Raw genomic sequence first — 57671 nt, 5'->3', positions numbered from 1 at the left:
TTGGCATTACAAGCAATATAATAGCCGCCTGAAGCCGCATAATTCCCCATTGAAACCACGATCGGTTTAACTTTCTTTGTCAACTCAATTTCTCTCCAAATTAAATCTGAAGTCAAAGCACTTCCTCCCGGACTATCAATACGAAGTACAATTGCTTTTACATTTTTATTTTTTCGAGCTTCTTGTAACGAACGGCGCATAGAACCTTCACCAATCACATTCACATCACCTTCGCCACCCATAATTTCTCCTTGCGCATAAATAATGGCGATTTCGTCTTTACTGTCAAAAGTTTGTGAAGTTGTAGCTACTTTTTGAGCATAATCTACAACAGATACTTTATTGTAATCTTCGTCATTAGCCACTTTAAGTGCTTTTTTTATCGCGTTATGATACACATCTTCATAGGCAATAATGTCAACTAATTTTTGGGATTTTGCCATTTCAGGAGTTCGAGCAAGAAGTCCGTTAGCTATTTCATTCAATTTTGCCACAGATATATTTCGGCTTTTTGCAATGTCAGCAGTAATTGAATTCCAAACAGAATTTAATAATGCGGTAGTTTGCTCTCTGTTTGCATCACTCATTTTATTTTCTAAAAATGGTTCTACAGCACTTTTGTATTTTCCATGACGGATGACTTCCATTTTTAATCCTGATTTTTCCTGAAAATCTTTAAAGAACATAATTTCAGAAGATAATCCTTTGAAATCCATATCTCCAACCGGATTGATATAAATTGGGCTGGCAACAGAATTTAGATAATATTCTTTTTGTGAATACGAATTGGCATAAGCCATAACGAATTTGCCAGATTTTTTAAAGCTCTCCAAAGCATCTCTCAATGCTTTACTTTGTGCCATTCCCAGTGAGGAGTCGTTGTTTAGAATAGAGATTCCTTTGATGTCATTATCTGATTTTGCCTCTTCGATAGCATTTATAATGTCTGATAAACCTACTTTTTTGTTTTCTGAAAAAATAGTCATCCAAGGATCTTTATATTTTCCGGCATAATCATTTCTTATGTCTTCCAAGTTCAATTCGATTACCGAATTATTTTTCACCACAACACCTTCAGATTCACCACCAAAAATGGCTCCAATGAGGATAATTCCAAAAAAGAACAACATGAAAAAAACAAAAATACCTATAATGGTAGCCAATACATTTCCTAAAAATTTCATAATTATATTTTTTTAATAAGTCGCATAAAACATAGAAGTGTTACAAACAATGGTTTAGAATTTCTATATTTAAATAGCAACAGAGGATACAAATATATTGCTTATTCTAAAATTCTTTTAGTTAATTTGCACCTAATTATGAAATCACAACATCAGGTCATTTTATCGCTAGGAAGCAACCAGGGCAATCGTTTAGAAAATATTGAACATTGCTTGGAATTGATACATCAGGAAATTGGTACGGTTCTCAAAGTTTCCAAATTATACGAAACTCCAGCTTGGGGTTTTGAAAGTGATGCTTTTTATAATTGTGCTTTGGTTTTGCATACTTTTTCCTCTGCTCATAAAATTTTGGCTCAGGTTTTAAAAATCGAAAAGCGTTTGGGTCGCTTGCGTAATAAAACTCAGGAATATCAATCGCGTACCATTGATATTGACTTAATTGCATTCGACTCAGAAATTATTGCGACGGAAAAACTCCAAATTCCACATCCTTTGATGCAAAATAGGAATTTTGTTTTGTTGCCCATTCAGGATTTAAAATTAGATTGGAAACATCCCATTCTTCAAAAAAACATTTCGGAATTATTGACTATGTCACCGGATGAAAGTGTTTGTACAGTAGTTCAGAATTTGGTAAATCCTTTGCAGAGTATTCCGTTAGAGCAATTTAATTACGTTGCTTTTGAAGGGAATATTGGGGCGGGAAAAACAACGTTGGCTACAAAAATTTCGGAGGATTTCAATGCGAAAACAGTTTTAGAACGTTTTGCCGATAATCCATTTTTGCCTAAATTTTATAAAGATCAAAACCGTTACGCGTTTCCGCTTGAAATGTCATTTCTTGCGGATAGATACCAACAATTATCGGATGATTTAGCGCAATTTGATTTGTTTAAAGATTTTCTGGTTGCCGATTATCATATTTTTAAATCCTTGATTTTTGCAAAAATAACTTTGGCGGAAGACGAATATCGTTTGTACAGAAATCTTTTTGATATCATTTACAGAGAAATGCCAAAACCGGATTTATATATTTATTTGTATCAAAATTCAGAAAGGCTTTTGCAAAATATAAAAAAGCGTGGCAGAAGCTATGAACAAAAAATTCCAGCTGAATATTTGGATAAAATTAATAGTGGTTATCTTGATTATATCAAATCTCAAACTGATTTGAATGTGTTGATTATTGATGTTTCGGATCGGGATTTTGTAAAAAATCAAGAAGATTATCTGTATATTTTAGGTGAAATTCAACAAAAAATATCAAGATAATTCAGTAATTCAAATTCTTATCTTTTTAATGAAAAGTGTCCTCTTTTTTCAGGACTGTTTGTGTCAATTTTTAATATGTACCAATAATCGGTTGCGGGAAGTAAATATTTATTGAACGTTCCGTCCCACGATGGTTTAGCTGCATTTAATTTCGTGATGAATTTACCATAACGATCAAAGATGCTCACTTCAGCTTTAGGATAATTGACTAATCCTTTTATTTCCCATGCGTCATTAAATGAGTCGTTGTTTGGGGTGAAAAATTTCGGAGCAATCAATACTATAAAAACGTCACTGTCAATTCCGCATGAATTTATTTCTCTTGCATAAGCGGTTTGTAAGCCACTCGCTACATTGAAAAATATATTAGAACTTTGATAGTTAATCCCGTCAACAGAATATTCGAAGTAATCTTTTGGGGTTTTTAAATAAATTACAATAGTGGTTTCATTAACATCAATCCGGTCGATTTCTGGGGTGTCATGTTCAATTACAGTGATTTTTTTGGTACTGCTGCAATTGGCGCTATTTGTTACGGTTACGTTATAAATGCCTGGCGTGGTAACCTGAATTGTTTTCGTGGTTTCGCCGGTTGACCATGAATACGTCATAGCAGGGATTGCTGCATCAAGGATTAAACTACCTGATTTACAAAGAATTAGTTCTTCGTCTGTAACTATCGGAAGATCGTAAATTATGATATCAACAGGAATCCGATTTCCGTTTGTACAACCGTTATTCACTGCTTCGGCATAATAAGTTGTATTTTGTGTACTGTTGGGAACAGTCAGACTTGTTCCAGTTCCTATGACAGCGGTGTTAGTTAAGCTCGAATACCAATTAACTGTTCCATTGGTGGTAGTTGCTTGAACTGTAACAGAGCCTGCTCCACATCTTGAAACTGGATTGTTGGTTGATGTTATGTTAGGAATAGTGTTTATTGTTGCCGTGATGGCTGTTCTGTTATTGGAACATCCTGCTTCTAAATAATAGGTTGTTGTTGTATTTAAAAATGGGGTAGTGTATGTATTACCCGTGTGTAATAAATTCCCAAAGCTTGCCGCATCATACCAATTAATCGTTCCGCCGGATGCTATTGCTTGCAATGTCACAGTTCCTGATCCGCAATTTGAAGCTGGTGTAGTAGCTGTAATTTGAGGAATTATTATCGTGGTACTGGCTGAAATTTCAAGAATTGGATCGCCAGGCATTCCACCGTATTCTACAATATATCCCTTTGATTGGTAATCTCCGCTTGCATCACCATTTAATTGTAAATCGTTCCACGATCCAGGAGTTCCTGGAACATCAAGCGCTTTAACGTGTACATAATGCTCATTTCCATTACTATTATTTGGTTCGCCATTATTCCAAAAAGCAAATTGGTTTGGTGGCGCTGAGCCATTGATTCCGCCATTCCAAAAAACAGTTCCGTTTTCTGGACCTGTCATCCATTTCCAAATGCCTTCCGTTCCCACATCACTTCCGCCAATCCAACCATTTCCTAAAGCTTGCTCTCCGGCTATTTTTGCTTCGTCAGCGGCGGTGATTGTCGCTAAATATCCTTGAATTCCAAAATAATTTTTCTGCTCTGCGGCTGCTTTTGCGGCTGTCCAGCTAATGCCTATGTTGGGGAAATATTCATAATAATGACCGTTTCTAGGTAAATAATTGGCTGCTCCAAGGGTAATAGAAAAAGTCCTACTACCAGAAGGAATTGTAGAGGAATTGCTAAAAACAACATCTTTGATCGCATCTACTAAGTCTGCATAAAGTACTTTTGCTGGTGGAGTAGTACTGGATAATTTTAGTTTTCCCTCAAGAGGACTCCATTCAGTCACAATATTTGGATGGAGTGCGGGATTGGATAATTGGATTACATCCTGGCCGTTTACATATCCTGTAGAAATTTGGATATAAATTGCGTCAGTCCCAATGTCACTGGCATCAGAGCCAGTTATGGTTACATCGGTCACTATTTTTAATGGAGTTCCCGTACAGTAAATTTGAGTTCCTGTTGCTGTAATTCTGGGGGCAATAGCTGTAATAGTTGATTTTATTACTTTTTTAGAAATCACAGCGCTGTCTTTTTTTAGAGTACAAATGGGACTGGCTGAATAGTTAGCCATTGGTGCAAATAATAAAAAAGCTATTGTTATTTTTAAGAAAGTATAAATCCTCATATGATACGATATTGCTGTTCCTATTTTTTTTAAAAATTTCTATTTTGGCCAGTTCATTTTTTGAAATAAATCCCAGACCACAATTCCGGCACTTACGGAAATATTCAAAGAATGTTTGGTGCCTAATTGTGGAATTTCGATGGAGCCATCGCACAACGCAACTGCTTCTTGCGAAACGCCATAGACTTCGTTTCCAAAAACCAAAGCATATTTTTCTCCTTTTTTAACCTTAAAGTTTTGCAGAAAAATAGCGCTTTCCACTTGTTCTATGGCAAGTGTCATTACTTTTTCTTTTTTTAATTTTTCGATAACTTCAAGAACATTCTCTTTATGTTCCCAAGCAACAGTTTCAGTGGCTCCAAGTGCGGTTTTGTGAATTTCCTTGTTGGGAGGTGTAGCTGTAATGCCACATAAATATATTTTTTCAATTAGAAATGCATCGGCAGTTCTAAAAACAGAGCCAATATTGTGTAGGCTACGAATGTCATCCAATACTAAAATAAGGGGTGTTTTTTCAGATTGTTTAAATGCCTCAATGGATTTTCGTTCCAGTTCGCTATTTTCAAGCTTTCTCATATTTTGTAAATTTACCAAAAAAAAAGCTTCCGAAGTTAATGGAAGCTTTTTTATGCATTGTGTTAAAATTTAGCTTTTTGCAGCATCAGCAGCTAAAACATTTCCTTTTATTGTAAGTGTTTTACTTGGTACAACTGCATTAGTCGTTAAAGTAACTGTTTTTGTAAATGCTTGACCCGCTCTTGAAGTATCATATTTTACTCCAATAACACCTTTTGCACCTGGAGCAATTGGTTCTTTTGGATACGTTGGTACAGTACAACCACAAGAACCTTGTGCATTAGTAATGATCAATGGTTTGTTACCGTTATTAGTGAAAACAAATTCACGACGACCGTCAGAGTTGTAAGCTACAGTGCCATAATCAATGGTTTCAGTTACGAAAACCATTCCTGCTCCATTTACTTTTGCAGTTGCAACTTTAGTAGTTGTTGCTTTTAATTTTCTTGATGTTTCTTGTGCGTTAGAAGTAGTAACTCCTAAAACAACTAGCATACCTAAAGCAATTATTTTTTTCATGTGATTCTAATTTTAAAATATATACAAATCTATATAAAAATTAGAATTTACGCCTTAATTTTTTCTTAAAAAAATAGTTTAATTTTTTGAAGAGACCGCATTTTTGTTTAAAAATCTATAAATTCGCCTAAATATTTTTTAATTTCTCAAACATAAAACCATTGGCATCTAAAGATAAAGTAGTTAAGGAAACACCATTAATGAAACAATACAACGAGATAAAAAGGAAATATCCTGATGCGTGTTTGTTGTTTCGTGTGGGCGATTTTTATGAGACATTTGGTGAAGATGCTGTGCGTGCTTCTAAAATTTTAGGAATCGTGTTAACCAAGCGTGGAGCGGGATCTGAAACAGAAACGGCGCTTGCCGGTTTTCCGCATCATTCTTTGAATACGTATTTGCCAAAATTAGTAAAAGCTGGACTTCGTGTAGCCATTTGTGATCAGCTTGAAGATCCTAAAATGACTAAAACCATCGTAAAACGTGGCGTAACTGAACTTGTAACTCCTGGGGTTTCAATGAATGATGAGGTGTTGCAGTCCAAAACAAATAATTTTTTGGCTTCAATTTATTTCACCAATAAATCGATAGGAATTTCCTTTCTGGATGTTTCTACCGGAGAGTTTTTGACTGCGCAAGGGAATGCTGAATATATTGACAAACTGTTGCAGAATTTTAATCCAAGTGAAGTTCTGATTCCAAAAAACAATAAAAATGATTTTCGGGAAATTTTCGGTGACGACTATCATAGTTTTTATCTTGAAGATTGGATTTATAAAGAAGATTATGCATTTGAAACCTTAACCAAGCATTTTCAAACGGTTTCCCTAAAAGGATTTGGAATCGAAGAATTGAAAGAAGGAATTATTGCTTCGGGAGCCATTTTGTATTATTTATCCGAGACGCAGCACAATCGAGTGCAACATATAACTGCGATTCAACGTATTGCCGAAGACGCCTACGTTTGGATGGATCGATTCACGATTCGTAATCTGGAATTGTACCACAGTTACAATCCAAACGCAGTGACGTTACTGGATGTTATCGATAAAACGCTTTCGCCAATGGGTGGTCGTTTACTGAAACGATGGTTAGCATTACCGCTAAAAGACAGTCATAAAATTCAAGGGCGGCACCAAGTGGTTTCTTATTTAAAAGAAAACCAAAGTGTTCTGAAAAACATTCAAAATCAAATCAAGCAGATTTCCGATTTGGAACGTTTGATTTCTAAAATTGCAGCTGGAAAAGTATCGCCTCGCGAAGTAGTTTATCTGAAAGAATCGTTGGATGCTATTATTCCAATAAAAACTCTGGCGTTAGAAAGTCCTCAAGAAGCAGTAAAAGTAATTGGTGACAGTTTGCACAGTTGCGAATTGCTGCGGGAGAAAATAAAAACGGTTTTAAATCAAGATGCGCCTGTTGCTATTGCCAAAGGAAATGCTATTGCCAAAGGAATTAATGTTGAATTAGATGAGTTACGGGCAATATCAACTTCAGGAAAGGAATTCTTGGAAGGAATTGAAAAACGGGAATCACAATTGACGGGAATTTCTTCATTGAAAATTTCTTTTAATAACGTTTTTGGATATTACATCGAAGTCAGAAATATGCACAAAGATAAAGTTCCTGCGGAATGGATTCGAAAGCAAACTTTGGTTAATGCAGAGCGTTACATAACAGAGGAATTAAAAGAATACGAAACTAAAATACTTGGTGCCGAAGAAAAAATCCACAAAATAGAAGTAGAATTATTTGAACAATTGGTGAGCTGGATCGCTACGTATATAAAACCGGTTCAAATGAATGCTAATCTTGTGGCGCAATTGGATTGTTTGTGTTCTTTCACACAATTAGCTATCGAAAATAAATATGTGTGCCCGGAGCTAGACGAAACATACGAATTGGAAATCAAAAACGGAAGACATCCTGTTATCGAAAAGCAATTGCCGGTTGGGATGCCTTATATTGCTAATGATGTTTTCTTGGATAGAGAGACGCAGCAGCTGATTATGATTACGGGTCCGAATATGTCCGGAAAATCAGCTATTTTGCGTCAAACGGCGCTGATTGTGCTGTTGTGCCAAATGGGAAGTTTCGTGCCTGCGGATAGCGTGAGAATGGGAATTGTAGATAAAATATTTACTAGAGTAGGAGCGAGTGATAATATTTCGATGGGCGAATCTACTTTCATGGTCGAAATGAACGAAACGGCCTCTATCTTGAATAATATTTCCGATAGGAGCTTAGTTCTTTTAGACGAAATTGGAAGAGGAACGAGCACTTATGACGGGATTTCGATCGCTTGGGCAATTGCAGAATTCTTACACGAACATCCTTCGAAACCGAAGACATTGTTCGCTACACATTACCATGAACTGAATGAAATGAGTGAATCATTGCCTAGAATTCAGAATTATAATGTGGCTGTCAAAGAATTAAAGGATACTGTACTTTTTATTCGGAAATTGGTAAAAGGAGGAAGCGCGCATAGTTTTGGAATACACGTAGCAAAAATGGCAGGAATGCCTCAAATAGTAATTCTGAAAGCGCAAAAGCTTTTAAAGAAATTAGAAAAAAATCATTCCAGTGATGCGCTGAACGGAATTAAAGCTGCAAAAGATGAAATGCAAATGAGTTTCTTTAATCTCGATGATCCTTTGTTGGAGGAAATCAAAGAAGAGATCTTAAATCTGGACATCAATACCATTACGCCTATGGAAGCGCTGATGAAACTCAATGAAATTAAAAGAATGTTGACAAGAAAATAATTTTATTTTTTTTTAATCTTTAGGTTATCAGAAGATTAACTTTTGCACATGATTTTTTTATCTAAAAGGCTTGTGTAATTCAATAAATGTCTTAAATTTGCATCCGCAATACAGATCAAGTATTGCGGTTCTTTTAAGAATTGATAATGCGAAAATAGCTCAGTTGGTAGAGCGCGACCTTGCCAAGGTCGAGGTCGCGGGTTCGAGCCCCGTTTTTCGCTCCAACACCACATAATGCTCGGATGGTGAAATTGGTAGACACGCTGGACTTAAAATCCAGTGAACAGCAATGTTCGTGCGGGTTCAAGTCCCGCTCTGAGTACTAAAAAAGCTTCAAACTATGTTTGGAGCTTTTTTTATTTATAGGAATTTGTAACTCAAAACAAAATGATTTTGCAGTAATGAATTCGAAGTTCGATGTTTAGTATCTGAAATCCGCAATCAAAAATCTAAAATTTCATGGGAGCTTTTGTAATTAGTAAAAGATATAACGACGAATATAAATTTGTATTTACTTCCAGAAAAGGGAAAGTTGTTTTTACGAGTCTGAGTTATGAACTCAAGTTTGAGTGTGAAGAAGATATCGAAAGGTTTAAAACGAATATTCAGTCAGCAAATTTTTTGAAATTTAAATCTTCCAGTGGGAAGTTTTATTTCAAATTAATGCTTGGGGATAATCATTTTGCAACAAGCAGAAAGTACACTACTTCCCTGCGTTTGCAGAAGGGAATTGACGAAATTGTACGATATGGTTCTGTGTCTGAAATATTAGATTTCTCAGCAAATGATTTTGTTTTCATCGATTGAGTTTTTTTTAATTGAATTGACAAAAAGAAGAGCGTCTTGGTAATTGCCAAGACGCTCTTCTTTTTTTTTGCTTTTGTAAAGCTGTTTCTTTTTTAAGAAACTGTTACAAATTAAAAAAGCCATCTCGCAGAGCGGATGGCTTTAAAATTTTTAGAATTTGAGTTCTAATTATTTTTTTGCAGCTTCAGTAGCAACTTCAGCAGCATCAGTAGCAACAGCAGCAGCAGAATCAACAACTACAGCAGCAGAGTCAACAACAGCAGCAGCAGAATCAACTACCATAGCAGCAGAATCAACAGTAGTTGCAGCGTCCTCAGCAGGAGCGTCAGCTTTTTTACATGATACAACAGTTAATACAGCAACAGCAGCTAAACTTAAAAATACTTTTTTCATCTTAATTTAATATAAAAGGTTAATTATTAATTCGTGGCAAAGATATAAATTTTTTAATATGTAAAATATTTTTTTATTTTTTTTTTATAAAATATTATTTTTTGCCAACGTTGGAACAAGTTACAATTATTGTGCCAGTTTAAGCAATTGATTAAGAAATGTTTAATAACATTTGATTAGTCTTGTTTTTCGGCTATTTTTGTTTTAATTTTTTATTTTTTAGTGGTTTGTTTTTCTTTGGATGCACTAGTTTTAATTCACTGATTAAGTTTTTTGCACCTGCATATTTATCCATAATGAACAACACGTAACGGATATCCACCATGATATTTCTGCAAATACTTGGATCGTAATAAATATCACTCATAGTTCCTTCCCAAACCCTGTCAAAATTCAGTCCTATTAAGTTTCCGTTAGCGTCAATTGCGGGGCTTCCTGAATTACCTCCTGTAGTGTGATTTGTACCAATAAAACATACGGGCATTTTCCCATTTTCGCCGTAAGGACCGTAATCCTTTGTTTTGTATAAATCGATTAATTTAGCAGGAACATCAAATTCATAGTCTCCCGGAATATATTTTTCCATCACGCCGTCCAAATACGTTACTGGAGTGTATACAGTGGCATCTTTAGGCTCATAACCTTTTACTTTTCCATAGGTTACACGCAAGGTGCTGTTAGCATCCGGAAAAATGCGGCTTTCCGTATTCAATTCTAATTGCGCTTTCATGTACGTGCGTTGCAACGCAGTAATCGTTAAGTTCAGTTCGTCGTATTTTGGCGCAACTTCTTTAGAATATTTGTCGGCTAATTCTTTTACAAGCAAGAAACCCGGATCATTATTTAAATTTGCCAAAACAGTACGGGCATCACCCGATAACAATTGTTTCAAACCGGCGTAATTTTTCAGTTGAGATTTAGAATAAACTTCCGAAGCCAGATTTTTAGCGTTCACATTCATCAATCCTTTTGGTAAAAATTGTTTTGGGGATTTTGTCGCATACAATTCTATTAACTGCTCAAAAACTTTTTCATCGACAGTTGCATTGAAATTCTTGTAAAAATCAGCCAGCCCTGATATTAAATTATTTTTTCGGTCATTGAAAGACTGTTCTCCTTTACTTTTGTAAACTTCTTCCAATTGGTATAATTTATATCCCGTACTAAGTAATTCAGTATTGCGCAGTACTACTTCTGTAAAATAGTCTCTTGCTACCGCATAAGGAGCAATTTCCGTGTAGTTTTTGTCAAAGTCAGCCAAAAGTGTTCCGTATTCTTTTTCTTTGCCTGCTTTTACTATTTTTTGCTGGAATTCTTTTTCAGATTCTTTTTTTACGGCAACTGCATTTGATTTTTTTAATCCTTGTGTTTCGCCAATCCATTTTTTCCAATAATTGGCAATGCTTGCATATTTTGAAGCGTATTGAATTTTGATGGGATTGTCTTTTCGCATAAAACCATCGGCAACTTTCAAGGCTTTGTCTCTGATTTCGATTTTTGCTGGATTCAGTTCGTTTACAATTTGCTCAATCGCAACAGAAGGTAAATATTCGTTTGTTTTTCCTGGGTAACCAAAAACCAATGTAAAATCATCTTCGGCTACGCCATCTAATGAAATAGGTAAGAAATGTTTAGGCGTGTAAGGGACGTTGTCTTTTGAATAGGTAGCCGGGCGATTGTTTTTGTCAGCATAGATTCTAAATAATGAAAAATCTCCGGTATGACGTGGCCAAACCCAGTTATCAGTATCAGAACCAAATTTCCCGATAGAGGAAGGCGGAGCGCCAACTAAACGCACATCTGTAAAGGTTTCCGTTACAAAAAGGATGTATTGATTGCCTTCGAAAAAAGTACGGATTTTATTTTCCTGCCAATTTTCCTTTGGCAACGATTTCGACAATGCCGTAATGTTCTCTTGAATTTTCTTTTGCTTGGCAGCTTCGCTGGTAAGGGTTGCAGTACCTTCTAGAACAGGTGTTGTTACATCTTCAATTTTTACCATAAAAGTTACTGTCAAACCTTCGTTTGGTAATTCATCTTCCATTTTGTAGGCCCAAAAACCATCCGTCAGGTAATCATGATCAACGGTAGAATGCGATTGAATTTGTGAAAATCCACAATGATGATTGGTCAGAATTAGCCCTTTTGGCGAAATAACTTCTGACGTACAACCTCCGTTAAAATGTGGCACCGCATCTTTCATACTCGACTGATTCACATCATAAATGTCTTGCACGGACATTTTCATGCCCAGATTTTTCATTTCGGTTTCATTCATTCCTTTCAGCAGCGAAGGAATCCACATACCGCCTTGCTGGGCTTGCGTCTGAATGACAAATAGTAATAAGAATAATTTTAAAAATTTCATTAGTATATAATTTAGTTTGATAAAAGTGTGATACAAATTGATGGTTTACTTTAAATTGTAAGCTGGTAAGAAAGTGTACTAATGGTGTTTGCCTTTCCAAGTGCCCCCGTATCTGTACTGAGGTAATGGTTTAGAGTTTTCACAACAGGGTTGACAAACAAACATCCAATTTTTTCCTGAAGTAATTTGAATCCGAAACATAGTATCCGCCGTCGCAGTACAAATTTTACATATTTTAGTCTTCATAATACCATTGTTGCTTGCGGTTTTATATTTGGATAAAGCGCTATAAATACGCACAAAAAATTAAAACGTTTCCTTTTTACAGTCTATAATTACTTGTTTTGAGAATGTATATAAAAAACGACTCAGGTTAAGAATAATTTAAAAATCTACCGCTTGAATGCTCAATTAGCAATATTATTTAGTTTTAAGACGCATTAATTTTCGATTATGCATTTCGAAACCGCTGGCAATATACAAATTTTGAGCTTTTTTGTTATGTGGTTCTACTTCCAGATAGATCAGTTTTAACGATAATTTATGACTTTCTTCTTTTGTAAATTCAATGGCTTTTGAGCCAATCCCTTTTCCGCGTGCTTTTTCGGTGATGTACAATTCGTCTAAAAAAGCAATTTTTCCTTGGTATTCAAAACTAAAAACAAAGGTTAGAATTAGATATCCTACAATTTCGTTGTCGGATACAATCAGCCATGCTTTGCCTAGATTTTGATTAGAAATAAATTCTTCAAACAAAGCTTTGGAAACGTCACTTTTGATGGGATAATTATCGATACCATAAAATTCCTCCATCAGGGAGACGATGGTTTCGATATCAGCAGTAGTAATATGTTTGAACTCAATCATTCAGAATATTTTTTAAAATGATGGCAGTGGCGCCTTTATTCATTTGTACAAAAGTGCTGCACATGTGTCCTTTTTCATTTCGGATGTCATCATTGCGTATTAGGTTTTCAAGAGCTTCGTTTAATTCTTTTTGATTGCTGACCGCAAGACAAGCTTCCATATTGACTAGCGCAATTGCTTCTGCAAAATGCGAATAGTTAGGGCCAATAAGGATTGGAACACCAAAAGTAGCGGGTTCTAAAACATTATGCACTCCGGGATTCCCGAAACCGCCGCCCACATAAGCAATATCTGCATAACTGTAAATCTTTGTCAAAATTCCAATGGTGTCAATAATGAAAACATCGAAATCAGCCAATTGCTTTCCTTCTTTTTCAGAAAATAAAACAGTTTTTTTAGTGATACTGTTTTTTAATTGTTGAATTTGTTCTTCCTTGATATTATGTGGTGCAATTATAAACTTGACATTGAAAGTATTCGAATTAATAAAATTCACTACTAAATCTTCGTCTTTTGGCCACGAACTTCCCACAACAATAGTGAGTGTGTTGTTTTTGAATTGAGAAATAAAATCCAGCGAATTATCTTTTTCTAAAATTGTGGCCACTCGGTCAAAACGGGTGTCACCAGAAACGGCAACATTGCTTTTCCCTAACTGCTGCAGTAGTTTTTTTGAAATTTCATTTTGAACAAAAAAGTAGGTAAATGCAGCCAGAGCGTCTCTATAAAAACCACCGTACCATTTAAAAAACAGTTGGTTTTTTCTTAAAATTCCAGAAATCAGGTAGGTTTTAGTATTTGATTTTTTGAGTTCGAATAAATAATTGGGCCAGTATTCATATTTGATAAAAAACACTAAATCCGGATGAACGAGTTGTAGAAATTGTTGTGCATTTTTCTTGGTATCCAAAGGTAAATACACCGTAACATCAGCAACAGTATTGTTTTTACGAACTTCATAACCCGAAGGAGAAAAAAAAGTAATCACGATTTTGTGCAATGGGAATTGCTCTTTTATCTTTTCAATAACGGGTAAACCTTGCTCGTATTCGCCCAAAGAAGCGGCATGAAACCAAATGGTTTTGTCAGTAGGTTTTATTTTTTGTTCCAAAACAGGGAAAACTTCTTTCCTGCCATCCACAAAAAGTTTCATTTTTGGACTGAAAAGCGCAGTGATTTTTAATAAAAAACCAGCAAAATGAACGATTAAGTTATAAAGAAAAAGCATGATTAAAATTTTGGGGCTAAAATACGTTTTCTTTATTTTAATTTCTTCTGCAGTAATATTTAAATTTTGGTTACAGGTACTTCCTTTTTATTTCATTGGAATATTATCTTTTTTACTGTTGGTTGCATTGGTTTCAACTCATAAATAACTATTTTTGTTCTTCGTTTTAAGAAAGTATTTGCTGTGTTTAGAAACGGCAATTTTTCGAACATTAAACAAAAATTGCAATGAAAAAAATCCAAATGGTTGACTTAAAAAGTCAATATGAAAAAATAAAAGATACCGTTAACATTTCTATTCAGGAAGTTTTAGACACTAATACCTATATTAATGGACCTCAAGTTCATCAATTTCAAAAATCATTAGAGAAATATCTGGACGTAAAACACGTAATTCCTTGTGCAAATGGAACCGATGCGCTACAAATTGCGATGATGGGACTGGATTTGAAACCAGGAGATGAGGTAATCACTGCTGATTTTACTTTTGCTGCGACAGTGGAAGTCATTGCTTTATTACAATTGACTCCCGTTTTAGTAGATGTGGATTTGTTCAACATGAATATTTCTATTGAAAGAATCAAAAAAGCGATTACGTCAAAAACAAAAGCAATTGTACCGGTACATTTGTTTGGTCGTGCCGCCAATATGGAAGCAATTATGGCTATTGCCAAAGAATATAACTTATACGTTATCGAAGATAATGCGCAAGCGATTGGTGCCAACTGTAAATTTTCGGATGGGACTAAAAAGAAAGCAGGAACGATTGGTCACGTAGGAGCAACTTCGTTTTTCCCTTCTAAAAATCTTGGATGTTATGGAGATGGTGGAGCGATTTTTACGAATGATGATGCTTTGGCGCACAAACTTCGCGGAATTGTAAATCACGGAATGTATGAGCGATACCATCATGATGTTGTAGGTGTAAATTCTAGATTAGACAGTATTCAGGCAGCGGTTTTGAACGCTAAGTTGCCTTTATTAGATGATTATGGAAGAGCCAGACAAGACGCAGCCAGGAAATATTCTGCTGCTTTTGAAGGGCATAAAAATATCGTTGCGCCAAGTATTTGTGATATTTGCGACTGTCACGTTTTTCATCAATATACATTACGAATTATTGGTGCTGACAGGAATGGTTTAATGCAGCATTTATTAGATAAAGGAATACCTTGTGCTATTTATTACCCAATTCCGTTGCATTCGCAAAAAGCATACGCTGATTCTCGTTACAAAGAAGAAGATTTTCCAGTAACCAATCAATTGGTGACGGAAGTACTTTCATTGCCAATGCACACCGAATTAGATGACGAGCAAATTAAGTTTATAACAGATTCTGTTTTAGAATATTTAGGATAATTTTAGTAGAGACGCGATTTATCGCGTCTTTTTTTATAAACGAGAAGACGCAATAAGTTGCGTTTTTATAGAAAAAAGAAATCATGAAAATATTAGTCACAGGTGGGTTGGGTTTCATAGGATCTCATACCGTAGTAGAATTACAAAACGAAGGTTATGAAGTTATCGTTGTCGATAATTTATCAAATACTTCCTTGAGTGTTTTGGACGGAATTCAGAATATTACGGGTAAAGTTCCGGCTTTCGAAAAATTAGATTTGCGAGAAAAAGAAAAAGTGCAGGATTTTTTCAAAAGGCATCATGATATTTCAGGTGTTATTCATTTTGCAGCTTCGAAAGCAGTGGGCGAAAGTGTAGAAAACCCATTGTTATACTATGAAAATAATATCAATGCCTTGGTTTATGTTTTACAAGAATTACAGCAAAAACCGGAAGCAAATTTCATTTTTAGCTCGTCATGTACTGTTTATGGTCAGGCGGAAACCATGCCGATAACTGAAAATGCTTCGATTCAAACAGCGATGTCTCCTTATGGGAATACGAAACAAATAGGAGAAGAAATTATCACTGATACAGCCAAAGTTACTAATATCAACGCGATTTTATTGCGTTATTTTAATCCAATTGGGGCGCATCCTTCTACTGAAATTGGAGAATTACCTATTGGTGTTCCTCAGAATTTAGTGCCGTTTATTACACAAACCGGTTTTGGATTGCGTAAAGAGCTTTCGGTTTATGGAGATGATTATCCAACTCCAGATGGAACAGCAGTTCGCGATTATATTCACGTTGTAGATTTGGCGAAAGCCCATGTTATCGCTTTGCAACGCTTGCTGAACAAAAAAAATACGGAAAAAGTAGAAACCTTTAATTTGGGAACCGGAACCGGAAGCTCCGTTTTAGAAGTAATACATACTTTCGAAAAAGTAAGCGGTAAAAAATTGCCTTATAAAATTGTAGGCCGTAGAGAAGGAGATATAACTTCAGCGTATGCCAATACCGATAAAGCCAATGCTGTTTTAGGATGGAAAGCACAATCGACGCTTGAAGAAGCGATGGCAAGCGCTTGGAAATGGGAACAGAAAATCAGGAAATAAAAAGTAGGCTGTCATTGACAGCCTATTTTTTTGAATTATTTTTTTGCGGCTTCTTTCAATTTTTCAGCGGCTTCATCCATTTTTTCCGCTCCTTTTTCAAGAACTTTTCCTGCTTTAACCTTAGAGGAATCAGCTGCAGCATCAACTTTTACAGCTGCTGTATCGATAGCATCTTCCATTTCATTGCCAACGGCTTCGGTAGCCTCTTTTACTTCGTCTTTTGTTTCTTTTTTGCAAGAAGTCATTAAAGTTGCAATAAATGCTAATCCTAAAAGTGCTTTTTTCATTTTTTTCATTTTAAAAGTTAAAATTAATTTGAACTCGTTCTATAAAGATAAAAAAAATCCTCATCAACCAGAGTTTATGAGGATACTATTTTGAACACTAAAGGCTAATTATGCATTTGCAGTAACCGCTTCTTTATCAATTTTTCCAATCAATCCTGCCAATACTTTTCCAGGACCTACTTCAGTAAATAAAGTGGCTCCGTCAGCAATCATTTGTTGTACCGATTGCGTCCATTTTACAGGTGCTGTCAATTGGATAATTAAATTCTTCTTGATTTCGCTTGGATCTGAAACTGCCTTTGCCGTCACATTTTGATATACTGGACAAATAGGAGTAGAGAAAGTAGTTGCTTCAATAGCTGCAGCCAGTTCTTCACGTGCCGGCTCCATCATTGGAGAGTGAAAAGCACCACCAACTGGTAATAACAAAGCACGTTTTGCACCTGCTGCTTTCATCGCTTCACACGCTTTTTCGACAGCTGATGTTTCTCCAGAAATCACTAATTGCCCTGGGCAGTTGTAATTTGCGGCCACAACAATTCCGTCAATTGAAGCGCAAACTTCTTCAACGATATTGTCAGCCAATCCTAAAACGGCTGCCATAGTCGAAGGTTTTATTTCGCAGGCTTTTTGCATTGCCAAAGCTCTTTGTGAAACTAATTTTAATCCGTCTTCAAAGGATAAAGCTCCGTTCGCCACTAAAGCTGAGAATTCACCTAATGAATGTCCCGCTACCATTTCTGGTTTGAAATCTTCGCCTAATGTTTTTGCTAAAATCACCGAATGCAAGAAAACGGCCGGTTGGGTTACTTTGGTCTCTTTCAATTCTTCGGCAGTTCCTTCAAACATTATGTCTGTGATGCGGAAACCTAAAATTTCATTGGCTTTTTCGAATAATTCTTTTGCAAGAGCTGAATTTTCATATAAGTCTTTACCCATTCCTGTGAATTGTGCGCCTTGACCTGGAAATACGTATGCTTTCATGTGTCTAATTTAAAGATTGAAAAAATGTATAGATTGAAAAATCAGTTTCAATCGGAATGCAAAAATACTGTTTTTTACGGTATTTAAAACTATCGCTTTAAGTCGTTTTGCTATCGAAAAAGAGATGCCGATTTTCAAACAAACATTTAATACAAAAAAAATCCACCCCAATAAATAGAGTGGATTGGCAATAAAAATGAAAATTCTAAAGCACGAAATACGTGTTTTTTAGCGGTTTAATGGGTTGATTCGCTGTTTGGTATGAATAATATTCTTCCTCAAACTCATCTCGATATTCGTTTACCATTTGCATAAGGTTTTTTTCAATGGTGTTTGAAATAGCACTTACAGGAGTGTCTGTAGGTCTGTTTTCAAATGGATCTTGCAAATGAATAGCCATTTTTTCGATTAAGAAAAAAGCGGCAGCAATGGTTGTTACCAGTGGAATTTGAAGCCAACCAATGTTATTTATCAAGCCAAAAGGCAATAGAATAATAAACAAACACAATGCAAACCTAATGTACATACTATAAGTTGTTGGGAAAATGGTGTTTTTTATACGTTCACATTTACCCATCGAATCACACAATCGCGATAATGTATTGTCTATTTCTACCTGTTGGTAAACGTTAATTTTACCGGTATTAAGTGCTTTTTTTAAATCTTTGGCATGTAGCAATAAAATTGCGTTAGGAACATGTTTGTGTTTTTTTACAAAACGCAATTCGTCTTCGTCCAGTAAACCTTTTATTGGCTTTAAAGGATCTTTTTCTCGGAGCGACTGTCCAAGACTATAACACCAAGCTGCTTGTCTTTTGGCAAATTTTTCTTTAAAATCGTTTGCCTGAACCGAAAAATCGGGGTCATCATAAAAAATAATGATTTGGCGTAATAACGTTCTGGAATCGTTGACAATAGAACCCCAAATTATTCTTGCTTCCCACCAACGGTCATACGCTTGGTTCGATTTGAATGCCAGTAATAATGAAATAATGGTTCCAATTATTGTAGGAATTGCAATAGGAATATTGATTGCTATAGTCTCGAAGAAATAATGAAACATTTGAAAGGAAATACAAAACACAATGACTAATGTCAATTCGGTTCTTATTTTACCCAACACATATTTCATTGGAATTTTTTTATTTAGTAACATATACTTTGGATTAAAATTTTAAACAATCATTTGATTTTCCTAGTAAATCTCTTCGTATAATGAAAGAACTGGTAATCCTAGTAACTCGTTTAGTGCTGCTTTTTCTTTCTTTAATAATTTCAATTTCTTTGGTTTTCTGGTTTCAATCAATATGTTAATGTTGTTTTTAGCTATTGTATCGCTCAAAAAAGGTTGGCTTTCGTTCGTTTCGCTTTCACTCACAATTTTCAAAGGAAAAAGTGTATTCACATAAGCTTGCAAATCTTCTGCATGAAGGTGTGAATCTGAATTTTTAAGGTATAAAGCTTGGCTGAATATGTCTTGGTCAAAGTTTGTATTGGTGTGCAGAATCGGACATTTGCTATTGGAAATAATTTGGATGCAAAAGGAATTGATTTTCTTTTTTGAAATTTTAAAAGAAGGAGTTATAATGGTTAAACCAATGTTGAAATGGCTTACTAAATTTTTAAAAACCGGTGAAGAAATTCCGTATTGATGGTGGATTTTTAAGTTGCAATTTTTACTTTCAGAGATGATTTTGCGACACACATCCAAAACATTTTCTTGGGTTGAGTTTAAGCCTGTATTGATGTTTCTCAATAAACTGGCAGAGGAAAACGTGTCAGGAATATCTGCAAGTAACATTAATATGAGCTGACACTGATTGCCATTTGCAGAATTTATGGCCGTTTTTACAGCATTGATTGTGTCGTCTTGTAATGTCGATGGGATAAGAATATTTTTCATATGTAGCAGATGTGATTTCTTTGTACATACAAAATAACAATACCCAGTTTATAGCAACCTTAAATTAAAATTAGAATATTCTAAGAATTAACATTAGAATTTTTAATGTTGACCGTTTTAAAAGTAATATTTACGATTGTCCCTTTGTCAGGTTCCGATTGTATTTGAAGTTCTCCGTTGTGCATCCGGATTATTTTCATGGCAAGTGGAAGTCCTAAGCCATAACCATTGTATTTTGATGCTTTTTTGCCTCGAAAGAAAGGCTCATAAAGATGCGGAATATCTTCTGCGGGAATACCAATTCCAATATCAGTAATTGAAATTTTGATACTTGAAGAGTTGGCAGATAAAGTAACAAAGACCGTTTCGTTATCCGAATATTTGACTCCATTGGCAATGATATTATTCAACGAAAGTTCCAATAAAGATTTGTTACAAGGGATTTCCAGCAAGCTTGGGTCGCTTGGAATTTTCTTGAACTTAATCGTTACTCTGTTATTGGGATAAATTTTGTCAATATCCGATTTTACATCCATTAAAAGTTCATCAATACGGACGATATCTAATAATTGTTTTTTGCCGTCATATCCAGTTTGGGTCAGTTTCAAAAGGCTTTCTGTAAGATCGCCAAGTCGGGATGCCTGACTGTGAATGTTTTCTAAAGATGCAATGTAATCCGCAACATTTCTTTCTTTCAAAAGCATGATTTCGGCTTCGGCAATGATGGTTGTTACGGGAGTTTTTAGTTCGTGTGACGCATTATTGATAAAATTTGCCTGAATTTCAAATGAGGTTTCCAGTCGGTCCAGCATATTGTTAAACGTCTTTGTCAAATCACCAATTTCATCCGAACTCTTAGTCTCAGGAAGGCGGTTGTGAAGATTTGATGCGCTAATTATTTTTACTTCATCCGTAATTCGCGCTACTGGATTGATGACTCTTCTGGCCAGAAATCTACCAAGAAAATACGCCAATAATATAAAAGCCAGCCCTCCAAAAAACAGAATTTGTATGATATAAATGCTGCTGACATTTCCTCTGCGGTCTATTGCAGTAATGATTACAATATATTTTTGATTGGATTCTGTAAAAGTTTGGGCATAAAAATAGCGGTTGCTGTTTTCTATCCAATTAGAACCATTGGCCATTACTTTCGAATAAAAATCAGCTGGTAAATCAAGATCGGTGTTATATTCAAAGGTATTTTTCCCACTGACTTTTAACACATAATTGTTCTCATCAATCAGTTCTTCGAGTCCATTAGCTTTAAATTCTTTGAAATAACGGGTTTTTACAGGGTCATTTTGATAATGAATCGACGCCACAATTTTAGCCCGATCTTGTAATCTTTTTAAAAAATGATATTGGTTATTTTGTTTGAACAAAAAGAAAACCACCAAACTTAGTAAAAGTGTGCTGAGGGTAGAAAGCGCAATGTAGGTAAAGGTAATTTTTTTCTTAATCTGCATTTTTATAGTTTCAATACATAGCCTAAACCTTTCATCGTATGAATTAGTTTAGTTTCGTATGGTTTGTCAATTTTTTTCCTCAAATAGTTAATGTAAACATCAATTACATTGGTGTTCATCTCAAAATTAATATCCCAAACATTGTCTAAAAGTTGCTCACGGGATAAAATTGTCTCAGAGTTAATGGCTAGATAGTATAAAAGTTTAAATTCTTTGGCCGTAAGTACAATGGTGTCTCCATTTCTGGATACGGATTTTGTTTTCGAATTAATTTGAAGATCAGCTATCGTTATGATTTCAGTAGGTTTTTGTACTTGACCCGCCCGTCTGGAAAGTGCGTTGACTCTTGCGTCAAGTTCCAGGAATTTAAAGGGTTTTAATAGATAATCATCAGCTCCGGAATTTAATCCGTTGATTATATTTTCAGTACTTCCCAAAGCTGTTAAAAGCAAAATGGGAACAAAATTTTTCGCGGCTCGCAAACGTCTGCAAATTTCAATTCCATTAATGTCAGGCAACATTACATCTAGAATTACCACATCAAAATTGTGATTCGAAAGTAAATCTAATGCTGTTGTACCATCAAGCGCAACACTTACTTCGTGATTTTTTTCTGAAAATCCTTTGCGGATAATTGACGAAAGATTAGGTTCATCTTCAACTATTAATAACTTCATTAACATTACGATTTCCACAAATCTAATGATTAAAGTTTTGTTTTTTTTCGAATAAACCGCTGCTAAACCAATATTAACAAAACCTTATAAATAGTTGAAAGTTGTATTTTTAGCTTTTTTGATTGAAATCAGAACATTTTTTTGGTCTTTAGTATTGATTTATTACTACTTTTTTCTGTAACATTTTTCGTTTTGTGTTTACTAATGAAATATATAAAACAGCGTTATGAAAAAGATAGTTGGTATTGTTTTCTTATTCCTTTTTGGTTTTTTCTTATTTTATGGCATCCTTCCGGTAATCAATTATGGTTTTACGGGTTTTGCCTTTATTTTGTTGGTTTTAGTACTTCTTGCTATTATTTTTTCTCTAGGATTGACAGTTTCGCAGCAAACAAAACAGGTCAAGTTTGTCTCTAAGCCAAACAAGATTTTATTTGTTTTGGCAACAGTGCTTTTGGTATACTGCATTGCGCTCCCTTTTGTAACCAGCATAAAAATGTTCCGAAGCGATTCGTATCAAAAATTGATAGGCGATGTTAAAAACGGTCAAAAAATCACCAATCACATTGCGCCAATTTCAATTGATAAAATCCGTGTGGTCGATGAGGAACTAGCGCATCTTTTGGGTGAGAAAATTTTAGGTTCGCAACCCGCTTTGGGAAGTCAGGTAGAATTAGGTGATTTTTGCATCCAAAAAGTGAATAACAACTTGTACTGGGTTGCGCCTTTATTGCACTCGGGTTTTTTAAAATGGTTTAACAATCAAGAGGGAACTGCTGGATATGTTATGGTTTCTGCAACTAATGAACGTGATGTAAAATTAGTTCAGAGTATAGGAGGGAAGTATATTAAAATTAAATACCAGCAAGGCGCCTATTTTCAAAGTGATATTCACCGACACGTTTATTTTAACGGAAATGCTACGGTTGGTTTGGCTGATTTTAGTTTTGAGATTGATGATGCTGGAAATCCGTTTTGGATTGTTACGAAATATGGAAAAAAAATTGGTTTCGCCGGAAAAGAAGCGATAGGTGTTATTGTGGTTGATGCGCAATCTGGTGTTATAAATGAATATTCAATTGCTAAAACGCCAAAATGGGTGGACCGAATTCAGCCTTTGGATTTTATCGAAGATCAATTGAATGATTGGGGCGAATACGTTCACGGGTATTGGAATTTTTCTAATCAAGATAAACTTCAAATTACGGAAGGATTGACATTGGTTTACGGAAAAGACAATAAATCCTATTGGTACACCGGATTGACTTCCGTGGGGAAAGAAGAGTCTGCTGTAGGTTTTGTTTTGGTGGATACCAGAACTAAAGAAACTACTTTTTATAAACAAGGAGGCGCAACAGAATTTGCTGCTCAAAGCTCTGCACAAGGGAAAGTTCAGGAGAAAGGATATAAGGCGTCTTTGCCTATTCCGTACAATATTAATAACATTCCCACGTATGTAATGACGCTTAAAGATGATGGCGGATTGGTTAAAATGTTTGCGATGGTTGCCATTTCAGATTACACGATTGTGGGCGTGGGCAATACCATGCGGGAAACGTTGACTTCGTTTAAAAACGTCTATAATATGGCGGATAATAAAATAAATCCCAATAGTGTTTCCAATAAAAAATCGCTGAAATCAGTCGTGACCCGAATCCAAAATGATGTAAAAAACGGGAATAGTTTCTATTATTTTAAAGTCAAAGATTATCCCAATATTTTTGTGGGTTCATCCCAAATATCCAATCAATTACCGGTGACAATGGTGGGTGATAGTGTCACAATTTCTTTTGATGTAGACTTAGAAGAAGTAATTGATATCTCGAGTTTTGAGAATAGTAATCTCAAATTGAGTATGAAATCGAATTAATGACAAAGGGCTTAAAGATTTTTCTTTAAGCCCTTTTTTTTATTTTTTTGGCAGTAATTTGAATGAGGTGACTTTGAATTTATTGTCAACCACTTTACCAACCACTTCCGCTTTTCTTATTGCTGAGCAAAAACCATCACTGGCATGTGCATCACCATGGGAGTCAATGGAACTTCCGTCAACAAAATAGGACTTTCCGTCCATGCGAACGGCTAATTCACAACCATGTCCTTCCATCTCAAACTGACATTGTCCGCACGAAGCTTCAACAATTTGAGGTTTTGGTTCTTCTTTTTTATCCTGAGCGCTAGCAAGTGTTGCAGAGAACAAAATAGCTAAATATAGTATCTTTTTCATAAATGATTAAATTTTACTTTAGCTAAGATACAGGTTTTTTTACATCGAATAATTTTTAAACATGTAAATCCATAATAATCTGGAAAGACGAATATTGATGGAAGCCATTGCGATGATCACCACGGCAATGATTGGAATGATTCGTAAATCGAAAGTTTCTTTAAAGAAGAATTGAGCAATAACATAGGTAGCTATTGCTTGTGCAACTGTTAAACCATAATTGACGTACATAGCTCCAAAAAAGTAACCAGGTTCTTTTTCGAATTTGTAATTGCAATGAGAACAATATTCGTTCATTTTAGGGAATCCAAAATTGAAAAAGATACTTTTTTCATTGAAAACTTTGCCTTTAAGACAATGAGGGCAATCATTATTCAAGATGTGTACAATAGAATTTGACATCGTAATTATTTTTATCAAAGGTATTTCTTATTCATGTCACGGATGTTTTCTATATTCGCTAATTATAGCACAATAAAGACATTTAGAGCTAAATGAAAAAATATCCTATTTATAACATTCAGCGTTTTAACTGCAATTCTGTGAATAGTGATTTGTATATTAATACCTTTAAAAATCACCTAATCGACCATAGTTTTGTTGAGGAACCGCACAGGCATAATTCGTATGTTTTGGTCTTTTTTACCAAAGGTTCGGGAACACATGAAATCGATTTTGATGTATTTGCGATTCAGCCGGGAAGTATGTTTTTCCTGCAACCCGGACAAATGCATCATTGGAATTTATCTGATGACGTGGAAGGATTTGTAATTTTCTACTCGCAGGAAATGTATAATCTTTATTTTGGCCAAAAAACAATCGCCGACTATCCATTTTATTCCTCGGTGGACAATAAACCGGAAATGGTTTTTGGCGCATCCGAATTGAAAGCGATTTTGCCTTATTTTGAAAGTCTGATTGTAGAAACACAATCAAATCAGCTTTTGAAGCAAGATAAAATAATGAATTTGTTGGATATTATTCACATTGAAATTGCCCGAAAATATAGTGAAACACATTTGCACGAAGCACATTCGTATAATGTGAAAATTAAAAATTTTGAAGTGCTTTTAGAGAATAATTTTAAGATAGAAAAGGCGCCTTTTTTCTACGCTTCACAACTCAATATTACTTTGAAACACTTGAACAGGATTTGCAATGAAATGTTGCAAAAAACCACAACAGAAGTGATTACAGCTAGAATTATCCTTGAAGCGAAACGCATGCTGATGGATAAAAAGTTTACCGTCAATGAAATTGCAACGGAATTAGGCTTTGATGATTATTCGTATTTCACCCGATTGTTCAAGAAACATACAGGAATGACTTCGACAGATTTTCGTATTTCTAAAAAGTAAAGGGGGATCAATGTCGTTTCCTTTAGACGTTTGTCAAGTCGAGCGCAGTCGAGACTAACCGTTTAGTTTCGACTGCGCTCGACTTGACAATATTATCTATAGTAAATTACGAATGCACGGTAACCAAATTGGCTGCTTTCTTCGCTTTTTCTACCACTTCTTCAATTGGAGTTTCTAAAGTATCATTGACTAAAGCTACGGCCATTCTTCGATACGGTCTTGAAGTTGGTTTGCCAAAGATTCTGAAATCCGTTTTTGGTAAGGAAGCAATATTTTCTATTCCGGAATAGGTTGGATAGGTTGAATTTTCCGAAGCTAAAATTACGGCACTTGCTCCCGCTTTTTCTAATGTAATTTCGATAATAGGCAAACTCAAAATCGCTCGTAAGTGCAATTCGAATTCGTTGAAGTTTTGCGTTCCCGCCAAAGTTACCATTCCGGTATCATGAGGTCGAGGCGATAATTCCGAGAAATAAACACCATCATCAGCCAAGAAAAATTCGACTCCAAAAAGTCCTGCACCGCCCAAAGCTTCGGTTACTTTTTCGGCCATGTCTTGCGCTTCGTACAAATCCTTGTCGGATATTCTGGCGGGTTGCCAGCTTTCTTGATAATCGCCGCGTTCTTGACGGTGACCAATTGGCGCACAGAAAAGTGTTGGGTTATTATTTTGAACCACGGTTAATAAAGTAATCTCTGAATTGAATTTGACGAAAGCTTCTACAATTACTTCTACCACATCGCCACGGGAACCTTCCACGGCATAATTCCATGCTTTTTCGATATCCGCTTCGGTTTTTATGGTTGATTGTCCTTTTCCAGACGAAGACATTAAGGGTTTTACCACGCAGGGCATTCCAACGGCTTCAACACCTTTTTGCAATTCCTCGGCAGTGGTGGCGTAGCGATACTTGGCGGTTTTTAGTCCGAGTTCTTTGGATGCTAAATCACGGATCGCTTTCCTATTCATCGTGAAGTTTGCCGCTTTCGCAGAAGGAACTACGGTAATTCCTTGCTTCTCGTAATCATAAAAACGTTCGGTTCTAATAGCTTCTATTTCAGGAACGATGAAATCAGGTTTGTGTTTGGCGACGATTTTGTCTAACGCATCTCCGTCTAGCATGTTGATGACTTCAAAATCATGGGCAACTTGCATTGCCGGAGCATTTTTGTAACTGTCCACGGCGATTACGATTTGCCCGATGCGTTGTGCCGCGATTGTAAATTCTTTTCCTAATTCGCCTGAGCCTAGCAATAGTATTTTCATTTTTTTGAAGTCTTAATTAGAATGTAAAAATACTAAATTGCTTTTTTATGACTGCCCATTCGCTACAAACTTTGCCCGAAAGTCAGCAGATTGTAATCTGGGTCCAATATAGAAAATTCTTTTTGTCCCCAAGGTTTGATTTCCAGAGGACCATTGGGATGAATGGCAACGCCGTTATTCAAGAAGTTTTTATATACGGTTTCGATATCCTGCACCCGAATGTAAACTCCTGAGTAATTTTCAACAGCATTAATGGTTGCAAACTCAAAAAAATGAATTTCAATGCTGTCTTTTTGTACCATCAAATACCCATCAAAATCCGCGCTACCCCATTCCTGAAAACCCAATTGGTTGATGTAGAAATTCCGTGTAATTGCTTTGTTGCGCATGGGTAACTTTGGGTTGATGGCGGTGAGCATGATGGTTTGGGTTTGATGTGAATGTTAGAGGATGTTTTTTTTATCAAAATTTATTAATTTGGTTCAAATGTTTTTGGAATTTTTTCTGCTCTTTCTCTTTCAAATATTAGCGAAACAATGCTCCATTTTTCTTTATCGAAAAAAAGTTGAATACTGTTAATTCCTCTTCTTGCTACTGGTCCATTTTTCACCAATCTCGTTTCATATGTACTCCAAACATGTGCAATATTTCCAAATAATCTCATTTCTCTATTAATTTCACTTTCATAAAATGCAGTTTCCATTATCATTGCATCGGTTTCTTTGTGAAAATCTTTCAGCGACATTGTTACTTGTTTTAATTCCCCGTTTACGTTGTCCAAGTATGAATAAATTGCATTTGGATCATGAATGGATGAATCTCTTTCCCATTGTCTTTTTTCTCCTGCTTCTCCTGAAACGACTTCATAAAATGCTTTGATTATTCCGTCGATTGTTAAAACGTCTTTTTCTAACGGATAATTTTTAGTTAATTCTTGTGCTTTTGAACTTTGAGTTGTCATAATTACGATTAAAATTAGTTTTAAAATTGTTCTTTTTATTTTTTCCTTTGAGTAAACTAAAACTTAATAAACCTTTTCTAAAAACTTTTTATTCAAACGTATTGATTTCTTATTTCGTTATTTCTATTTCTTATCTTGTAATTACAACATATATTTATTTATTGAGGAATTTAGACATTCTTTGTAACTTTTTCCGACTGCAACTTTTGCGTTCTTTAAAATTATGTGATTATCCTCTAAAATATCAATGTTAGTTAAATTTACTATGTGCGAATTATGAACTCTCATAAATTCGTTTGGTAAGTTTTCAATTAAATCTTTTAGCGATTTGTAATAAATATATTTTTTATTTTCTGTTGTTTGAATTACAACATAATTTCCTAAACCTTTAATTACGGTAATTTCGTTGAAATATAATTTTACTAATTTTTTATCAGTTTTGATAAAAGTAAAATTTTCACTTATCATAGAAGTTTGTTTTTTAATTATTACCTTAAAAGTATAAAATTAAAAATACAAATCATCAGAGATTTCATTATGTTTCTGAATGTGTTAAGAAGTGTAAGGACAGCTCGCGAACATTCCGTATTGGATTATAAAAATTAGGATTTTGGCAGGGTTTGCGTGAGGGAGTGCAGTGGAAATCCTTTATATTTTTTCTTTAAAAATATAAAGATTGCAGCGGAAAGCCCGACCCTTGTGGTCACGCCCAAAAACAACAAAACCCCAAGAATATCTTGAGGTTTTGATGGTATTGTAAGTTGGATTTTTGAGTTTCTAACTTTCGATTTTATGAGTTTTGACTATAGTGCCAAAGCATCTTTGATTCTTTTTAATGCTTCTTTCAAGATCTCGTCGCTGGTTGCGTAAGAGAAACGGATACAGTCAGGATTTCCAAAAGCGTCACCTGTTACCGTTGCTACATTAGCTTCGGCCAAAAGGTACATTGATAAATCCATTGCATTTTTGATTTCGGTTCCTTTTAATGTTTTTCCGAAGAAAGAAGAAATGTCCGGGAATACGTAAAAAGCCCCTTCAGGAACGTTGATTTTTACTCCTGGAATTTCTTTTAATAATCCTACCACTAAATCTCTACGGCTGTGGAAAGCGTCAACCATGTGTTTCAATACGCTTGGATCAGCATCTACTGCTGTAATAGTAGCGCGTTGTGCGATAGAATTTGCTCCTGAAGTTACTTGACCTTGAATTTTTGTACAGGCTTTTGCAATGAATTCTGGTGCTCCAATATATCCAATTCTCCAACCTGTCATGGCGAAAGCTTTAGCAACTCCATTTACGGTAATTGTTCTTTCTAACATTCCTGGGATAGATGCGATGCTGCAAAAAGTTCCTGAGAAATTGATGTGCTCATAGATTTCATCAGCTACAATATATACGTGTGGATATTTCTCCAACACTTTGGCTAATGCCGTTAATTCTTCTCTGTTGTATACTGATCCACTTGGATTACAAGGAGAACTGAACCACATCATTTTTGTTTTTGGCGTGATTGCCGCTTCTAATTGTTCTGGTGTAATTTTGAAATCAGTATCTACAGATGTAGGAACTTCTACAGGAACACCACCGGATAATTTCACGATTTCGAAATACGAAACCCAGTAAGGTGCTGGTAAAATTACCTCGTCACCATCGTTTAGCATTACTTGTGCAATGTTGTATAAGGATTGTTTTGCTCCTGTTGAAACTACAATTTGAGATGGTTTGTAGTCTAAATCATTGTCTCTTTTGAATTTTCTGCAGATTGCTTCTTTTAATTCAGCATATCCTTCTACTGGAGAATAAGTACTGTAATTTTCATCAATCGCTTTTTTTGCTGCTTCTTTGATAAAGTCAGGCGTATTAAAGTCAGGTTCGCCTAAACTTAAACTGATAATGTCTTTTCCTTGTGCTTTTAATTCTCTGGCTAAAGCCGCCATTGCTAGTGTTTGTGATGTTGCTAGATTGTTAATTCTATCGGATAATGGATTCATTGTAATAGGTTGTAGTTAGTATATTTATTAAGTAGAGATGCACTGCTGTGCATCTCTAGGTGTTGTTTAATTATATAAGTTCCGGTTTCATTCCCAGCTCTTTCAAATGCTTGAAATGAGCAATAACAGCACTTCGCATTGTTTTGTATTCGTAATACGGCAAATTGCATTCTTGAGCCGTTTCTTTTACTATGCTAGCAATTTTACCATAATGAACGTGGCTAATGTTTGGGAAAATATGGTGCTCGATCTGGTGATTCAATCCACCAGTGTACCAGTTTACGATTTTGTTTTTTGGAGCAAAATTAGTAGTGGTAAACAATTGGTGTATCGCCCAAGTATTGTCCATTTCTCCTAATTCATTTGGAGATGGATTTGTCGTTTCTTCAACAACGTGTGCCAATTGAAACACAACACTCAGAATTAAACCAGCTGTGTAATGCATCACGAAGAAACCAATAAGCACTTTCCACCATGTAATTCCAATAACGATAGGTAAAACAATCCAGATAGAAACGTAAATAACTTTTGTGATAATTAATGTTGTCCAAAGTATTTTTGGGCTTTTCGCTTCTCCGTACGATAATTTTCTTTTCAAATAGCTTCTCATCTGTTTGAAATCAGTTGTTATAGCCCAGTTGAATGTTAGTAATCCGTATAAGAATACAGAATAATATTGTTGAAAACGGTGAAAGTTATACCATTTTGCTTCTTTAGTAAAACGGATAACACGTCCGGCATCTAAATCCTCATCATGCCCGGGAATATTCGTGTAGGTGTGGTGTAAAACATTGTGTTGCACTTGCCAGTTGTATACATTTCCTGCTAAAACATAAATAGTTCCACCCATGAATTTGTTGACCCAGGTTTTATTTGAATACGAACCGTGATTTCCATCGTGCATCACATTCATTCCTACTCCGGCCATTCCAATTCCCATAACGATAGTCAACAGAAGATGTGCCCAAAATGGCATACCAAGTGTAAGAATTAAAAAATAAGGCGCAAGAAAAACGGAGAAGAGAATTATGGTTTTTAAATATAGTTTCCAATTCCCGGTCTTTTGGATGTTGTTTTCTTTGAAGTAATTGTTAACCCGTGAGTTAAGTGTTCTAAAAAACTTTAGGCTATCTTGCTTAGCAAATGTTGGCGCATTATTATTCATATATTTTCAATAAAGTTCAAAGGTAATTATTATAAATTTTTCGATATACAAAATTGAGATAAATATTTTAACTGTAAAGTATTACTTTTGTTAAAAAAAATAATAGATGGACGAGATTCTTAAGTATTTTCCTAATTTAACTGATATTCAGAAAGAACAGTTCGAAAAGCTGGATTTTTTATACCATGATTGGAATGAAAAAATCAATGTTATATCGAGAAAAGATATAGATGCTTTGTATACCAAACATATTTTGCATTCATTGGGAATTGCTAAAATTATAAATTTTGAACCGGGTACTTATGTGCTGGATGTTGGTACAGGTGGCGGTTTTCCTGGTATTCCGTTGGCGATTCTTTTTCCAGAAACGCGTTTTTATTTGATTGATATTATTGCCAAAAAAATAAAAGTGGTTCAGGCTGTTGCCGAAGGATTAGAATTGAAAAATGTAAAAGCCGAGCAAATGCGTGCCGAAAATGTAAAAGGAGATTTCGACTTTATCGTAAGTCGTGCCGTTACAAATATGCCGGATTTTGTTTCTTGGGTGAAAACCAAAATCAAAAAGAACAACAAACACGAATTGAAAAACGGAATTCTCTATTTAAAGGGAGGAGATTTAACGGAAGAATTGAAGGATTTCCCGAAAGCAACTGAATACAATTTAGCTGATTTCTTTGAAGATGAATTCTTTGAAACTAAAAAAGTGGTGCATTTGCCGTTGAAGTTTCAATCGTAGTCTTAAGGGCGAAAGTCTTAAAGTCGAAAGATAGAACTGAGTATAAAAAATAAAAAAAAAGCCGAATCTAAAATTTTAGATTCGGCTTTTTTTGTTATTGTTAAAGTTCTTTGAGACTTTCGACTTTCAAACTTTAGGACTAAATTATTCTCCTAAAAATGGGTATCTGTAATCAACCGGAGTAATAAAAGTTTCTTTGATGGTTCTTGGGGAAGCCCAACGTAACAAGTTCAATGCTGAACCCGCTTTGTCGTTCGTTCCTGATGCTCTTGCGCCACCAAAAGGTTGCATTCCTACAACAGCTCCGGTTGGTTTATCATTGATGTAGAAGTTACCGGCCGCATTTTGCAATTTAGTAGTCGCTTGCTCAATTGCATAACGATCTTGGCTGAAAACTGCACCTGTTAATGCATATTCTGAAGTGGTATCAACTAGTTCTAATGTTTCTTCCCATTTGTCGTCTTCGTAAACGAAAATCGTCATTACAGGTCCGAACAATTCGGTTTCCATGGTTGAATAATGTGGATTTGTTGTTACGATAATCGTTGGTTCAATAAAATAACCTACAGATTTGTCATAATTTCCTCCAACGATAATTTCGGCATCGGCATCTTTTTTAGCTTGGTCAATAAAACCAGCCAATTTGTCGAAAGAACCTTCGTGAATAACCGCAGTAATAAAGTTTCCGAAATCTTCAGGAGATCCCATTTTCATCGATTTTGTATCGGTGATTAATTGCTCTTTTATAGCAGGCCACAAACTTTGTGGAACATAAGATCTTGAAGCTGCAGAACATTTTTGACCTTGAAATTCGAATGCACCACGAACAATTCCTGTTGCCACTTGTTTTGGATTCGAACTTGGATGTGCGATGATAAAATCTTTTCCTCCAGTTTCACCAACAATTCTTGGGTAGGTTTTGTAATGGTGAATGTTTGTTCCAATTTTTGCCCAAATATCTTTGAATACATGAGTTGAACCTGTAAAGTGAATTCCAGCGAAATCACGGCTTGCTAAAACGGTATCCGTAATCATCAAAGCATCTCCAAAAACAACGTTGATAACGCCATCAGGAACTCCTGCTTCTTTGAAAACTTCAATGATGATTTGTGCAGAGAAAACTTGGCTGTCGCTTGGTTTCCAAATCACAACATTTCCCATCATAGCAGCACTTGCAGGAAGATTTCCGGCAATAGCAGTAAAGTTGAACGGTGTAATCGCGTACACAAAACCTTCAAGAGGTCTGTACTCTAAACGGTTCCACATATCCGAATTTGATTTTGGCTGATCGTTGTAGATTTGAGTCATGAATTCTACGTTGAAACGTAAAAAATCGATGAATTCACAAGAAGCATCAATTTCAGCTTGGTGTATGTTTTTTGATTGCGCAATCATTGTTGCCGCATTTATTCTTGCTCTGTATGGACCGGCAATCAATTCAGCTGCTTTTAGGAATATAGCTGCTCTTTGTTCCCAAGCCATATTGGCCCAAGCAGTTTTAGCTTCAAGTGCATTTGCAATTGCTTGCTCAACATGCATTTTTTCGGCTAAATGATAGGTTCCTACGATGTGTTTGTGATCGTGAGGAGCAGTCATGTTTTTGGTGTTTCCAGTTCTAATTTCTTCGCTTCCGATATATAAAGGCACATCGATTTTAGAATTCCACATTTTTGTGTAAGCTGCTTGTACAGCTGCTTTTTCTGGTGAATTTGGTGCGTATCCTTTTACTGGTTCGTTTACCGCTTTTGGTACATGAAAAAATCCTTTTAACATATTTGTAAAATTATAAAATTAGAAATCCTTGTAATGTGTTTTTAAATATTGCACAAAAGTACGAAGGATTGTTTGAAAAAAGATGTTTTTTGGTGTAAACTAAAAGCAATGTGGGTGGAAGTCGTGTTATAGCCCAGATAGAAATGGAAAGCTTTTTGTGGTCTCGTTATATTTTTTCTTGCAGAATAAGAGCGACTTTAGAAGCTCCTTATTGTGCTTAGAAAAAAATAAAGGAGGCGACTAAAACTTGAAATGTATAGCTGAATTAGCTCTTAAATAAAAAGTAATTTTAATTCAAAGCAAACGGAGCACATAATCTAAAAGTTGGCACGATAACTTTGAAGTTTTTTGTTGACGTGAAATTGATCATATTGAAATAGCCTTTCATGGCGCCATAAGGGGACGACAATAGGCAACCTGAGCTGTAGGTGTGAAATTCGCCTGGTTTTAAGACGGGTTTTTTACCAATTACGCCTTCTCCATCAACGATCTCGATGTCATTTAGGGAATCAAAAATTTCCCAATGACGTGAAATCAATTGAACGGAATCCTTACTGTGGTTTTCAATTGTGATTACGTAACTAAAGGCAAAGTGAATCTTGTAGTTTTTGAAGTAAGTACCCTCAAAACTAGTCAATACCGAAATCTTTATGCCTCTTGTTATTTGAGAAACCATGTTAAATGGATGAATATGGGGTTATTATTGACAAATTTACAAAAAAATGGTGTCGTTTTACCAAATTTATCAAAAGTTTTTTAATTGATGATATTTATAGAATTTGCCATTCCTTTACCTACAACTCTGTCGTATCGGTCAATGTTTTCTCTGTAATAAACGATTATTGTGTAGTCATTTTCTGTTTGGTAAAAATTACCGTCAATTGCATTTTCATAGTCAATTGCTCCTTTTTCGTCAGCGACTTTATATTCAAAATTCGTAAATCCCTGTTTGATTAAAATTGCTTTTTCATAAATCGCTTTTTTGGGATTGTACTCCATTTTGTATTCTGGAGACAGTGTGTAATTGTTAAACATTCCAGTAACATAAATATTTTTGTTCAATCGGAATATAGGTGCCGAAAGACTGAAATAAACCCAGGCATAATCAGCCTCGATTTCGTTATTAGCTGAGTTTAAATTGTTGATAACAAAATTCCCATTCACATCTTGGGTAAAGGAATACGGGAAATTGGCTCTGGCGGCGCTGGTGTACAAATATGAACCATAAATAGGCGTGTTAGAATCGATTCGGGCGACATTGTTGCTTGCTGAACGGATGTCTTTATTTTCGAAAAATAAAAACTCATTTCCTGCCCAAAACTGAGTTTCCGAATCATATTTGTAAATCAAATCATTACCAATAGTGTATTGCGGAACTATATTTTTAATGCCAGTATTCATTTGGCCGTTTTGAAGTAACAGTACTTTGACATTTCGCAACGGCGTTTGAAAAGTAATGGTATTGGATCGAATAGTGAAATCTAAATTTTGCTTTAATTCGATGTTATTAATTGTTCTGGCTCGTTTGACTTGGATGGGAACTGTAACCAAATCTTCGTATAAAATGAACTTTCTGGAAAATACAACTGCTTTATTCTCATCTAAAACTTTAATCATATAGTTCCCGCTGATTTTCAATTGTTGGGTAAACTGATTCGGAATTGCTAATTTGTAATGCGAATAGATTTGTAGTGTATTGAAGGAATTACTGTAATCCTGAATTCTTTGGTTGTCAAAACCTTCCAGATATTCATTTTTTGGAATTGCGGTAGGATTCCAGTTGTAATCGCAATGGATTATTTCGTAATAATAATTTGCTTCATTGCCAAAAAGATCATCAAATTGTAGTTGAAATCCTTCGCCCAGTTTTAAAATTGGAATTGTATTTTGGTTATTTTGTACAAATGAAATCGTCTTGATGTGGTATGGCGGAGCGATTTCTTTTTCTACTTGTGCAAATGCAGAAGTAAAAATGAAAAATACTATTATTTTCTGGAAAAAGGAAGTGGGCATAATGGTGATAGTTGCTTTGATGTAAATATAACGAATTATGCCCTAAGATATTATTTCCTGAAAAAGCACTAACTATTTAAAACAAACGGGAATAATTTCCCCTTTAGCCAAACAATATTTTTCTACTAATTCAGGTGCAATTTTATTGGTGTAATCTTCTTCAATTACTTTGAAACCGATACTTCGTAATTTATCAAAATAATCGCGACCATAAATACGGACGTGATCGTATTGACCAAAGATTTTAGCGCGTTCTTTTTGGTCGGTAATGGAATCATCGGCAAAAGTGGTGGCTCTGGACAAATCCTGTGGAATTTGTAAAATAGCCATTCCACCCGGTTTCAAAACCCGATACAATTCTTGCATTGCTTTCGTATCATCCGGAATATGCTCTAAAACGTGATTGCACAAAATAACATCATAATGATTGTCTTCAAAAGGCAAATTACAAATGTCTGCTTTCACATCCGCCAAAGGCGAAAATAAATCGGTTGTGGTGTAGTCTAGATTTTTTTGGTTTCGAAACAATTTATAAAAAGCTTGCTCTGGTGCAAAATGCAACACTTTCTTTTTTGCTGTCGAAGTAAAAAAATCGGTTTCTTCATTCAAATACAACCATAATAAGCGATGTCTTTCCAAGGAAAGTGTACTTGGCGAAAGTACATTGTTGCGTTGTGTTTCATAACCATAAGGCAACATCGATTTGAAGCTTTTTCCGTCGATTGGATCGGTGAAATTAGTTCCTCTTAATGAAAAAGCGATAATAGGTCGCGCCACATAACTCAGCCTAATTAATAAAGGACGAGGAATAGTATTGAGTATAAGTTTAAAAAGTTTTTTCATTACAGAACCAAAGGTGTTTGTCTAAACTCATCTTCCTCATTACTCACAATTCCTAACGCTTTGTAGATGTATCCAAAAGTCGATAATATCTCCGGTTTTCCATCAATAATGGCTACGTCGTGCTCAAAATGGGCACTTGGTTTTCCGTCAGCTGTCGTGATTGTCCAACCGTCTTTGTGTTGTTTTATGTTTCGGGTTCCCAAATTAATCATGGGTTCAATAGCCACAACCATTCCTTCTACGAAAAGTTTTCCTCTTCCTTTTTTACCATAATTAGGCATTTCAGGATCTTCATGCATTTTTTGTCCTACGCCATGACCTACTAATTCACGAACTACACCATAACCATGTGATTCGGTATATTTTTGAATTGCATTTCCTACGTCTTCAACACGGTTTCCTAGTCTTAATTCGCGAATTCCTACGTATAATGATTCTTTGGTAACCTGCAATAATTTTTTAGTTTCAGGAGCAACTTCGCCTATTTCAAAAGAATAGGCATGGTCACCATGGTATCCGTTTTTGAAAGCACCACAATCCACTGAGATTACATCACCGCTTTCCAATGGTTTATTATTTGGAATTCCATGCACCACTTGAGCGTTCGGACTCATACAAAGTGAGTTTGGGAAACCATATAATCCAAGGAAACTCGGTTCCGCACCATGGTCACGAATGAATGTTTCGGCTAATTTGTCTAGATATAAAGTAGTAACTCCTTCTTTGATTTCAGAAGCAATCATTCCTAATGTTTTTGATACGATTAACGCACTTTCGCGCATTAATTCTATTTCTTCACGTGATTTTACAATAATCATAATTCTTGTTTTTCAGTTTGCAAAAGTACGATTTTATAAATTATTTAATCCGGATTGGCCATTATTTTAAAAAGCTCTGAATTTGAAACGTAAAAACGATTCTCTAGAGCAATCTTCGAAAGTTGTGCGCTAACTAAATTATTCTCTCGTGTATTGATTAGAAATAAGGAACTTTCACCAAAAGAAAATAATCTTTCCTCTGAGTTTAACATTGTGAGATTGTCCTGAACCAAACCTTTAATCAGCTCTTTTTGTCTCAGCAAGGACTCAATTTCCATTTTTTGGGCATTGATTTTATTGGTCAATTGTACTTTTTCAAGGTCCAATGTGAATTCCGTTTCCTGAACTTTGAACTTCGCCAGTTTTAAACTTCCGCGCTCTTTTCTAAGAAACAAAGGGAAGTAAAAATCCAATCCAATTTTGTAATCTTTAAACTGATAATTATCAATATAGCTGGGTTCTGAAATATAAGAGTAACCCACATCTATTTTAGGCAAAAGCATGTTGGCTTTCAGTTTTTGTTCCACATTGAGCATGTCAATTTTGCTTTGCAACGCATTAATTTTTGGATGATTGGTGATGGAGAAGTCGGTGTTCAGTAAATCATTCGTTTTTAAACTTTCCTGAATCGTTAATTCTAATTGGGTTTCAGGAATCAATTCGTCGGATAATTCCAGCGGAATATTGTTTTCTAACCAAAGAAAATTAGCGAGTTCTAATTTGGCTTTAGCCAATTTCAGATTCGAATCTTCCAAGCTCAGTTTTCTGTTTTTTACAATAATTCCGGCCTCAACACTATCAATTGCGGGTTTGTCACCTTGATTGATTAAAGATTGAATCCCTTTAAATCTAATTTGTGCATTTTCATTATATTCTTCATACAACTGCACTTCATTGAAGTTTTTTTTCCAATTAAAATAGGCCTGCGAAGCATCATACAAAACTGCAATTGCCTGAAGTTTTCGTTCTGCCTGACTCAATTGCATTTGCATTTTTGCCTTTCGTACATCAGCCATTCTTTGGTTGATAAACAGTCCTTGTCCAAGTGGAACGGTCACTCCTAAGGAAGTTAATCCTTGATTGGGAAGTGTGTTTTGCGGATTCAAGTATACACCGTCACTATTGTCAAAACCCGCTTTAATCTCGATTCCATACCAAGTTGGGATTTTGAAACTGCTGTTCAATATCGAATAATACTCTTTGTCTTTGAATTGTTTTTCGCTGAAATCGACTTCAATTTTTGGATCAAAACCACCGCGGGCCATCATCAAATTAGCTTGTGCTTTATTGATTTCCAAGTTGGCATTCTTCACCAGCGGATGGTATTTTTTTACATACCCCAGGAACTCCGTATAAGTGAATTCTTTTGAGGTGATATCTTGGGCTGTTGCAGCAAAACCCAAAAATAAAAATGCTAAAAATAGTTGTTTCATTATTTTTTATCTGTTGTTGGTTTTACCGCTGGTTTGTAATAATTAGGAGGGAATCCGTTCAAGGATCGCCACAATTCAAACCAAACAGGTACATTATTTAGCAACGCAATAGTTTGTGCTCCAGCTCCAATACTCAGTTGTTCAGGCCATTTTTCATCATTTTTATCAGGTGATATTAAGACCCGATATTTTCCATTGACGCTAATGAAATTTTCAATGGCTACAATTTCACCACCAAAGGTACCGTATGACATGTTTGGCCATCCGGAGAATACAATTGTAGGCCATCCGTCAAACCAAACCCTAACTTTTTCGCCTTTTCGTAACAGCGGAAGGTCTATTGGGTTTACAAAAGTTTCTACGGCAATATCATATTTTGATGGCATTATGGTTGCAATTGGCGTTCCTTCTTTTATGGTTTCTCCTATACCGGACTGCAATGCCCTGTTGATGTAGCCGTTTTGCGAGGCTTTGATGTAATACATTCCGTTTCTAATGCTGTAATTTGCATACTGATTTTCAAGTTTATTCACTTGCGCATCAGTGTCGTACTGACTGCTAAGCGCCGTGAATTTGTCACTATTGGCTTTCGAAACTTTCTCTGCATACTCTGCGCTTATTCTGTTTATTTCAACTTTGGCATTAATAAATTCGTTTTTACTCGTTAAAAATTTATTTTCCTGAGTGATAATTTTCGCTTCTACTTCTTGTAATTTCAGTCTTTTTTCTTCAATATCAGTAAGCGGTTTCAGTCCTTCCTTATTCAATTGAACAGAACGATTGTATTGCGTGTTAGCTATCTTTAGTTGAGTTTTTACGGCAACTAAATCCATACTGTCGCTCTTAATTTTCAAAACGGATTGTTTGATTTTATTTTGCGCTTGTTCAAGTTTCAAAACTTTTTCTCTTTCAATGGCTTGTATCTGGCCGGTAAGCGTGCTTACTTTTGAACCATACGATTGCAAAGATTGTTTTTTAGCATCTATTTGATTTCTAGTATTTTGAACTAAATTTGGATCCATGTAATCCTCTTTTATTTCTGAAATGAATAAGATGGTGTCGCCTTTCTTTACGAAATCGCCTTCCTGAACATACCATTTTTCAAGTCGACCAGAAATTACACTCTGAATGGACTGCGGTCTTTGATCAGGTCTTAACGTAGTCACGCTTCCGCTACCTGAAATGTTTTGTGTCCAAGGCAGGAAAAGTGCTATCACACCTATAATTGAAACTCCTACAATAATTTTATTCAAAATTTTATAGTGAGGTCTGTTGACCAGGTTTTTTACCGTAGTAAAACGATCTAATGGCGGCAGTTTTGTTTTATTGTCAGATATGTTTAGCATTACTATTTATTTTTTAAATCAAGTTGAATAGTTCCATTTTCCATAGTGATGATGCGACTGCATTTGGTTTTCCAATATGGGTTTTTTGAGGAAACTATTATCGTCCAGTTGTTCTTCTCGGATGTAAGGAAATCAATAATTTCATTAGCAACTTTAATGTCCATCATGTCCGTGGGATCTTCATAAAAAAGGATTTTTGGTTTGTGTATGATACTTCTAGCCAATAGTACTTTTTCAGCATCGGAAGATGACAATTGCTTGCCTTCCGGGAATATGTGTGTTTCGAGACCCTTCGGCAGCGTTTTTACAAAGCTGGAAAGTTGGACGCCCTCAATAGCCCATTTTAGATTCTCAGTAGTGATTGAGTTGTCATTGAACGTAATGTTTTCTAACAGAGTACCTTCAAATGGCGTTTCACCGTGAATAATACCGCCAATTTGCGAACGATATTGCTTTAGGTTGATTTTTCTATAGGTATCGTCATTGATGTAAAAAGTACCCGATGTAGGTTGTAATAATCCAGATAATATGCGAATTAGCGTTGTTTTTCCAGAACCATTAGGACCTTCAATCGCTATTTTTTCTCCTTGTTCTATTTTAAGGGATAAATTACTCAATATTTCCTTCTTGGAGTCCGGAAATTTAAAAGTAAGATTTTCTATTTCCAATGATATATTAGCATAGCAAGTGTCGCTGCTAAAAGCGGTGTCTTCTTCTAATTCCATGTCAGTCACTTGACCAATTTTTTCAATTGAGGTCAGTACATCGTAGAATGTTTCGAGTCCAATTATAATTTTTTCGACAGAGGTTATAACTAATAAAATAATGATTTCTGCCGCTACGAATTGGCCAATATTCATTTGTTCTGAAAGTACCAAAAAGCCCCCAATAGATAATAATCCTCCAGTTATTAAAATTTTAAAAAGAATTAATTGGGTGAATTGTCTTTTGATGATGCTAAAATGTTTCTCCCTGTAATTTAAGTACTCACTAACGATATTATTATTTTTTTCAAGTCCAAAATTATAATGAAGATCATTTTTGAAACTATAATTATTTCGAGCTAATTCTTGTAACCAGCCTGCTACTTTATATTTGAATTTTGATTCTTTCAAACTTGTTTCCAGACCGGATTTAAAAGAGAATCGGAAAATAAAATATAAAAGAAAAAATAGTAGCACTCCAAAAATAATAAAATAGGGATGGTATAAAGACAGTAAAATTACTCCAAAAGCAATTTGCAACAGCGCCGCAGAAAAATCGATTAACAGTTTGGAAGTTCCTTTTTGGATGGTCATTGTGTCAAAAAATCGATTGGCTAATTCCGGTGGATAGGAATTGTACAATTGATCCATTTTTATTTTTGGCAAACGGGCTGCAAATTCAAATGAAGCGCGAACAAATATTTTCTGTTGTAAATTTTCAGTGATTCGCAATTGCATCAAGGATAAAATCCCAACTAATGCAACACCAAAAATCACCAAAATAATTAAAACAATCCAAGAGGCACTTACTCTTCCAGATTGTATAAAGTTGATGATAGCCTGAATACCTAATGGTAAAGACAAGCTTATTAATCCGGCAAAAATGGCATAGAAAAATATTTGATAAACATCTTTTTTATCTAATTCAAGTAAGTTGTAAAAACGTTTTAATGGAGAAATTTTCATAATATCTTATTTTGTAATTCGTTCAACTAAATCAATGTAGAAATCGGTTGGTGAAATAGTTTCATTACAATTTGTAATTGTTTTTAAATGGTCCTTTAAAAAATGCTGGTGTAATGCGCCTTCGACTATTGATGAGGCTAAACTTTTTGCATATTTATAATCAGGATTTACCACTTGTATCATTTCTATAACTCTATTGATTACTCTTTTATACACTAAGAAAAAACCAATTTTATTTTCCTCGTCAACGTCTTTTGTTAGCAATGTTTTTGTGAATTCGGTAATTATTATTTTGTTTAGAATAGATTCGTTGATATGGGCGGTTGTAAAATCATCTTCAATTTTTTCCGTTAAAATAGTAATAGCTTTTTTTAATTTCTCCAATGGTACAGATAAATTATTAGTTGCAAATACTAGTTTATACTCCATCCAGCCCCAATACCACGAGGATAAATACAATAATAGTTTATGCTTACTTTCAAAGTATCTATAGATTGAACTTTCATTTGAACCAATTTTTTCACCAAGCTTTTTGAACGTAAAATTTTCAAAACCTATTTCATCTATCATTAAAATACTATGCTCAATTATTTTTTTTCCTAAAGAAGAAGTTTCAGGATTCTTGACGTAAAGTTGATCATTGACTGTTATTGTTATATTTGCTAAAATAGTGTTCATTTTTAAAATTTTGATGATATACTTGAGAGACAAAAAGGGATTTTATATTATTGTTTCACTGCTTGTATTTAAAACGTATTTTTAATTAAAGATAAGTTTTATTGGTTATTATTAGAAATTAATTTTTAGGCCAAAGTTTAAATTTTTCATATCTCTAATGTCAGTTTCTACATTATTATTTTTTAAATCTAAATATTTTAAATGATCTAATGTTTTGAGAACTGGGATTTGCTTCAATTCATTATTGCCCAAATACAATTTTTCTAGATTTTTAAAACGCAGTAGTTCACTTGGTAATGATTTTAAGTGATCATTTTCTAAATGCAGGGATTTTAAATTGGGCAGTTTTGCTAAAATGTTCAGCGTTTTAGGCAAATTCATTTTTTTTTCATCATTCAAAAACACCTCTTCTAACGCGGTCAAATTAGAAAAATTACTAGGTAATACATTGAAATCATTTCCACTTAAATCAATTGTCTTTAGAGATTTTAGAGTAGTAATACCAATTGGTAATTCCTTTAGATGATCGTTTTTAAGATTTAGATAGGTAAGATTAGTAAACTTTGTCCAATCAATAGTATCTAGTTTAACTTTTTGATTACTCAGATCTAGTCTGTAAATCATTTGAGGATTCTTCAGAGCTTCTTCTAAATTATTGTAATCTTTACTTTGATCAGGCTTAATTTGACCAAATAATGCATTTGAAAAGACGATTAAAAATGCCAAAATTAAGTTCGTTTTCATTTTATTTTTTTTAGATTATTCAACAAAAGTAATCACATAATTAATAGTAATGCTATTGATTATGTGATTTTAACTTTTTTTTAAGAAACGCATGCTTTTGCTTCTTGTTCAGTAATTAACCTGAACTCGATTTATCATTAAAAAAAATGTGCAAAGAATGAAATTAGATTCGTGTAAATATCTGAAAATTAATAGTTTAACTTAATTATGTTTTAAATATATGATAATATTTTGCGGCAAAATGTTGATTAATTGCTCAAAAATTTCTTCTTTGAAATTCGAAACCGCCTAATTTAAACAATATAAGCCTCTTTCTAATCAAGCTTAGGGCATCATTAATCCTTGGTTTTAAGAATCCATATTTCCAATAAATTGTGGTTTTCTTGCAATCAAAAATTTATTCCACAAATTTGATTTTAAGTAATAGCGTATGTCTTATTATACTTTTCTAAAGCTAAAGAATCAATTATTTTTTAGTATTAATTTTTTTTAGTAAAGTCTACGTTTATTAGTGTGTTTACTATGAATCCATTATTGTTTTGAAATACATTTCTTTGTTCTATTTCTCTTCCAAGTTGTACCGTTTGATTTATATAACCGCCTTCAACTCTAAAATTATTGTTGAATTTATAACCTAGTAAAATTCCTATTCGGTTTTGATCAAATATATTTTCATTTACATTTTTTCCAAATCCTATAAGTATTTCATTGTAGGCGGCAATGTATGTTGTTTTGTTTGTTATTTCTTTTCCTTTTAAAGGCATTTGAATTCGAAACATATATCGTAAACGATTAAGGAATAGATAGTCATCTTCTACTCTTATTGATGGATTTGTATATCTTCCTATGAAACGCTGTTCGAGCATAAAACGATGCGAAAGATCAAATTTTGATATTTTATCTGTGAGAGTAGCCATCTGAAAAATTCTATGTTCCGTAAAATTTCTTCCCATTCCATTTATTGGAAAATCACCATAAGGATAGGTCTCAATCCAGGCATATCCTAATCGTAATTGCAATTTTGGATTGGTTTGGTAGTTCAATCCTACACGCATTAATCCTTGCTGTTTATCAGCAATATAATTGTCTCTTCGCCACTGGTACTCGGAGTGCAAGCTAAATTTATTGGAAACTTTAAATGTCCCAAAATATCCTAACCATCCTATTTGGTTGTGGTCATTTAATCTAGTATTTTGTGAAAAAAAACTGCTGCCCATTAGTGACAACAGTGTTATAAATATTATTTTTTTCATTTGGTATTCTTTTTTGGCTGTGGCAAGTTGTTTAATGTTTCTGGTAGGAATTCTACTTTTCCTGTGTGGATATCGTATACCGCACCTACTATTAATATTTCACCATTTAAGTGTTTTTTATGTAAAATGGGGTCTAGGTCGCGCAGGTTATTAACTTGGTCAACAACATTTTGTCGTACTGCATTATTAACATGATTGCCAGGTAAATGTGCACATTTTGCCACCGCGGGTTTAATTTCATTAATCAGGGTTACAATGTGGCCGGGTACATCCTCGGGGCGTTCTACAGCTGCAGCTACTGCACCGCATTCTGTGTGTCCAAGCACTACGATTAATTTTGTTTTTAATTTTAATACGGCAAATTCCATGCTGCCATAAGATGCCGCAGCAGATACTTGTCCAGCAGTTCTGATGATAAATAAATCACCTAAACCTTGGTCAAAAATCATTTCATTAGGCACTCTTGAATCTGAACAGCCTACAATTGTTGCAAAGGGTTCCTGTCCGTTTTCTAGGCTTTTTATGGTATTCATGTCTTGCCTTGGTTTGATTGTTCTCCCTTCAATAAAACGTTTGTTTCCGCCCATTAATTTCTTTATGCCAATCCTAGGATCTGCATAAGCGGAATCTCTATTAATGACGTAATGTTCTTTTTTCCATTGTACGGAATCAATCTCAATTTTTTTTGATTTGTTTTTTTTGACTTGTTTTTCTTGCGAATAAGTGCTTAGACCTACACTTATACACATTAAAAATAGAATACTTTTTTTCATGTTTTTAATTAATTATAGTGATACATTTAAATTTAATACAAATATAAATTAAAATAATAGTATTGCTATTAACAATGAAAATTTAACTTTTATTTATAAAAAAAGCTACTCGTTTGGAGTAGCTTTCAATTCAAATATTGCTTATTGGTTTTATTTAAAGTAAAGAATGACAAGTCATTACCTCCGGTTTTTCGACACCCATTAATTCTAAAATAGTTGGGGCAATATCGCCAAGAACTCCATCATGAATTACTCTAAGATCTTTGTCTACTAAAATAATTGGGACAGGATTTGTAGTGTGTGCTGTATTTGGACTTCCATCAGGATTAATCATTGTCTCACAGTTCCCGTGATCTGCAATTACGATGGTAGTATAATTATGGGCTAATGCTGCCGTGATTACTTTTTCGACACATTGGTCAACTGCTTCACAGGCTTTTATCGCAGCACTCATAATTCCGGTGTGTCCGACCATATCGCCATTTGCAAAATTAAGACAAACAAAATCTACCTCGCCTTTGTAAAGTTCAGGAATTAAAGCATCAGTCAACTCAAATGCACTCATTTCTGGTTGTAAATCATAAGTGGCAACCTTTGGAGAGTTTTTTAAGATGCGGCTTTCGCCAATAAAAGGCTGTTCTCTTCCGCCGGAAAAGAAGAAAGTTACGTGAGGATATTTCTCCGTTTCGGCAATACGAATTTGCTTTTTGTGTGCTTTTTCTAAAACTTCTCCAAGAGTTTCCGTAATGTTATCTTTGTTATAAACGACTTTTACGTTTTTGTACGTTTCGTCATAATTAGTCAGCGTAACATAATACAAATTTAGTTTGTGCATGTTTTGTTCATGACAATCCATTTGCGTCAAAACTTCGGTTAATTCTCGTCCTCTATCCGTTCTGAAATTAAAGAAAATAACCACATCATCTTCCTCTATTGTGGCCAATGGTTGGTCATATTCATCCACCATAACTGTTGGATGAATAAATTCATCCGTTACATTGACTTCATAACTATCCTCGATGGAAGCCACTGCATTTGTTGAATGTGTTCCAATTCCGTTTACTAATAAATCGTAGGCAAGTTTTACTCTTTCCCAACGTCTGTCGCGGTCCATTGCATAATAACGTCCTACAACTGAAGCCAGTTTTACGGTAGTATTAGCGATATAATCCTGTAAATCCTGTATATAATGTTTACCGGATTTTGGGTCTACATCACGACCGTCAGTAAAGGCGTGAACAAAAACTTTTTGCAATCCGTGTTGTTGTGTGGCGTCAATCAAGCCGCGTAAATGAGACGTATGAGAGTGTACACCTCCATCTGAAACTAAACCTAAAAAGTGTACTTTTTTATTGTGTATTTTGGCATACGTGAAGGCATCAACTAGAACTTGCTCCTTCGCTAAAGTGTCGTGAGCAACTGCTAAATTTATTTTGGCTAAATCCTGATATACAATTCGGCCTGCACCAAGATTCATGTGACCTACTTCGCTGTTTCCCATTTGACCTTCAGGAAGACCAACGTTTAATCCGTCAGTTCGAAGTTGAGCGCTTGGATAATTTCTATAAAGACTATTAATAAATGGAACATTGGCATTATCGATAGCAGAAACTTTTGGGTCAGGAGATTTTCCCCAACCGTCCAAAATCATAAGAATTACTTTTTTATTCATTGCAAATTTATTTTAAGCAAAGATAAAGTATTTCTAAAAATCTTCAAGTGAATCAAAATCACTATTATAGATTCAGAGGCTAAGCATAACAAATAATGATTATTTTGTTGTGGAAAGTTACCTTTTTTAAGGTTTATGCATTTAGAATTTATTCTTCACTTCATTGTAATCTATAAAATAGCGCACACTGATCGAGAAAACATGACTCAATGCGTCATTATTCAATAAATTGGTGAAGTTTTCTCTAAATTCTTTATTGATTTTTCTTTCAAAAGCACCAGCATTGTTTCGATACAAAACAGAAACCTGACTTCCTGGCGCAAACCACCAAGTATAAGACAAATCAGCATTCCAGGAATAAAAACTTGAGTTTTTGTTGTCTGTGTATCCTGTAAAATCAGCCAATCTTCCGTTTTGTTCTAAGGATAAAGTGTTTTTATTCTCGGCATAGGACCAATAATGGCGTAACGAAATATTAAACGTCATCTGACTGTTCAGTGAATACTTTCCCGAAAGTGTATTTGAATAGGTGATTACATTTCTATTGGCGAAAATTATAGTATTTGGTGTAGCTGAATTCAGGTCTTCATTAATACTGTCAATGTAACCTTTATTATTGTTTTGCCTGAAAAAATTGAAATTATAATTCAATGATAATTTATCGCTAAAACGGTATCTCGGACCAAGAGAAAAACCATAAGAATTTCTTCCGGCTTCATCAAAAACGGCGTATGACGGATTGAAATCAATGGCAAAACTATTGTTGTAATTGGTTGAAATATAAATAAAACCTCCAAGTTTACTTGGTTTTATGACGTATCTGTCAGCGTTTCTTGGTTCGTAATAATCGTAGGTCTCTACCGGATTCGCATCGAAACCTATTCCGAAGTAATGATTTTTTTTGGTATTCGAATTAATCTGAAAGTTAATATTGCCCGTTTGTAATTTGCCTGTTTCTTTTTGAAATTGTGAATAAGCGTTTATTCTGGCATTGAAAGTGTTAAAATACTTCGTAGGATTCAGGATTCTATAACTGGTGTTACCATATAGACTGTAATAATTAGTCTCAAAATTGATTCCCAAATCATTGTTGTCAAAATCTTTGGTTGTGATGTCAGCCCCAACTCCATAACGAAATTTACCGCTGGTTTCAGAAAAATTCAATTGGGAATTAATCCCTTTTTTATCTTCTACACCATTGATATAACTGTATTTGAAATCACCGGCAAGATTATAAGTATTTTTCTTAGTATTTAAATCCCAAACTAAGGCGGTTACATTTCCATCTCTAAAACTTCCGTTTCTGGTAACATTTGTGTTAACAAACGCAACAGAGGAATTTTTGCGAAAGCGCTGGTCTAAAACTAAAACATTATAATTTGCCAGCGGTTCAACAACTTCTTTTCGGACTTCTTGTGTGTCGTTATTTCTGATGGTTGCAGTTGTTTTTTCGGTGACAGCATTTAAGATTCCAACTCCCAATCCATTTTTGGTTCTTCCAGAAACTTTAAAGGCATTGATAAGGTTTACACTAGCGGGATTATCAATGATTTCTTCGTTTGCAGCTGCGGTAGGATAATTGATTGGATTTCCTCCAATTCGTCTTGAATAAACTAAATTTCCTTTGCTGAATAAATCCGTTCCTTCCGTGAAAAAAGGTCTATTTTCATTAAATTGTTGTTCGAATGGTCCTAAATTCAGAATTTGATCGTCGTATTTTGTTTGTCCAAAATCAGGAACAAGAATCATATCCAGCGTAAAAGCATCGTTTATTCCATATTTTAAATCTAATCCGCCTTTAAGTGTTCCGTATGTTTTTTGTCTCGAATCAGCATTAACATAAAAAGAAGAGTACGGTAAAAGAAAAAGTCGGGTAGGAGGTTTAATGTTTTCAATACCTTCCAAGACCCCTGTTTGTTGGGTAAATGTTCCCAATTTTGAATCGATGAAGTTCCAAGTAAATTTTTGTCGGTCTCGTCTTATTTCTCTAAAAAAATTAAGTCCCCAAGTTTGTTTGTTTTCACCAGAAAAACGGAGTGCTGCGTATGGAATTCGCATTTCGACAATCCAACCTTTAGCTGTAATTACGGCTTTGCTTTTCCAAACGGCGTCCCAGGAATAATCCTCGCCATTGGTGTCGGTTGTAATACAATCGGCCTGACCATCAGCAGCATTTACAAAAAATTGAAAATCTTGCTGCCCGTCATTAAAACCATTTATAAAAACTCCAAAAATGTCAGAAGTACCAAAATTATCTCTTTGAGTGATTTCTCTTAAAATTTTATCTGGATTGTCATCATACATCATGGCTCCAATATATATGGCGTCGTTATCGTATAAGACTTTTACTTCTGTTCTTTTGTTTTCAGGAATTGCCTTGCCATTATCAGGTTCAAACATAATGAAATCAGTTGCTACTGCAGCAGATTGCCAAATAGGTTCGTTTAAATTACCATCAATTTCAATTTTTTCGGAAATGAATTTTGTTTGTAATGTTTTTTTTTGGCTGTAACCAAAGACACTTATGAAGAGGAAACAAAGCAATAAATGATTTTTCATGAAACTGTTGATTGATTGATGCAAAATTAGAAAAACCAAAATAGTTTCAAAGGGACAAATCACCAATCCACACAGTAGTTTGGATTAATAGACTCCCTTTTCAATCGAATGTTACAGTTTGTTTTGAAAAAATTAAAATTTATTTTTTACCGAATTGTAATCAATAAAATAACGAATGCTTACAGAAAGCACGTTTGTAAGATCGCTGTTGAAGATGTTATCGAGGTTTTTGGATGCTCTTTTTTCAACAATGTCAGATCTTTGTAGACCATAATTACGGTACAAAACTGAGATTTCGCTTCCTGGTGCAAACCACCATGAATAGGATAAATCAAAGTTCCAGGAATTAAAATTCCGGTCTTTGTTTTGTGCGTAAGCTGTGTTTGGAGTTAGATAGCCGCTGTCTTGCAGGGTGAAAAATTCATGATTTTTAGAATACGACCAATAATAGCGAGCCGTTAAGTTAATTGTCATTTTGTTGTTCAGCGCATATTTTCCGGTAAAATCGTTTTGAAGGATTTCTCGATTGCGTTCTGCAAATATAATTCCTGTATCATCAAAGGCAACCCAGCCACGATCATTTTTCATATTGGTGTATTCTGCTGCGAAGGATAAAGAAAATTTGTCGCTGAATCGGTATTTTGGACCTAAATAAAAACCATAATTATTTCGACCACTCTCATTGTATTTTGTAAATGTAGGTTGGATAATTAGTGTAAAAGGATTGTTGTCGTTTGACGTAAAATTTAGTATGGCGATCATTTTTTCTGGAAGAAATACATATCTTCCATATTCACGAGGCTCGTAAAAATCGAATGTTTTGAATGGTGAAAGTTCAGCTACAAATTCCAAAGTGTCATTATTTAATGTTGTTGCTTTAATTTCTGTCCCAAAAGCACCAGTCTGTAATTTTCCGGAAGTATTGTCTATTTCAAAATTTACATATTCATTTATTCTGAAAGTATTAAAAATTTTGGTAGGATTCACAATTCTATAGCTTGCATGTCCATAGGCATTATGATAATTAGAATAAAAATTGATTCCTAAATCATTCACATCGTAGTTTTCTGAAAGATATTTTCCAGAAAACCCGTACCTATATTTCCCGCTTGTTTTTTCAAATCCAATTTCTGTTTTAAATCCATCATAGTCTTCAATGGTATTGATGGAGCTGTATTTAAAGTCACCATATAAATTATAAGTGTTCGCTTTTGTATTTAAATCAAACAGTAATGCCGAAACATTTGCATCTCTAAAACCACCGTTTCTGGTAGTATTTGCATTGACAAAAGTCACCGAAGAGTTTTGATTAAAGCGTTGGTCCACGACAAAAATATTGTAATTTGTCAAAGGTTCAATTACTTCTTTTCTTACCTCCCCTGTATCAATATTTAAAATAGTAGCTTTAGTTTTTTCTGTAACAGCGTTCAAGAATCCAATTCCCAAGCCTTTTTCTGTACGTCCGGATATTTTTACGGCATTCAATAAATCTACTGTGCTGGGATAATCCGTTATTTCTTCGTTCAAATTGGTGATTGGTTCGGTGCTTGGAGCACCACCAATTCTTCGGGAATAAAATAGTCCGCCTTTGCTGAATAAATCAGTTCCTTCCGTGAAAAAAGGTCTGTTTTCAGCAAATTGCTGTTCGAAAGGCAATAGGTTTAAAATTGCGTTGTCAAATTTTGTTTGTCCAAAATCAGGCACTAAAATCGCATCTAATGTAAAAGAGTCGTTGATACCGTATTTGATATCCAATCCAGCTTTTAAAGTGGTGTCTGAACCAATGTCACTTTGCTGATAATAAGCGGATGAATAGGGTATTAGGAAAAGTCGTGTAGGAGTTTGAATGTTTTCTATTCCTTGAAGAATTCCTGCTTGTGGAATAACAGCGCCTATTTTAGTATCAATCCTGTTCCAGGTATATTTTTGTACATCACGCTTTATTTCACGCATGAAGTTTAAGCCCCAAGTTTGTTTATCGGCCTTCGAAAAGCGCAAAGCGGCATAAGGAATTTTCATTTCTACAACCCAGCCAAATTCAGTAATTGTCACTTCGCTGTCCCAAATGGCGTCCCACGTAAAATCTTCATAATCCTCTGTTGCCAAACAATCCATTTGAACTCCTGCCGCACTTACAAAAAACCTAAAATCTTGTTGGCCATCATTGAAACCATTGAGGTAAACGGAGAAATGATCCGAAACACCAAAAACATCTCTATTGGTTATTTCTTTTTGAATTTTATCGGGTTCGTTATCATAAAGTAATGCCGATATGTAAATGGCATTGTTGTCATACAATACTTTTACCTCTGTTTTTTTATCATTGCTTATCGGTTTTCCATTGTCAGGTTCAAACATGATAAAATCCGAAGCAATCGATGCAGATTCCCAGATTTGCTCATTAATCTTGCCATCGATTGTTATATTTTCTGTGATAGATTTTGCTTGAAGTGACTTTTTTTGACTAAAAGCAGTATGACTAAAGAATATTAAAAAAAATAGAGTTACAGAATATAATTTTGACATAAATTGGGATTGAATATGAACAAAAATAGAAAAATTAACATAGAAATTGCCTTTTTTATGATTATTCACTCAATAATTAGTCGTAGTTTTCGTTATTGTAAAACTAAATTTTTGTTAAATACGATTTGATTCTTAATTATTGGCGTACGTTTGCAACCCCGAATTAATCTATAACTTAAAGAAAATCAATGATTTATACGATACTTCCTACTGTTTTGTTTATGCTTGCTTCATTATCTCCAAGTAAAATAAGTTTCTCTGAACCAAATAATGTTAAACCAGTAATTTATGCTAAGGCGTTAGAAACTAGTGTTGAGACTAAAATTGAAATAGCCTACAATAATTTACATTCTGACAAATTTGCTTTGCCAAAATTGGAAAGCTTTGCTGTTGCTTTGAAAGGGTATTATTCCTTGAAAGATAAAGGATTGATCAAAAAAGACATTTTAACGTTAATCGACTTTAGTTTGTCTTCTAATACCAAAAGACTTTGGGTAATTGATTTGATGACTGGTGAAGTCTTGTTTCACTCTTTGGTTGCCCACGGAAGAAATACAGGTGAAGAATACGCTTCTAATTTTTCTAATGCTTCAGAGTCGTATAAAAGTAGCTTAGGCTTCTACGCTACAGGTGAAATTTATAATGGTAAACACGGAATGTCACTTCGTTTAGACGGTTTAGAAAAAGGAGTAAATGATAATGCAAGAGCAAGAGGTGTAGTGATGCACGCAGCAGATTATGTTTCCAATTCATTTATCAAAAATAACCATAGATTAGGAAGAAGTCAAGGCTGTCCTGCTGTTCCTGCTGAATTATCTAAAGAGATTATCAGCACAATCAAAGACAAATCGTGTTTCTTTATTTATCATCCTTCAAGAGCTTCTGTATTTGGAGCTAAATCAATTTCGTAATTTATCGTACAAATTTGCGTCAAGGTTGTAAATATCATCTCTGAAAATCAATTTGTTGTTCTCGCTCCAAGCGGTCCAATACAGGAGATGAAAAGCTATTTCTTTTTTGATTTTTACAAATTTTGTTCTCTCATTCTGTAAAGTTTCTGTGATATTTTCCAGGTTCCAATTGACTCCGTCGTTTAGGATATATTCTGTTAATTCCAATGGATTATCTACTCTGACGCAGCCAGAACTTAATGAACGATCTATTTTGTCAAAATAATCCCTGTGATTCGTATCGTGTAAATAAACGGAGAAACGGTTTGGAAAAATGATTTTCACCATGCCCAACGAATTGAAAGTACCTGGACTTTGTACATATCGATACGTTTTGGCCTGAGATAATTGCCATTCGTAAGGACTTACAATTCTTCCATTACTATCGTAAACTTTAATATTTGATTGCGTTAAGTAGCTTCTACTTCTTAAAATAGCAGGGATTACATCTTCCCTCAGGATGGTTGGCGGAACCGTCCAGGTTGGATTAAAAACGACTTGTGTTAATTTAGAACTCAGCACTGGTGTTTTTCTTTTAGCTCTTCCTACAATTACTCGGTGTGTTCTCAACGTATCATTATTGTTTACCAGCGACAACTTATAATCTGGAATATTGATGATAATATATTCCTTTCCCATTTGTTTCGGATACCATTTCCAGCGTTCCAGATTAGCCAGTATTTGTTGTGTGCGTTGGGTTTTAGAAAAATTAAGTGAAGCAATGGTTCCGGCTCCAATTTTTGCATCGGCGGCTAAACCGTGCCGACTTTGGAATTTTTTTAAGGCATTAACCGTTTCTTCGTCATAAATAGTAGTAAGACTATCTTTAGGTTGCAATTCTTTCCAATAAATTAATCGTTTCTTGATGTCGATTAAAGAAGGATTGGTATCATTCGGCGTTATTATTTTTGTGAATTTAATGGATTTAAAGTTGTCTTTTGGAAAAGAATTAATTTGCTGAAGTGCTTTTTTTAATCTTTTGTAAATAAGGTGATTGGGTTTCAATTGCTCTATTTTATAAGCCAAGGAGTCGGTTTGAAGTAATTGGGCGACTGTTGTATTTAGATCTATTTCGTTTGGTTTCAAATCCCAGTTCTTATATAATTTTCGAGGATTTAGTCTTCCGTTAGTAAGATGTGAGATGTATTTTTGTAAACTGGAAGTCAGTAAAATATCATATTTTGCCAAATCTACAGAATCTAGAGAGACTGCTTTTTTTTCGAAATCAAATAACGTTTTTACGTTGTAGTCTTCGGGGATTAATCCTTCTTCATCTGATTTGATAAGTTCTCCTAAAATTATTTTTCTCTTTTCTTCGGATTGCCAAACTGTCCTGTAATTCGTAGACGTGTAAAAATCTGTAAGTACTTTGTTATGGAACGAAAGGACTAAAGTGGAGTCCATATTGGTTGGTTTTCCTTCCGGTTGCACATGAGGTTTTGCAATCTCTTCTTTCAAGATTACCTCACTTTTTAGTTCTTCTTTTTTGCAACTAATGAAGGTCAACAGCATCACAATCAAAAATGTACTATTCATCATTTATACCTTTAAATGTTATACTTTATTGTTCGATTCCTAGACCTTTTACTATAAAAAAATAAAACCTTCTTTTTCCGGCGTTGAACCAAATTAGATTTGGTTTGTTTTTGCTGCACTCTTTTTCATGTGTGAATGCATGTTCTTTACTTCAAATATGGGAACTACTCCCAAGAGATTTTCAGAGTTATATCAACCAAAATGAACAGCTGTTGCTAAAATATGGCCGTCAAGACGACAACTTTCTAGCGATTCTTCCATCCGAAGTGTAGGAAGTCGTACCGAAAATGCATCCAAAGCAACTATTTGTTTGATGTTTTGCATTATTTTTTCAAAGATTTTTTTGTGTCCTATAAAGGTATAATATTTTCATATTAAATTCTTTATGATTTGAATCCTCTTTTTTAAAAAAGGTTTAAGAGGTAAGATTGAGACTTTTTAAGAAAAAAACTTGCATTGAAGCAAAGTTATTAATTATATTTGCACCGTTGTTAATGCGAAAGTAGCTCAGTTGGTAGAGCTCCAGCCTTCCAAGCTGGTTGTCGCGAGTTCGAGCCTCGTCTTTCGCTCTAAGTTTCAAATTCACTTTGAAATCTTATTTTACTGTTATAATGCGAAAGTAGCTCAGTTGGTAGAGCTCCAGCCTTCCAAGCTGGTTGTCGCGAGTTCGAGCCTCGTCTTTCGCTCTAAAACCTCAAACTTTTGTTTGAGGTTTTTTATTTTAAGGTTGTGCGAGTCCCGAAGTTTCGGGATATCCCGTGAACGAAGAGATACGGGAAGCCTCGTCTTTCGCTCTTCAAAGCCGAAACTTAATTGTTTCGGCTTTTTTTATTTTGGAGATTTTGTAAAATCATTTTACAAAATTCAATTTAGTTCCAGGTTCTAATTCTTCAGGAATTTGATTTTGTCTAAATAATCGTGCTTTCAAATTGCCTTTCAAAGTAATTGAATCTCCTTTTACGTCTAGCCAACTGCCTTCTCTCAGTCCTAAAACCGGAACAGTATTAAATGCATGATATTCTTTAATTCGGGTTTCTCGTGTTTCGCCCATGTGTTTTGAAGAAGTGTCTGGATCTAAATAATGCGGATTTAAATTGAAAGGAATTAATCCAAGCGTTTTAAAACTTGGCGGATAAACTATCGGCATGTCGTTTGTCGTTTGCATCGTAAGTCCGCAAATGTTGCTTCCTGCGCTTGTTCCTAAATACGGAGTCCCATTTTTTACAACTTCCGAAAGGGTTTCCATCACATTATTCTTATATAATTGTGATACGAGAACAAAAGTGTTTCCGCCTCCTGTGAAAATTCCTTCGGCATTTTTTATCGCCTCTGCGGGATCTTCAAATTCGTGAATTCCAATTACCTTTTTATTTATTTTGGCGAAAGCCAAGCCAACCATTGCAGTGTATTCCTGATGCGAAATACCGCCAGGTCTGGCGTAAGGAATAAAAAGAATCGTGTCACAATCCTGGAAATGCGTTGTCAATTCCGGTAATAAATACTCCAGATAATTCTCGTTTGCAAGTGTTGAGGTACTTGCGATTAGTATGTTTTTCATTTTTGGTGCATAATTTGTGCTAAAGATATTAAATCGGTCTTTTTTATTTCAAATTTTTAATTAACATTTTTTTACCAAGTCTTTAGTACTTAATTTGGAATGCATTAAGATACTTTTACGAGGTGTCAATAATGGCTATTAAAGAGATGATTAGAATTTTGTACTTATTTTTGGCTTTTACTATAACAAATGTTTGGTCACAAGATGCGTCCCGAAGAAAATTGAACGGAAAAGTAACTGCTGATGTTTCAGTTTTGGAAGGTATTTATGTTATAAACAAAAAAACAGAAAAGGCATCAATTACGGATCGTGATGGTAATTTTTTTATTCAGGCAGCTGCTGGTGATACATTGCTGTTTACTGCGCCGCAGTTCAAAGAGACTTTATTGCTGTTGACTCAGGATGATTTTGAACAAGGAGTTCTTTATGTGAAAGTCACGCCAATAGTGAATCAATTGCGGGAAGTGATTGTTCGAAATGGGATTAATGCATCTTCATTAGGGATTATTCCTAGAGGTCAGAAAACGTATACTCCGGCTGAACGCAAATTGTATACGGCCAGTGATCTTAATGCTTCAGCAAATGCGGGTAGCATGATGGGAGGATCAGTTTCGGCGGATCCATTGTTAAATTGGATTTCGGGAAGAACTAAGATGTTGAAAAAAGAAGTTGAGATTGAAAAGAAAGAATCCTATTTAAGACAGTTAGAGAATTTGTTTACTGCCGATTACTTTGTGAGTAAATTAAAAATACCTTCTGAATATGTCAAAGGATTCGAATATTACAGTATCGAAAATGAACGATTTGTGACGGTTCTGAAATCTAAAAATGTAACAATGACCACTTTTTTGATAGGAGAATTAGCTACGAAGTATAAAGAAATAATTGCCGGTGAAAATTAAAAATACGCTACAGTTTGTAATCCTTTTGTTGGTTCAGGTTGCCTTTGGGCAGACCAATAATACGAAGGAAATTCGAGGAAAAATAACTTCAGATTCTGTTGCAGTGGATCGCATTAACGTTGTAAATGTATCAACAGAAAAAGCAACGGTTTCAGATGCTAATGGTTTTTTTACAATCCCCGTAAAAGAAGGCGATATTCTAGTATTCACAGCCGTTAATTTAGAGGCTCTTCGCCGGAAAATCACTAAACAGGATTTGTTAGGGGAAGTTATTACGGTCCAGATGATTCCTAAAAGTATTATTTTGAAAGAAGTAATAGTGAATGAATCATCTATTACCGCGGAAAGTTTAGGAATTATTCCCTACGGTCAAAAGAAATACACACCTTCTGAAAGGAAATTATACACAGCAACTTCTGGTGGCGGAATTGACGGGCTATTGAATACGATATCCGGGAGAAAAGCCATGTTGAAAAAGGAAATTATTGTAGAAAAGAAAGAACAGCTTTTGGCAAGAATTGATGTGCTTTTTGAAGATAAATATTACACAGAAACCTTGCGGATTCCGTCGGATTATATCAAAGGATTTCAGTATTATTGTGTTGATGATGGTGTGTTTGCAAATGCGTTGCGAGCAAAGAACAAAACATTGATTATGTATTTAATCGTGCAACTTGCTGAGAATTATAACGAAATTATAGCGCTTGAAAATAAATAACATTTTAAGGGAAATGTTCTTTATGATTTGCCAAATTTCTTTTGGACAAACTCTCGATGAAAAGCTGGTAAAAGGAAAAATCAGGTTAGATTCTGTAGGCGTAAATGGAATAAATATCTTAAATTTAACGAACGGAAAAACAACACAAACAAATAATGCTGGAGAAGGTTTTTATTTATTCTCGGAGGGTTAGATGTCTAAATTAATTACAGTAAAACAATTTCAGATGAAAACTAAAATAAAAATAATGTGCTTCCT

General features: G+C 34.8%; 53 protein-coding genes and 4 tRNA genes (2 of these 57 only partly in view). 17 read left to right on the top strand and 40 right to left on the bottom strand.

What is annotated here, in order from left to right; genetic code table 11:
- Nucleotides 1–1184, bottom strand: partial view of a signal peptide peptidase SppA gene (gene sppA / locus G7A72_RS06940; protein ID WP_165151939.1) — the 5' portion only. It extends 577 nt beyond the left edge of the window; only the first 1184 of its 1761 coding nucleotides appear in the window; the start codon lies at nt 1182–1184; its stop codon lies beyond the left edge, outside the window.
- A gap of 138 nt (nt 1185–1322) precedes the next feature.
- On the opposite strand from sppA, the gene folK reads away from it, so the two are divergent.
- Nucleotides 1323–2459, top strand: a complete 1137-nt coding sequence (folK, locus tag G7A72_RS06935; RefSeq protein WP_165151938.1) for a 2-amino-4-hydroxy-6-hydroxymethyldihydropteridine diphosphokinase — start codon at nt 1323–1325, stop codon at nt 2457–2459.
- Between the two features lie 17 nt (nt 2460–2476).
- Here the strand turns inward: folK and G7A72_RS06930 are convergent, their stop codons facing one another.
- From G7A72_RS06930 to G7A72_RS06920, 3 genes are all read right to left on the bottom strand, one after another.
- Nucleotides 2477–4588, bottom strand: coding sequence for a T9SS type B sorting domain-containing protein (locus G7A72_RS06930; protein ID WP_241258590.1), 2112 nt, complete (start codon nt 4586–4588; stop codon nt 2477–2479).
- A gap of 93 nt (nt 4589–4681) precedes the next feature.
- Nucleotides 4682–5218 carry an RNA methyltransferase gene (locus G7A72_RS06925; protein ID WP_113665096.1) on the bottom strand — a complete coding sequence of 179 codons (537 nt, stop codon included), beginning with the start codon at nt 5216–5218 and terminating at the stop codon, nt 4682–4684.
- Nucleotides 5219–5287: 69 nt separating this feature from the next.
- Nucleotides 5288–5737, bottom strand: a complete 450-nt coding sequence (locus tag G7A72_RS06920; protein WP_165151936.1) for a DUF1573 domain-containing protein — start codon at nt 5735–5737, stop codon at nt 5288–5290.
- Nucleotides 5738–5898: 161 nt separating this feature from the next.
- On the opposite strand from G7A72_RS06920, the gene mutS reads away from it, so the two are divergent.
- The 4 genes from mutS (at nt 5899) to G7A72_RS06900 (ending at nt 9312) form a co-directional block, all read left to right on the top strand.
- The gene (gene mutS, locus G7A72_RS06915; RefSeq protein ID WP_165151935.1) at nt 5899–8505 is read left to right on the top strand and encodes a DNA mismatch repair protein MutS; all 2607 of its coding nucleotides are present in this window, start codon (nt 5899–5901) and stop codon (nt 8503–8505) included.
- A 148-nt stretch (nt 8506–8653) separates the two neighbouring features.
- Nucleotides 8654–8729, top strand: a tRNA-Gly gene (locus G7A72_RS06910).
- Nucleotides 8730–8741: 12 nt separating this feature from the next.
- Nucleotides 8742–8827: transfer RNA gene (locus G7A72_RS06905), tRNA-Leu, on the top strand.
- A gap of 137 nt (nt 8828–8964) precedes the next feature.
- Nucleotides 8965–9312, top strand: coding sequence for a DUF1508 domain-containing protein (locus G7A72_RS06900; RefSeq protein WP_165151934.1), 348 nt, complete (start codon nt 8965–8967; stop codon nt 9310–9312).
- 168 nt (nt 9313–9480) lie between these two features.
- Here the strand turns inward: G7A72_RS06900 and G7A72_RS06895 are convergent, their stop codons facing one another.
- The 4 genes from G7A72_RS06895 to G7A72_RS06880 form a co-directional block, all read right to left on the bottom strand.
- Nucleotides 9481–9705 (bottom strand): hypothetical protein, encoded by a 225-nt coding sequence (locus G7A72_RS06895; RefSeq protein WP_113665099.1) that lies wholly within the window; start codon nt 9703–9705, stop codon nt 9481–9483.
- 193 nt (nt 9706–9898) lie between these two features.
- Nucleotides 9899–12073 carry a S46 family peptidase gene (locus G7A72_RS06890; RefSeq protein ID WP_165151933.1) on the bottom strand — a complete coding sequence of 725 codons (2175 nt, stop codon included), beginning with the start codon at nt 12071–12073 and terminating at the stop codon, nt 9899–9901.
- Between the two features lie 420 nt (nt 12074–12493).
- On the bottom strand, nt 12494–12940 hold the full coding sequence (locus tag G7A72_RS06885) for a GNAT family N-acetyltransferase (RefSeq protein ID WP_165151932.1): 447 nt from the start codon (nt 12938–12940) through the stop codon (nt 12494–12496).
- Nucleotides 12933–14168, bottom strand: coding sequence for a 3-deoxy-D-manno-octulosonic acid transferase (locus G7A72_RS06880; RefSeq protein WP_165151931.1), 1236 nt, complete (start codon nt 14166–14168; stop codon nt 12933–12935). Before G7A72_RS06880 ends, G7A72_RS06885 begins: the two co-directional genes overlap by 8 nt.
- A gap of 227 nt (nt 14169–14395) precedes the next feature.
- Here G7A72_RS06880 and G7A72_RS06875 point away from each other — a divergent pair, with 227 nt between their 5' ends.
- Entirely contained in the window at nt 14396–15526 is a 1131-nt protein-coding gene (locus tag G7A72_RS06875) for a DegT/DnrJ/EryC1/StrS aminotransferase family protein (RefSeq protein WP_165151930.1), read from the top strand.
- An 83-nt stretch (nt 15527–15609) separates the two neighbouring features.
- The gene (galE, locus tag G7A72_RS06870; protein ID WP_165151929.1) at nt 15610–16623 is read left to right on the top strand and encodes a UDP-glucose 4-epimerase GalE; all 1014 of its coding nucleotides are present in this window, start codon (nt 15610–15612) and stop codon (nt 16621–16623) included.
- A gap of 35 nt (nt 16624–16658) precedes the next feature.
- Here galE and G7A72_RS06865 read toward each other — a convergent pair whose 3' ends face one another.
- The 6 genes from G7A72_RS06865 to G7A72_RS06840 form a co-directional block, all read right to left on the bottom strand.
- Nucleotides 16659–16910 carry a hypothetical protein gene (locus G7A72_RS06865; RefSeq protein ID WP_165151928.1) on the bottom strand — a complete coding sequence of 84 codons (252 nt, stop codon included), beginning with the start codon at nt 16908–16910 and terminating at the stop codon, nt 16659–16661.
- A gap of 108 nt (nt 16911–17018) precedes the next feature.
- Nucleotides 17019–17894 carry an ACP S-malonyltransferase gene (gene fabD, locus G7A72_RS06860; RefSeq protein ID WP_165151927.1) on the bottom strand — a complete coding sequence of 292 codons (876 nt, stop codon included), beginning with the start codon at nt 17892–17894 and terminating at the stop codon, nt 17019–17021.
- 205 nt (nt 17895–18099) lie between these two features.
- Nucleotides 18100–19050 (bottom strand): bestrophin family protein, encoded by a 951-nt coding sequence (locus G7A72_RS06855; RefSeq protein WP_165151926.1) that lies wholly within the window; start codon nt 19048–19050, stop codon nt 18100–18102.
- Between the two features lie 39 nt (nt 19051–19089).
- Complete coding sequence (locus G7A72_RS06850; protein ID WP_165151925.1) at nt 19090–19797, bottom strand: hypothetical protein; 708 nt, start codon at nt 19795–19797, stop codon at nt 19090–19092.
- Nucleotides 19798–19877: 80 nt separating this feature from the next.
- Nucleotides 19878–21266, bottom strand: coding sequence for a HAMP domain-containing sensor histidine kinase (locus tag G7A72_RS06845; protein WP_165151924.1), 1389 nt, complete (start codon nt 21264–21266; stop codon nt 19878–19880).
- Between the two features lie 2 nt (nt 21267–21268).
- Nucleotides 21269–21943 (bottom strand): response regulator transcription factor, encoded by a 675-nt coding sequence (locus G7A72_RS06840; RefSeq protein WP_165151923.1) that lies wholly within the window; start codon nt 21941–21943, stop codon nt 21269–21271.
- Between the two features lie 226 nt (nt 21944–22169).
- Between G7A72_RS06840 and G7A72_RS06835 the strand changes: the two genes are divergently transcribed.
- Nucleotides 22170–23813 carry a hypothetical protein gene (locus G7A72_RS06835; protein ID WP_165151922.1) on the top strand — a complete coding sequence of 548 codons (1644 nt, stop codon included), beginning with the start codon at nt 22170–22172 and terminating at the stop codon, nt 23811–23813.
- 39 nt (nt 23814–23852) lie between these two features.
- Here G7A72_RS06835 and G7A72_RS06830 read toward each other — a convergent pair whose 3' ends face one another.
- Together G7A72_RS06830 and G7A72_RS06825 are read right to left on the bottom strand one after the other, a co-directional pair.
- Nucleotides 23853–24170, bottom strand: coding sequence for a DUF6370 family protein (locus G7A72_RS06830; RefSeq protein WP_165151921.1), 318 nt, complete (start codon nt 24168–24170; stop codon nt 23853–23855).
- Nucleotides 24171–24209: 39 nt separating this feature from the next.
- Nucleotides 24210–24572: a DUF983 domain-containing protein gene (locus G7A72_RS06825; RefSeq protein ID WP_165151920.1), complete on the bottom strand. Its 363-nt coding sequence runs from the start codon at nt 24570–24572 to the stop codon at nt 24210–24212.
- Nucleotides 24573–24664: 92 nt separating this feature from the next.
- Between G7A72_RS06825 and G7A72_RS06820 the strand changes: the two genes are divergently transcribed.
- The gene (locus tag G7A72_RS06820) at nt 24665–25528 is read left to right on the top strand and encodes a helix-turn-helix transcriptional regulator (RefSeq protein ID WP_165151919.1); all 864 of its coding nucleotides are present in this window, start codon (nt 24665–24667) and stop codon (nt 25526–25528) included.
- Nucleotides 25529–25634: 106 nt separating this feature from the next.
- Here the strand turns inward: G7A72_RS06820 and purT are convergent, their stop codons facing one another.
- From purT to G7A72_RS06790, 6 genes are all read right to left on the bottom strand, one after another.
- Entirely contained in the window at nt 25635–26795 is a 1161-nt protein-coding gene (gene purT, locus G7A72_RS06815; protein WP_165151918.1) for a formate-dependent phosphoribosylglycinamide formyltransferase, read from the bottom strand.
- 62 nt (nt 26796–26857) lie between these two features.
- Nucleotides 26858–27214 carry a VOC family protein gene (locus G7A72_RS06810; protein WP_165151917.1) on the bottom strand — a complete coding sequence of 119 codons (357 nt, stop codon included), beginning with the start codon at nt 27212–27214 and terminating at the stop codon, nt 26858–26860.
- 53 nt (nt 27215–27267) lie between these two features.
- On the bottom strand, nt 27268–27756 hold the full coding sequence (locus G7A72_RS06805) for a hypothetical protein (protein WP_165151916.1): 489 nt from the start codon (nt 27754–27756) through the stop codon (nt 27268–27270).
- Between the two features lie 141 nt (nt 27757–27897).
- Nucleotides 27898–28224, bottom strand: a complete 327-nt coding sequence (locus G7A72_RS06800; RefSeq protein ID WP_165151915.1) for a LytTR family DNA-binding domain-containing protein — start codon at nt 28222–28224, stop codon at nt 27898–27900.
- 335 nt (nt 28225–28559) lie between these two features.
- Nucleotides 28560–29747 (bottom strand): pyridoxal phosphate-dependent aminotransferase, encoded by a 1188-nt coding sequence (locus tag G7A72_RS06795; RefSeq protein ID WP_113634703.1) that lies wholly within the window; start codon nt 29745–29747, stop codon nt 28560–28562.
- A gap of 70 nt (nt 29748–29817) precedes the next feature.
- Nucleotides 29818–30912 carry an acyl-CoA desaturase gene (locus G7A72_RS06790; protein ID WP_165151914.1) on the bottom strand — a complete coding sequence of 365 codons (1095 nt, stop codon included), beginning with the start codon at nt 30910–30912 and terminating at the stop codon, nt 29818–29820.
- A 106-nt stretch (nt 30913–31018) separates the two neighbouring features.
- Between G7A72_RS06790 and rsmG the strand changes: the two genes are divergently transcribed.
- Nucleotides 31019–31648: a 16S rRNA (guanine(527)-N(7))-methyltransferase RsmG gene (rsmG, locus tag G7A72_RS06785; protein ID WP_165151913.1), complete on the top strand. Its 630-nt coding sequence runs from the start codon at nt 31019–31021 to the stop codon at nt 31646–31648.
- Nucleotides 31649–31792: 144 nt separating this feature from the next.
- Here rsmG and pruA read toward each other — a convergent pair whose 3' ends face one another.
- The 15 genes from pruA to G7A72_RS06710 all read right to left on the bottom strand — a co-directional run bounded on the left by pruA (nt 31793) and on the right by G7A72_RS06710 (nt 51749).
- Complete coding sequence (gene pruA / locus G7A72_RS06780; RefSeq protein WP_165151912.1) at nt 31793–33421, bottom strand: L-glutamate gamma-semialdehyde dehydrogenase; 1629 nt, start codon at nt 33419–33421, stop codon at nt 31793–31795.
- Nucleotides 33422–33710: 289 nt separating this feature from the next.
- Nucleotides 33711–34097, bottom strand: a complete 387-nt coding sequence (gene apaG / locus G7A72_RS06775) for a Co2+/Mg2+ efflux protein ApaG (RefSeq protein ID WP_113665122.1) — start codon at nt 34095–34097, stop codon at nt 33711–33713.
- Between the two features lie 80 nt (nt 34098–34177).
- Entirely contained in the window at nt 34178–35434 is a 1257-nt protein-coding gene (locus tag G7A72_RS06770; RefSeq protein WP_165151911.1) for a DUF5103 domain-containing protein, read from the bottom strand.
- Nucleotides 35435–35506: 72 nt separating this feature from the next.
- Nucleotides 35507–36277: a class I SAM-dependent methyltransferase gene (locus tag G7A72_RS06765; protein ID WP_165151910.1), complete on the bottom strand. Its 771-nt coding sequence runs from the start codon at nt 36275–36277 to the stop codon at nt 35507–35509.
- Nucleotides 36277–37095, bottom strand: a complete 819-nt coding sequence (gene map, locus G7A72_RS06760; RefSeq protein ID WP_165151909.1) for a type I methionyl aminopeptidase — start codon at nt 37093–37095, stop codon at nt 36277–36279. The genes G7A72_RS06765 and map overlap by 1 nt, the downstream gene beginning before the upstream one ends.
- A gap of 44 nt (nt 37096–37139) precedes the next feature.
- The gene (locus tag G7A72_RS06755) at nt 37140–38528 is read right to left on the bottom strand and encodes a TolC family protein (RefSeq protein WP_165151908.1); all 1389 of its coding nucleotides are present in this window, start codon (nt 38526–38528) and stop codon (nt 37140–37142) included.
- The gene (locus G7A72_RS06750; protein WP_113665127.1) at nt 38528–39874 is read right to left on the bottom strand and encodes an HlyD family secretion protein; all 1347 of its coding nucleotides are present in this window, start codon (nt 39872–39874) and stop codon (nt 38528–38530) included. The genes G7A72_RS06755 and G7A72_RS06750 overlap by 1 nt, the downstream gene beginning before the upstream one ends.
- A gap of 2 nt (nt 39875–39876) precedes the next feature.
- Nucleotides 39877–41538, bottom strand: a complete 1662-nt coding sequence (locus tag G7A72_RS06745; RefSeq protein ID WP_165153679.1) for a peptidase domain-containing ABC transporter — start codon at nt 41536–41538, stop codon at nt 39877–39879.
- A 12-nt stretch (nt 41539–41550) separates the two neighbouring features.
- Nucleotides 41551–42222, bottom strand: coding sequence for a TetR/AcrR family transcriptional regulator (locus G7A72_RS06740; protein WP_165151907.1), 672 nt, complete (start codon nt 42220–42222; stop codon nt 41551–41553).
- A 111-nt stretch (nt 42223–42333) separates the two neighbouring features.
- Nucleotides 42334–42966, bottom strand: coding sequence for a leucine-rich repeat domain-containing protein (locus G7A72_RS06735; RefSeq protein ID WP_165151906.1), 633 nt, complete (start codon nt 42964–42966; stop codon nt 42334–42336).
- Between the two features lie 479 nt (nt 42967–43445).
- The gene (locus G7A72_RS06730; RefSeq protein WP_165151905.1) at nt 43446–44219 is read right to left on the bottom strand and encodes a DUF2490 domain-containing protein; all 774 of its coding nucleotides are present in this window, start codon (nt 44217–44219) and stop codon (nt 43446–43448) included.
- Complete coding sequence (locus G7A72_RS06725) at nt 44216–44992, bottom strand: carbonic anhydrase (RefSeq protein ID WP_206531538.1); 777 nt, start codon at nt 44990–44992, stop codon at nt 44216–44218. The genes G7A72_RS06730 and G7A72_RS06725 overlap by 4 nt, the downstream gene beginning before the upstream one ends.
- Nucleotides 44993–45146: 154 nt before the next feature.
- The gene (gpmI, locus tag G7A72_RS06720; protein ID WP_165151904.1) at nt 45147–46664 is read right to left on the bottom strand and encodes a 2,3-bisphosphoglycerate-independent phosphoglycerate mutase; all 1518 of its coding nucleotides are present in this window, start codon (nt 46662–46664) and stop codon (nt 45147–45149) included.
- A 141-nt stretch (nt 46665–46805) separates the two neighbouring features.
- Nucleotides 46806–49223, bottom strand: coding sequence for a DUF5916 domain-containing protein (locus tag G7A72_RS06715; protein WP_165151903.1), 2418 nt, complete (start codon nt 49221–49223; stop codon nt 46806–46808).
- Between the two features lie 132 nt (nt 49224–49355).
- Nucleotides 49356–51749, bottom strand: coding sequence for a DUF5916 domain-containing protein (locus tag G7A72_RS06710; protein ID WP_165151902.1), 2394 nt, complete (start codon nt 51747–51749; stop codon nt 49356–49358).
- Nucleotides 51750–51937: 188 nt separating this feature from the next.
- Here G7A72_RS06710 and G7A72_RS06705 point away from each other — a divergent pair, with 188 nt between their 5' ends.
- Complete coding sequence (locus tag G7A72_RS06705; RefSeq protein ID WP_165151901.1) at nt 51938–52660, top strand: murein L,D-transpeptidase catalytic domain family protein; 723 nt, start codon at nt 51938–51940, stop codon at nt 52658–52660.
- Here the strand turns inward: G7A72_RS06705 and G7A72_RS06700 are convergent.
- Both G7A72_RS06700 and G7A72_RS16690 read right to left on the bottom strand, forming a co-directional pair.
- Complete coding sequence (locus G7A72_RS06700; protein WP_241258589.1) at nt 52649–54238, bottom strand: murein L,D-transpeptidase; 1590 nt, start codon at nt 54236–54238, stop codon at nt 52649–52651. The two genes, G7A72_RS06705 and G7A72_RS06700, sit on opposite strands and share 12 nt — an antisense overlap.
- 189 nt (nt 54239–54427) lie before the next feature.
- Nucleotides 54428–54559 (bottom strand): hypothetical protein, encoded by a 132-nt coding sequence (locus G7A72_RS16690; protein ID WP_256371166.1) that lies wholly within the window; start codon nt 54557–54559, stop codon nt 54428–54430.
- A gap of 172 nt (nt 54560–54731) precedes the next feature.
- Between G7A72_RS16690 and G7A72_RS06695 the strand changes: the two genes are divergently transcribed.
- Nucleotides 54732–54804: transfer RNA gene (locus tag G7A72_RS06695), tRNA-Gly, on the top strand.
- Nucleotides 54805–54848: 44 nt separating this feature from the next.
- A tRNA-Gly gene (locus G7A72_RS06690) sits at nt 54849–54921 on the top strand.
- Nucleotides 54922–55085: 164 nt separating this feature from the next.
- Here the strand turns inward: G7A72_RS06690 and pepE are convergent.
- Nucleotides 55086–55793 carry a dipeptidase PepE gene (gene pepE, locus G7A72_RS06685; RefSeq protein ID WP_165151900.1) on the bottom strand — a complete coding sequence of 236 codons (708 nt, stop codon included), beginning with the start codon at nt 55791–55793 and terminating at the stop codon, nt 55086–55088.
- 131 nt (nt 55794–55924) lie between these two features.
- Between pepE and G7A72_RS06680 the strand changes: the two genes are divergently transcribed.
- The 4 genes in view from G7A72_RS06680 to G7A72_RS06665 are tightly spaced (at most 33 nt apart) and all read left to right on the top strand, a layout consistent with a single transcriptional unit that may run on beyond the window.
- Entirely contained in the window at nt 55925–56695 is a 771-nt protein-coding gene (locus G7A72_RS06680; RefSeq protein WP_241258588.1) for a hypothetical protein, read from the top strand.
- Nucleotides 56685–57413 (top strand): carboxypeptidase-like regulatory domain-containing protein, encoded by a 729-nt coding sequence (locus G7A72_RS06675; RefSeq protein ID WP_241258587.1) that lies wholly within the window; start codon nt 56685–56687, stop codon nt 57411–57413. Before G7A72_RS06680 ends, G7A72_RS06675 begins: the two co-directional genes overlap by 11 nt.
- 22 nt (nt 57414–57435) lie before the next feature.
- A complete protein-coding gene (locus tag G7A72_RS06670; protein ID WP_165151899.1) occupies nt 57436–57606 on the top strand; it encodes a hypothetical protein in 171 nt (56 codons plus the stop codon).
- 33 nt (nt 57607–57639) lie between these two features.
- Nucleotides 57640–57671, top strand: partial view of a hypothetical protein gene (locus tag G7A72_RS06665; RefSeq protein ID WP_241258586.1) — the 5' end (the start) only. The gene runs 724 nt beyond the window's last position; the window shows 32 of its 756 coding nt (coding positions 1–32); its start codon is at nt 57640–57642; the stop codon falls past the right edge of the window.

The organism is Flavobacterium sp. Sr18 (genome assembly GCF_011064265.1).
Taxonomy (GTDB): Bacteria; Bacteroidota; Bacteroidia; order Flavobacteriales; family Flavobacteriaceae; genus Flavobacterium; species Flavobacterium petrolei.
The sequence above is the reverse complement of the archived record's forward strand: the minus strand, read 5'-3'. Positions and strand labels throughout refer to the sequence as shown.

Coding starts and splice junctions, on each gene's coding strand:
- apaG (WP_113665122.1), bottom strand. CDS start 34,097: ATGGTTTCTCAAATAACAAGAGGCATAAAGATTTCGGTATTGACTAGT.
- G7A72_RS06925 (WP_113665096.1), bottom strand. CDS start 5,218: ATGAGAAAGCTTGAAAATAGCGAACTGGAACGAAAATCCATTGAGGCA.
- G7A72_RS06835 (WP_165151922.1), top strand. CDS start 22,170: ATGAAAAAGATAGTTGGTATTGTTTTCTTATTCCTTTTTGGTTTTTTC.
- G7A72_RS06890 (WP_165151933.1), bottom strand. CDS start 12,073: ATGAAATTTTTAAAATTATTCTTATTACTATTTGTCATTCAGACGCAA.
- G7A72_RS06810 (WP_165151917.1), bottom strand. CDS start 27,214: ATGCTCACCGCCATCAACCCAAAGTTACCCATGCGCAACAAAGCAATT.
- G7A72_RS06830 (WP_165151921.1), bottom strand. CDS start 24,170: ATGAAAAAGATACTATATTTAGCTATTTTGTTCTCTGCAACACTTGCT.
- G7A72_RS06875 (WP_165151930.1), top strand. CDS start 14,396: ATGAAAAAAATCCAAATGGTTGACTTAAAAAGTCAATATGAAAAAATA.
- G7A72_RS06840 (WP_165151923.1), bottom strand. CDS start 21,943: ATGAAGTTATTAATAGTTGAAGATGAACCTAATCTTTCGTCAATTATC.
- G7A72_RS06820 (WP_165151919.1), top strand. CDS start 24,665: ATGAAAAAATATCCTATTTATAACATTCAGCGTTTTAACTGCAATTCT.
- G7A72_RS06740 (WP_165151907.1), bottom strand. CDS start 42,222: ATGAACACTATTTTAGCAAATATAACAATAACAGTCAATGATCAACTT.
- G7A72_RS06770 (WP_165151911.1), bottom strand. CDS start 35,434: ATGCCCACTTCCTTTTTCCAGAAAATAATAGTATTTTTCATTTTTACT.
- G7A72_RS06805 (WP_165151916.1), bottom strand. CDS start 27,756: ATGACAACTCAAAGTTCAAAAGCACAAGAATTAACTAAAAATTATCCG.
- G7A72_RS06920 (WP_165151936.1), bottom strand. CDS start 5,737: ATGAAAAAAATAATTGCTTTAGGTATGCTAGTTGTTTTAGGAGTTACT.
- G7A72_RS06930 (WP_241258590.1), bottom strand. CDS start 4,588: ATGGCTAACTATTCAGCCAGTCCCATTTGTACTCTAAAAAAAGACAGC.
- pepE (WP_165151900.1), bottom strand. CDS start 55,793: ATGAAAAACATACTAATCGCAAGTACCTCAACACTTGCAAACGAGAAT.
- G7A72_RS06850 (WP_165151925.1), bottom strand. CDS start 19,797: ATGAAAAATATTCTTATCCCATCGACATTACAAGACGACACAATCAAT.
- G7A72_RS06795 (WP_113634703.1), bottom strand. CDS start 29,747: ATGAATCCATTATCCGATAGAATTAACAATCTAGCAACATCACAAACA.
- rsmG (WP_165151913.1), top strand. CDS start 31,019: ATGGACGAGATTCTTAAGTATTTTCCTAATTTAACTGATATTCAGAAA.
- galE (WP_165151929.1), top strand. CDS start 15,610: ATGAAAATATTAGTCACAGGTGGGTTGGGTTTCATAGGATCTCATACC.
- fabD (WP_165151927.1), bottom strand. CDS start 17,894: ATGAAAGCATACGTATTTCCAGGTCAAGGCGCACAATTCACAGGAATG.
- G7A72_RS06895 (WP_113665099.1), bottom strand. CDS start 9,705: ATGAAAAAAGTATTTTTAAGTTTAGCTGCTGTTGCTGTATTAACTGTT.
- G7A72_RS06825 (WP_165151920.1), bottom strand. CDS start 24,572: ATGTCAAATTCTATTGTACACATCTTGAATAATGATTGCCCTCATTGT.
- pruA (WP_165151912.1), bottom strand. CDS start 33,421: ATGTTAAAAGGATTTTTTCATGTACCAAAAGCGGTAAACGAACCAGTA.
- G7A72_RS06865 (WP_165151928.1), bottom strand. CDS start 16,910: ATGAAAAAAGCACTTTTAGGATTAGCATTTATTGCAACTTTAATGACT.
- G7A72_RS06735 (WP_165151906.1), bottom strand. CDS start 42,966: ATGAAAACGAACTTAATTTTGGCATTTTTAATCGTCTTTTCAAATGCA.
- G7A72_RS06700 (WP_241258589.1), bottom strand. CDS start 54,238: ATGATGAATAGTACATTTTTGATTGTGATGCTGTTGACCTTCATTAGT.
- G7A72_RS06670 (WP_165151899.1), top strand. CDS start 57,436: ATGATTTGCCAAATTTCTTTTGGACAAACTCTCGATGAAAAGCTGGTA.
- G7A72_RS06715 (WP_165151903.1), bottom strand. CDS start 49,223: ATGAAAAATCATTTATTGCTTTGTTTCCTCTTCATAAGTGTCTTTGGT.
- map (WP_165151909.1), bottom strand. CDS start 37,095: ATGATTATTGTAAAATCACGTGAAGAAATAGAATTAATGCGCGAAAGT.
- G7A72_RS06755 (WP_165151908.1), bottom strand. CDS start 38,528: ATGAAACAACTATTTTTAGCATTTTTATTTTTGGGTTTTGCTGCAACA.
- G7A72_RS06900 (WP_165151934.1), top strand. CDS start 8,965: ATGGGAGCTTTTGTAATTAGTAAAAGATATAACGACGAATATAAATTT.
- purT (WP_165151918.1), bottom strand. CDS start 26,795: ATGAAAATACTATTGCTAGGCTCAGGCGAATTAGGAAAAGAATTTACA.
- G7A72_RS06855 (WP_165151926.1), bottom strand. CDS start 19,050: ATGTTACTAAATAAAAAAATTCCAATGAAATATGTGTTGGGTAAAATA.
- G7A72_RS06750 (WP_113665127.1), bottom strand. CDS start 39,874: ATGCTAAACATATCTGACAATAAAACAAAACTGCCGCCATTAGATCGT.
- gpmI (WP_165151904.1), bottom strand. CDS start 46,664: ATGAATAAAAAAGTAATTCTTATGATTTTGGACGGTTGGGGAAAATCT.
- folK (WP_165151938.1), top strand. CDS start 1,323: ATGAAATCACAACATCAGGTCATTTTATCGCTAGGAAGCAACCAGGGC.
- G7A72_RS06800 (WP_165151915.1), bottom strand. CDS start 28,224: ATGATAAGTGAAAATTTTACTTTTATCAAAACTGATAAAAAATTAGTA.
- G7A72_RS06765 (WP_165151910.1), bottom strand. CDS start 36,277: ATGAAAAAACTTTTTAAACTTATACTCAATACTATTCCTCGTCCTTTA.
- G7A72_RS06880 (WP_165151931.1), bottom strand. CDS start 14,168: ATGCTTTTTCTTTATAACTTAATCGTTCATTTTGCTGGTTTTTTATTA.
- G7A72_RS06790 (WP_165151914.1), bottom strand. CDS start 30,912: ATGAATAATAATGCGCCAACATTTGCTAAGCAAGATAGCCTAAAGTTT.
- G7A72_RS06710 (WP_165151902.1), bottom strand. CDS start 51,749: ATGTCAAAATTATATTCTGTAACTCTATTTTTTTTAATATTCTTTAGT.
- G7A72_RS06885 (WP_165151932.1), bottom strand. CDS start 12,940: ATGATTGAGTTCAAACATATTACTACTGCTGATATCGAAACCATCGTC.
- G7A72_RS06680 (WP_241258588.1), top strand. CDS start 55,925: ATGGCTATTAAAGAGATGATTAGAATTTTGTACTTATTTTTGGCTTTT.
- G7A72_RS16690 (WP_256371166.1), bottom strand. CDS start 54,559: ATGCAAAACATCAAACAAATAGTTGCTTTGGATGCATTTTCGGTACGA.
- G7A72_RS06725 (WP_206531538.1), bottom strand. CDS start 44,992: ATGAAAAAAAGTATTCTATTTTTAATGTGTATAAGTGTAGGTCTAAGC.
- G7A72_RS06845 (WP_165151924.1), bottom strand. CDS start 21,266: ATGCAGATTAAGAAAAAAATTACCTTTACCTACATTGCGCTTTCTACC.
- G7A72_RS06730 (WP_165151905.1), bottom strand. CDS start 44,219: ATGAAAAAAATAATATTTATAACACTGTTGTCACTAATGGGCAGCAGT.
- G7A72_RS06705 (WP_165151901.1), top strand. CDS start 51,938: ATGATTTATACGATACTTCCTACTGTTTTGTTTATGCTTGCTTCATTA.